54 protein-coding genes, 1 other RNA gene, 2 pseudogenes and 3 riboswitches (1 of these 60 running past the window's edge) are annotated in these 57,671 nt (G+C 37.0%); of the genes and pseudogenes, 47 read left to right on the plus strand and 10 right to left on the minus strand.

Annotation, left to right across the window (positions count from 1 at the left end):
* Positions 1-256: transposase (locus BMY57_RS06490; protein ID WP_177176343.1), on the minus strand; the 256-nt coding region annotated here is incomplete at its 3' end.
* A 124-nt stretch (positions 257-380) separates the two neighbouring features.
* Here BMY57_RS06490 and BMY57_RS06495 point away from each other — a divergent pair.
* From BMY57_RS06495 to rnr, 4 genes are all read left to right on the plus strand, one after another.
* Complete coding sequence (locus tag BMY57_RS06495) at positions 381-1,625, plus strand: dicarboxylate/amino acid:cation symporter (protein ID WP_091773221.1); 1,245 nt, start codon at positions 381-383, stop codon at positions 1,623-1,625.
* Positions 1,626-1,754: 129 nt separating this feature from the next.
* Complete coding sequence (secG, locus tag BMY57_RS06500) at positions 1,755-1,985, plus strand: preprotein translocase subunit SecG (protein ID WP_091773222.1); 231 nt, start codon at positions 1,755-1,757, stop codon at positions 1,983-1,985.
* Positions 1,986-2,165: 180 nt separating this feature from the next.
* Positions 2,166-2,912, plus strand: coding sequence for an alpha/beta hydrolase (locus BMY57_RS06505; protein ID WP_091773223.1), 747 nt, complete (start codon positions 2,166-2,168; stop codon positions 2,910-2,912).
* Positions 2,913-2,930: 18 nt separating this feature from the next.
* Positions 2,931-5,141, plus strand: a complete 2,211-nt coding sequence (gene rnr, locus BMY57_RS06510; protein ID WP_091773224.1) for a ribonuclease R — start codon at positions 2,931-2,933, stop codon at positions 5,139-5,141.
* A 50-nt stretch (positions 5,142-5,191) separates the two neighbouring features.
* Here the strand turns inward: rnr and BMY57_RS06515 are convergent, their stop codons facing one another.
* Positions 5,192-6,055, minus strand: a complete 864-nt coding sequence (locus BMY57_RS06515) for a GNAT family N-acetyltransferase (protein WP_091773225.1) — start codon at positions 6,053-6,055, stop codon at positions 5,192-5,194.
* A gap of 134 nt (positions 6,056-6,189) precedes the next feature.
* On the opposite strand from BMY57_RS06515, the gene smpB reads away from it, so the two are divergent.
* The 6 genes from smpB to BMY57_RS06545 all read left to right on the plus strand — a co-directional run bounded on the left by smpB (position 6,190) and on the right by BMY57_RS06545 (position 12,339).
* Positions 6,190-6,651 carry an SsrA-binding protein SmpB gene (smpB, locus tag BMY57_RS06520; RefSeq protein ID WP_091773226.1) on the plus strand — a complete coding sequence of 154 codons (462 nt, stop codon included), beginning with the start codon at positions 6,190-6,192 and terminating at the stop codon, positions 6,649-6,651.
* Between the two features lie 74 nt (positions 6,652-6,725).
* Positions 6,726-7,084, plus strand: a transfer-messenger RNA (tmRNA) gene (gene ssrA, locus BMY57_RS06525).
* Positions 7,085-7,390: 306 nt separating this feature from the next.
* Complete coding sequence (locus BMY57_RS06530) at positions 7,391-8,614, plus strand: zinc-dependent alcohol dehydrogenase (protein WP_091773227.1); 1,224 nt, start codon at positions 7,391-7,393, stop codon at positions 8,612-8,614.
* 19 nt (positions 8,615-8,633) lie between these two features.
* Positions 8,634-9,722 (plus strand): class II aldolase/adducin family protein, encoded by a 1,089-nt coding sequence (locus BMY57_RS06535; RefSeq protein WP_091773228.1) that lies wholly within the window; start codon positions 8,634-8,636, stop codon positions 9,720-9,722.
* A 119-nt stretch (positions 9,723-9,841) separates the two neighbouring features.
* Positions 9,842-11,413: an alkaline phosphatase family protein gene (locus BMY57_RS06540; protein ID WP_091773229.1), complete on the plus strand. Its 1,572-nt coding sequence runs from the start codon at positions 9,842-9,844 to the stop codon at positions 11,411-11,413.
* A gap of 8 nt (positions 11,414-11,421) precedes the next feature.
* Positions 11,422-12,339 (plus strand): CBASS cGAMP-activated phospholipase, encoded by a 918-nt coding sequence (locus tag BMY57_RS06545; protein ID WP_091773230.1) that lies wholly within the window; start codon positions 11,422-11,424, stop codon positions 12,337-12,339.
* 147 nt (positions 12,340-12,486) lie between these two features.
* Here the strand turns inward: BMY57_RS06545 and BMY57_RS06550 are convergent, their stop codons facing one another.
* A complete protein-coding gene (locus tag BMY57_RS06550; RefSeq protein ID WP_091773231.1) occupies positions 12,487-13,548 on the minus strand; it encodes a M42 family metallopeptidase in 1,062 nt (353 codons plus the stop codon).
* A gap of 160 nt (positions 13,549-13,708) precedes the next feature.
* Here BMY57_RS06550 and BMY57_RS06555 point away from each other — a divergent pair, with 160 nt between their 5' ends.
* The 6 genes from BMY57_RS06555 (at position 13,709) to BMY57_RS06580 (ending at position 19,147) form a co-directional block, all read left to right on the plus strand.
* The gene (locus tag BMY57_RS06555) at positions 13,709-14,899 is read left to right on the plus strand and encodes an MFS transporter (RefSeq protein WP_439895785.1); all 1,191 of its coding nucleotides are present in this window, start codon (positions 13,709-13,711) and stop codon (positions 14,897-14,899) included.
* A 118-nt stretch (positions 14,900-15,017) separates the two neighbouring features.
* A complete protein-coding gene (locus BMY57_RS06560; protein WP_091773233.1) occupies positions 15,018-15,101 on the plus strand; it encodes a YjcZ family sporulation protein in 84 nt (27 codons plus the stop codon).
* Positions 15,102-15,309: 208 nt separating this feature from the next.
* A complete protein-coding gene (locus BMY57_RS06565) occupies positions 15,310-15,399 on the plus strand; it encodes a YjcZ family sporulation protein (protein ID WP_091773234.1) in 90 nt (29 codons plus the stop codon).
* A 154-nt stretch (positions 15,400-15,553) separates the two neighbouring features.
* The gene (locus BMY57_RS06570) at positions 15,554-15,946 is read left to right on the plus strand and encodes a MerR family transcriptional regulator (RefSeq protein ID WP_423809591.1); all 393 of its coding nucleotides are present in this window, start codon (positions 15,554-15,556) and stop codon (positions 15,944-15,946) included.
* A complete protein-coding gene (locus tag BMY57_RS06575; protein ID WP_091773235.1) occupies positions 15,943-17,463 on the plus strand; it encodes a class I adenylate-forming enzyme family protein in 1,521 nt (506 codons plus the stop codon). The genes BMY57_RS06570 and BMY57_RS06575 overlap by 4 nt, the downstream gene beginning before the upstream one ends.
* Position 17,464: 1 nt before the next feature.
* Positions 17,465-19,147 (plus strand): acyl-CoA dehydrogenase family protein, encoded by a 1,683-nt coding sequence (locus tag BMY57_RS06580; protein WP_091773236.1) that lies wholly within the window; start codon positions 17,465-17,467, stop codon positions 19,145-19,147.
* A gap of 222 nt (positions 19,148-19,369) precedes the next feature.
* Here the strand turns inward: BMY57_RS06580 and BMY57_RS06585 are convergent, their stop codons facing one another.
* Positions 19,370-20,245: a DMT family transporter gene (locus BMY57_RS06585; protein WP_091773237.1), complete on the minus strand. Its 876-nt coding sequence runs from the start codon at positions 20,243-20,245 to the stop codon at positions 19,370-19,372.
* A gap of 119 nt (positions 20,246-20,364) precedes the next feature.
* On the opposite strand from BMY57_RS06585, the gene BMY57_RS06590 reads away from it, so the two are divergent.
* The gene (locus tag BMY57_RS06590; RefSeq protein WP_091773238.1) at positions 20,365-21,333 is read left to right on the plus strand and encodes a cation diffusion facilitator family transporter; all 969 of its coding nucleotides are present in this window, start codon (positions 20,365-20,367) and stop codon (positions 21,331-21,333) included.
* A gap of 12 nt (positions 21,334-21,345) precedes the next feature.
* Here BMY57_RS06590 and BMY57_RS06595 read toward each other — a convergent pair whose 3' ends face one another.
* Positions 21,346-22,551 (minus strand): MFS transporter, encoded by a 1,206-nt coding sequence (locus BMY57_RS06595; protein ID WP_091773239.1) that lies wholly within the window; start codon positions 22,549-22,551, stop codon positions 21,346-21,348.
* A 184-nt stretch (positions 22,552-22,735) separates the two neighbouring features.
* Between BMY57_RS06595 and BMY57_RS06600 the strand changes: the two are divergent.
* The 4 genes and pseudogenes from BMY57_RS06600 to ftsW all read left to right on the plus strand — a co-directional run.
* Positions 22,736-22,960 (plus strand): annotated as a pseudogene (locus BMY57_RS06600) (glutathione-dependent formaldehyde dehydrogenase); the annotation flags it as partial.
* 76 nt (positions 22,961-23,036) lie between these two features.
* Positions 23,037-23,576, plus strand: a pseudogene (locus BMY57_RS16560) (ATP-binding cassette domain-containing protein); the annotation flags it as partial.
* Between the two features lie 123 nt (positions 23,577-23,699).
* Complete coding sequence (locus BMY57_RS16565) at positions 23,700-24,647, plus strand: ABC-F family ATP-binding cassette domain-containing protein (RefSeq protein WP_439895788.1); 948 nt, start codon at positions 23,700-23,702, stop codon at positions 24,645-24,647.
* A gap of 134 nt (positions 24,648-24,781) precedes the next feature.
* Entirely contained in the window at positions 24,782-25,951 is a 1,170-nt protein-coding gene (gene ftsW / locus BMY57_RS06610) for a putative lipid II flippase FtsW (protein ID WP_091773241.1), read from the plus strand.
* A 491-nt stretch (positions 25,952-26,442) separates the two neighbouring features.
* On the opposite strand, the gene BMY57_RS06615 is transcribed toward ftsW, so the two are convergent.
* From BMY57_RS06615 to BMY57_RS06630, 4 genes are read right to left on the minus strand one after another with little or no spacing between them, the layout of a single operon-like run.
* A complete protein-coding gene (locus tag BMY57_RS06615) occupies positions 26,443-26,853 on the minus strand; it encodes a Fur family transcriptional regulator (RefSeq protein ID WP_091773242.1) in 411 nt (136 codons plus the stop codon).
* Positions 26,843-27,706 (minus strand): metal ABC transporter permease, encoded by an 864-nt coding sequence (locus BMY57_RS06620; protein WP_091773243.1) that lies wholly within the window; start codon positions 27,704-27,706, stop codon positions 26,843-26,845. The genes BMY57_RS06615 and BMY57_RS06620 overlap by 11 nt, the downstream gene beginning before the upstream one ends.
* A 15-nt stretch (positions 27,707-27,721) precedes the next feature.
* Positions 27,722-28,477, minus strand: coding sequence for a metal ABC transporter ATP-binding protein (locus BMY57_RS06625; RefSeq protein ID WP_091773244.1), 756 nt, complete (start codon positions 28,475-28,477; stop codon positions 27,722-27,724).
* Positions 28,478-28,489: 12 nt separating this feature from the next.
* Positions 28,490-29,539: a metal ABC transporter solute-binding protein, Zn/Mn family gene (locus BMY57_RS06630; RefSeq protein WP_175615632.1), complete on the minus strand. Its 1,050-nt coding sequence runs from the start codon at positions 29,537-29,539 to the stop codon at positions 28,490-28,492.
* 323 nt (positions 29,540-29,862) lie between these two features.
* Here BMY57_RS06630 and BMY57_RS06635 point away from each other — a divergent pair, with 323 nt between their 5' ends.
* The 8 genes from BMY57_RS06635 (at position 29,863) to BMY57_RS06670 (ending at position 38,225) form a co-directional block, all read left to right on the plus strand.
* Positions 29,863-30,780 (plus strand): proline dehydrogenase family protein, encoded by a 918-nt coding sequence (locus BMY57_RS06635; protein WP_091773293.1) that lies wholly within the window; start codon positions 29,863-29,865, stop codon positions 30,778-30,780.
* 133 nt (positions 30,781-30,913) lie between these two features.
* Positions 30,914-33,316 (plus strand): 3-hydroxyacyl-CoA dehydrogenase/enoyl-CoA hydratase family protein, encoded by a 2,403-nt coding sequence (locus BMY57_RS06640; RefSeq protein WP_091773246.1) that lies wholly within the window; start codon positions 30,914-30,916, stop codon positions 33,314-33,316.
* Positions 33,317-33,370: 54 nt separating this feature from the next.
* Positions 33,371-34,546 carry an acetyl-CoA C-acetyltransferase gene (locus BMY57_RS06645; RefSeq protein ID WP_091773247.1) on the plus strand — a complete coding sequence of 392 codons (1,176 nt, stop codon included), beginning with the start codon at positions 33,371-33,373 and terminating at the stop codon, positions 34,544-34,546.
* A gap of 21 nt (positions 34,547-34,567) precedes the next feature.
* The gene (locus BMY57_RS06650; protein WP_091773248.1) at positions 34,568-36,352 is read left to right on the plus strand and encodes an acyl-CoA dehydrogenase FadE; all 1,785 of its coding nucleotides are present in this window, start codon (positions 34,568-34,570) and stop codon (positions 36,350-36,352) included.
* A gap of 314 nt (positions 36,353-36,666) precedes the next feature.
* Positions 36,667-37,023 carry an arsenate reductase family protein gene (locus tag BMY57_RS06655; protein WP_091773249.1) on the plus strand — a complete coding sequence of 119 codons (357 nt, stop codon included), beginning with the start codon at positions 36,667-36,669 and terminating at the stop codon, positions 37,021-37,023.
* Between the two features lie 77 nt (positions 37,024-37,100).
* On the plus strand, positions 37,101-37,484 hold the full coding sequence (gene gcvH, locus BMY57_RS06660) for a glycine cleavage system protein GcvH (protein ID WP_091773250.1): 384 nt from the start codon (positions 37,101-37,103) through the stop codon (positions 37,482-37,484).
* A 67-nt stretch (positions 37,485-37,551) separates the two neighbouring features.
* Complete coding sequence (locus BMY57_RS06665) at positions 37,552-37,911, plus strand: toprim domain-containing protein (RefSeq protein ID WP_091773251.1); 360 nt, start codon at positions 37,552-37,554, stop codon at positions 37,909-37,911.
* 26 nt (positions 37,912-37,937) lie between these two features.
* Positions 37,938-38,225 (plus strand): thioredoxin family protein, encoded by a 288-nt coding sequence (locus tag BMY57_RS06670; RefSeq protein WP_256205265.1) that lies wholly within the window; start codon positions 37,938-37,940, stop codon positions 38,223-38,225.
* Here the strand turns inward: BMY57_RS06670 and BMY57_RS06675 are convergent, their stop codons facing one another.
* Positions 38,226-38,645, minus strand: coding sequence for a TlpA disulfide reductase family protein (locus tag BMY57_RS06675; protein WP_091773252.1), 420 nt, complete (start codon positions 38,643-38,645; stop codon positions 38,226-38,228).
* An 87-nt stretch (positions 38,646-38,732) separates the two neighbouring features.
* Positions 38,733-38,841: riboswitch (SAM riboswitch) on the plus strand.
* A gap of 88 nt (positions 38,842-38,929) precedes the next feature.
* Positions 38,930-39,036: riboswitch (SAM riboswitch) on the plus strand.
* 103 nt (positions 39,037-39,139) lie between these two features.
* On the opposite strand from BMY57_RS06675, the gene BMY57_RS06680 reads away from it, so the two are divergent.
* The 18 genes from BMY57_RS06680 to aceB form a co-directional block, all read left to right on the plus strand.
* On the plus strand, positions 39,140-40,168 hold the full coding sequence (locus tag BMY57_RS06680) for a methionine ABC transporter ATP-binding protein (protein ID WP_091773253.1): 1,029 nt from the start codon (positions 39,140-39,142) through the stop codon (positions 40,166-40,168).
* On the plus strand, positions 40,158-40,826 hold the full coding sequence (locus tag BMY57_RS06685; protein ID WP_091773254.1) for a methionine ABC transporter permease: 669 nt from the start codon (positions 40,158-40,160) through the stop codon (positions 40,824-40,826). The genes BMY57_RS06680 and BMY57_RS06685 overlap by 11 nt, the downstream gene beginning before the upstream one ends.
* A gap of 20 nt (positions 40,827-40,846) precedes the next feature.
* On the plus strand, positions 40,847-41,662 hold the full coding sequence (locus tag BMY57_RS06690) for a MetQ/NlpA family ABC transporter substrate-binding protein (protein WP_091773255.1): 816 nt from the start codon (positions 40,847-40,849) through the stop codon (positions 41,660-41,662).
* 242 nt (positions 41,663-41,904) lie between these two features.
* Positions 41,905-42,045 carry a YuzK family famiily protein gene (locus BMY57_RS16040; protein WP_177176344.1) on the plus strand — a complete coding sequence of 47 codons (141 nt, stop codon included), beginning with the start codon at positions 41,905-41,907 and terminating at the stop codon, positions 42,043-42,045.
* 235 nt (positions 42,046-42,280) lie between these two features.
* A complete protein-coding gene (sufC, locus tag BMY57_RS06695) occupies positions 42,281-43,066 on the plus strand; it encodes a Fe-S cluster assembly ATPase SufC (protein WP_091773256.1) in 786 nt (261 codons plus the stop codon).
* A gap of 20 nt (positions 43,067-43,086) precedes the next feature.
* Positions 43,087-44,394, plus strand: a complete 1,308-nt coding sequence (gene sufD / locus BMY57_RS06700) for a Fe-S cluster assembly protein SufD (RefSeq protein WP_091773257.1) — start codon at positions 43,087-43,089, stop codon at positions 44,392-44,394.
* Positions 44,394-45,614, plus strand: coding sequence for a cysteine desulfurase (locus BMY57_RS06705; protein ID WP_091773258.1), 1,221 nt, complete (start codon positions 44,394-44,396; stop codon positions 45,612-45,614). The genes sufD and BMY57_RS06705 overlap by 1 nt, the downstream gene beginning before the upstream one ends.
* Positions 45,604-46,053 carry a Fe-S cluster assembly sulfur transfer protein SufU gene (gene sufU / locus BMY57_RS06710; RefSeq protein WP_091773259.1) on the plus strand — a complete coding sequence of 150 codons (450 nt, stop codon included), beginning with the start codon at positions 45,604-45,606 and terminating at the stop codon, positions 46,051-46,053. Before BMY57_RS06705 ends, sufU begins: the two co-directional genes overlap by 11 nt.
* 37 nt (positions 46,054-46,090) lie before the next feature.
* Complete coding sequence (sufB, locus tag BMY57_RS06715) at positions 46,091-47,488, plus strand: Fe-S cluster assembly protein SufB (RefSeq protein WP_091773260.1); 1,398 nt, start codon at positions 46,091-46,093, stop codon at positions 47,486-47,488.
* Between the two features lie 328 nt (positions 47,489-47,816).
* Positions 47,817-48,638: a sulfite exporter TauE/SafE family protein gene (locus tag BMY57_RS06725; RefSeq protein ID WP_091773262.1), complete on the plus strand. Its 822-nt coding sequence runs from the start codon at positions 47,817-47,819 to the stop codon at positions 48,636-48,638.
* A gap of 25 nt (positions 48,639-48,663) precedes the next feature.
* Complete coding sequence (locus tag BMY57_RS06730; RefSeq protein WP_091773263.1) at positions 48,664-50,043, plus strand: bifunctional metallophosphatase/5'-nucleotidase; 1,380 nt, start codon at positions 48,664-48,666, stop codon at positions 50,041-50,043.
* A 65-nt stretch (positions 50,044-50,108) separates the two neighbouring features.
* Complete coding sequence (locus BMY57_RS06735; RefSeq protein ID WP_091773264.1) at positions 50,109-50,414, plus strand: YunC family protein; 306 nt, start codon at positions 50,109-50,111, stop codon at positions 50,412-50,414.
* Positions 50,415-50,478: 64 nt separating this feature from the next.
* On the plus strand, positions 50,479-51,576 hold the full coding sequence (locus BMY57_RS06740) for an HD-GYP domain-containing protein (RefSeq protein ID WP_091773265.1): 1,098 nt from the start codon (positions 50,479-50,481) through the stop codon (positions 51,574-51,576).
* 53 nt (positions 51,577-51,629) lie between these two features.
* Positions 51,630-52,445 (plus strand): sporulation protein YunB, encoded by an 816-nt coding sequence (gene yunB, locus BMY57_RS06745; protein ID WP_091773266.1) that lies wholly within the window; start codon positions 51,630-51,632, stop codon positions 52,443-52,445.
* Between the two features lie 57 nt (positions 52,446-52,502).
* A riboswitch (Lysine riboswitch) is annotated at positions 52,503-52,669 on the plus strand.
* Positions 52,670-52,768: 99 nt separating this feature from the next.
* A complete protein-coding gene (locus BMY57_RS06755; protein WP_091773268.1) occupies positions 52,769-54,355 on the plus strand; it encodes a Na+/H+ antiporter NhaC family protein in 1,587 nt (528 codons plus the stop codon).
* 223 nt (positions 54,356-54,578) lie between these two features.
* Entirely contained in the window at positions 54,579-56,135 is a 1,557-nt protein-coding gene (locus BMY57_RS06760; protein WP_091773269.1) for a sodium-dependent transporter, read from the plus strand.
* Positions 56,132-56,236, plus strand: coding sequence for a methionine/alanine import family NSS transporter small subunit (locus BMY57_RS06765; protein ID WP_091773270.1), 105 nt, complete (start codon positions 56,132-56,134; stop codon positions 56,234-56,236). Before BMY57_RS06760 ends, BMY57_RS06765 begins: the two co-directional genes overlap by 4 nt.
* A 487-nt stretch (positions 56,237-56,723) precedes the next feature.
* On the plus strand, positions 56,724-57,671 hold the 5' portion of the coding sequence (gene aceB / locus BMY57_RS06770) for a malate synthase A (protein WP_091773295.1). The gene runs 600 nt beyond the window's last position; 948 of the gene's 1,548 nt are visible here — the first part of the coding sequence; its start codon is at positions 56,724-56,726; its stop codon lies beyond the right edge, outside the window.

A 57,671-nucleotide genomic window follows, 5' to 3' on the forward strand; every position in this document is an offset into this window, starting at 1 on the left:
GCTGATAGGGTTGGAACACTTGTGTCTGAAATGCGTTTTCTCGATCTCGTGGCACCTGAAGGTCTTGGATGCGACCGTATTTCGTATCCAATTGACGACCGTAACTGCCGTTCTTATAGTTTTTTAGCTCAGGATTTTCTTCGAAAAATTGATTCATTTCTTCCTTCATAATTGTTTCTAGCTTCTCTTGGACGAAAGAGCGGACTAATTCGTCCAGTTGATTTTCGAGGTTGTTTTGTCCTATACTTGTAAACATGAGGTAGGGCATCTCCTTTCATGAGTTGATTTCGTTGTTTACTCTGAGGATACCCTGCCTCTTTTTTTGTCTTCAAGAGTTTTACACAAACTATTGTACGTCATCAAGGGAGGTATGAGAAAAGATGAAAAACTTAACAAAGTACATTATCTACTCATTAATACTCGGTCTAGTAGTCGGTTTAGGAATGAATATATTTGCTCCTGACCTATTTGGTCCAGTAGATAAGTATTTCTTTGCGCCATTAGGTGATATCTTCTTACGTCTTATTCAAATGATGGTGATCCCAATCGTCTTCATTTCAATTGTTCTTGGTACAGCTAATATTGGTGACCCTAAAAAGTTAGGACGTATTGGTGGAAAGACTATTCTATTTTTCTTACTCTCAACTGCGGTAGCGATTACAATCGCGATGGCGCTAGCATTTATCGTTCAACCAGGTGAACCTGGATTGTTAGATGAAGAAGCGGCAAACTTTGAAAGTTCTGAGGCTCCATCTGTGGTTGATACATTAGTGAACATTATACCAACTAACCCTATTGAAGCTATGCAAAGTGGGGAAATGCTTCAAATTATTTTCTTTGCCATTTTTATCGGTTTTGGTTTAGCTATGTTAACAAAGAAAACAGACCGCATTTATCGTTTATTTGAACAGGGTAACGAACTTGTTATGTACTTAATCATGATTGTGATGTACACAGCTCCATTCGGTGCGTTTGGTCTAATTGCATCAGCGGTTGGTGGAGCAGGGATAGGCGCTATTAAATCAATGGCAGCATATTTCTTCGTTGTCTTATTTGCCTTAATCCTTCATGCCATCATCACTTATGGTGCTGTCGTTAAGTTTGTTGCGAAAAAGAGCCCTTGGTGGTTCTTTAAAAACTTTGCACCAGCTATGAGTGTTGCGTTTGGTACAGCAAGTAGTGGTGCAACATTACCGGTCAGTATGAAAACGGCTCAAGAACGACTAGGTGTTCGTAAATCTGTGAGTAGTTTCGTTCAACCTTTAGGTGCTACCATTAACATGGATGGTACGGCTATTATGCAAGGTGTTGCGACCGTTTTCATTGCGCAAGTCTATGCTGTAGACTTAAGCTTTACACAACTTATGACAGCCCTTCTTATTGCGATTCTTGCATCGATTGGTACGGCCGGGGTACCTGGTGTTGGATTAATTATGTTAGCTATGGTATTAGATCAAGTTGGATTACCAGTTGAAGCAATTGGTTTAATTCTAGGTGTTGACCGATTACTAGATATGACTCGTACAGCAGTTAACATTACGGGTGATGCTACTTGTGCATTATTTGTATCTGAAACAGAAAAAGATATAGAAAAGAATAAACCATCGATTAGTGATGAAGCATAACAAAAGTCGCCTTTGGGCGGCTTTTGTTTTTAAATAAGTCATTAACAATAAAATCAACTTGCGAAATAACTCATAATTGTGCTACATTTATATTATGGAATTGTCCGTATGAACTAGGAGGTCAATAGAATGTATACATTTTTAGTCACCCTATTATTTATCGCTACTGTTGGACTTATTGTTGTCGTATTATTACAGTCAGGTAAAAGTGCTGGTTTATCTGGTGCTATTTCTGGCGGTGCTGAGCAATTATTTGGTAAACAAAAAGCTCGTGGAATCGATGGTGTCTTACATCGATTAACGATTATTTTTGGTGTAGCATTTATGATCATTACGTTTTTATTAGGTTATATTGTTTAATAAATTCATGGGCCTGAAAACAGTAAGTATAAACTTACTGTTTTTTTATCTTACATAAATATATTTTTTCATATATGGCTCGCCATGTGGCGGGTCTTCTTTGTGAAAAAATTTTCAATCGCGATGATTAGTCGTATGTTAATTAGGGAAACTAATATATAGAAACGGAAGGGGATTCATATGCAAATCAAACAACCAGAACCATTTACATTTGAAGCAGGAAATCGAGCAGTTTTATTATTACATGGATTCACTGGACATTCGGCAGATGTGAGAATGTTAGGGCGATTTTTAGAGAAAAAAGGTTATACGACACATGCTCCGATTTATAAAGGACATGGAGCACCTCCTGAAGAGTTAGTCCAGTCTACTGCAAAAGATTGGTGGCAAGATGCTCTAGGTGGTTACGAACATCTTAAAAATTTAGGCTATGATGAAATTGCTGTAGCAGGTCTTTCATTAGGCGGAGTGATGGCATTACGTCTCGCTTATAACAAGCCTGTCAAAGCTGTTATTCCTATTTGTTCACCCGTTTTCTTCGATAATGTTGAAGAATTGACGCAAGGTTTTCGTCAATTTGCGAAAGAATATAAGCAGTTACAGCAAAAAGATGATGATGAAATCCAAAAAGAAATTGATGAACTCATTGAGAATTCAGATGAAACATTTCAGTCACTAAGCAAGCTCATTCAAGAAGTTCATGATGAAGTCGATACCATCTATGCTCCGACATACGTCCTTCAAGCTGAAGAAGATGAAATGATTAACAAAGATAGTGCTCAATATATTTATGATAATGTGGAATCCGATGTTAAAGAAATTAAGTGGTATGAAGGGGCACCGCACGTCATTACATTAAGTGATTATAAGGAACAAGTTCATGAAGATGTGTATCAATTTTTAGAAAAAATAGATTGGTCCGAATAATAGAAATGAGGTGACGATATGGAAAAACTAAAGCAACGACTTAAAAATTTCTTTGAAGAAGAAGCCACTCGACCGATGAGTGTGACCGATTTACAAGAAGAGCTAGAGCTTCATTCAAGTGATGAATTACAAATTTTAATGAAGAATTTAAATGAACTTGAAAATGAAGGCGAGCTTGTACGAAACCGTAAAAATCGTTATGGTTTACCTGAAAAGATGAACCTTATAAGAGGGCGTATTCAAATGCACTCTAAGGGATTCGCTTTTTTAATTCCTGAGGATGAAGATCAGTCTGATATTTATATTCACCAATCAGATTTAATGACTGCGATGAACGGGGATACAGTATTAGTTCGGGTTGAAACACCGTCTGAAACGGGTAACCGTCCAGAAGGTATTGTCGTGCGTATCGTTGAACGAAATAATGCGCCAATTGTTGGAACTTATCAAGATAATGGACGCTTCGGATTTGTGATTGCTGATGACAAACGAATTCCGAATGATATTTTTATTCGTGAAGGAAATTCTGGTGGAGCCGTGGATGGGCATAAGGTTATTGTCAAAATTACTGAATACCCTGAAGGGCGTAAAAGTGCTGAAGGGGAAATTATAAATATTTTAGGACACAAGAATGATCCTGGGATTGAGATCTTATCCATCATTCATAAACATGGAATTAAAGCCGAGTTTGATGAAGAAACATTGAAACATGCGAATGAAGTACCTGATGAAATTTCAGAAAGTGAGATTGGTAATCGCAAAGATTTACGTAACGAACAAATTGTAACGATTGATGGTGCAGATGCGAAGGACCTGGATGATGCTGTACGCGTTCAAAAATTAGATAACGGAAATTATTTGTTAGGAGTTTATATTGCGGATGTTTCTTATTACGTTAAAGAAGGCTCTCCAATTGATAAAGAAGCATTTGAACGTAGTACAAGTACTTATTTAACTGACCGCGTGGTACCGATGATTCCACATCGTTTATCCAATGGGATTTGTTCTTTAAACCCTCAAGTAGATCGTCTCACGTTAGGATGTGAGATGGAAATCGATTCAAGTGGTGACATTGTGAGCCATGAAATCTTTCAAGCCGTTATTAATACGACAGAACGCATGACTTATGTAGATGTGAATGCTATCTTAGACGGTGATGAGGAGCTTAACCAACGTTATGAGCCACTTGTTCCGATGTTTAAAGATATGCACGAGCTTGCTCATATTTTAAGGAGAAAGCGTATGGCTCGTGGTGCCATTGACTTTGATTTCAAAGAAGCTCAAGTATTAGTCGATGATCAGGGCAATCCAACCGATGTTGTATTACGAGAACGAGGTGAAGCAGAACGTATCATTGAAGATTTCATGTTAGCGGCTAACGAGACCGTTGCTGAACACTTCCACTGGATGGATGTTCCGTTCATACATCGTATTCACGAAGATCCAGATCCAGGTAAATTACAAACGTTCTTTGAATTTATTGCGAATCTTGGTTATACGATAAAAGGTTCGGTTGATACAATTCATCCTAAAGCTTTACAAGGACTTTTAGAAGAAATTAGAGGAAGTAAAGAGGACTTAATTGTATCGAAGCTTATGCTGAGATCGATGCAAAAAGCACGATACGCACCAGAAAGTGTCGGGCACTTTGGATTAGCGACGAAGTTTTACACACATTTTACGTCACCAATCCGACGTTATCCAGATCTCATTGTTCACCGATTAATTAGAACTTATATAATTGAAGGCGATATAGGGATTGATACACAAGATGATTGGAAAAATAAACTTCCAGATATCGCGCGCCATACTTCTGAGATGGAGAGACGTTCGATTGATGCTGAACGCGAGACAGATGACTTCAAGAAAACTCAGTTTATGAGTCATAAAATCGGTGAAGAGTTCGATGGAATTATTAGCTCCATTACTAACTTTGGCATGTTTGTGGAACTGCCGAATACCATAGAAGGTCTAGTTCACGTCAGTTATTTAACCGATGATTATTACCACTTTGATGATAAACACCATGTCATGATTGGTGAGAGAACCGGAAATATTTTTAGAATTGGTGATGAAGTCAGAGTGCGAGTCGTCGATACCAATATTGAAGAACGCGTAATTGACTTTGAAATCGTTGGTATGGAACAAAAGAAGAAGAAAAAAGACGACGATGAAAAAGTGATAAAAGCGAAGAAGTTGAACAAAAAGCCGCGTAAAAATAAGAAATAATTAAAACGCCACAGTTAGAAGCTGTGGCGTTTTAAATGAACGTTCGGTTCTTAGATCCACTCTCCGTGTAAAACCCATGGATCTTGAATTTCAAATGCTTCATCATTCGTATCTTTTCTTGAAGCATCAGTTAAATCTGTCCGAATCATGGTGTCTTCACCGTATTGTTGCTGGAATAACTTATGTGTCTCAAAAATGGTTTCCCACAAACCAGGTTGCTTGAATAAGTCATCCCATAAATAAACAACATGCGCATAATCATATTTTTTCTGATCATGGTAAATGATTAATACTCTGTCTCCAATTGGATTCTTGAAGAAGTACCAATCTTTAATTTCATCATCCTTAAAAAGCTTAGGTGAAGCAGGGAATGGATAATAAGCTTGATAAGGAAAAATAATATCAGGTTTATTTTCGATGGTTGAAATCCATTCGCGCTTTTCTTCAAGTGATGTGATTGGAGTCCAAATCGGACCCTTTGCATATGATAATGATTCAGGTTTAACTAAAGTCGAGGCGTGAAATGTTTTTATTTGGGGAAGCTCACATTTTTCCAAAACTCTAAGTGCTGAATAATTGTGCAATTGAGTATTAGCACCAATCCATTTGATCTCTGGTAACTTCTTAAGCTGGCTCACAACATATTGCATGATTTGAGTGGCATACCCTTTACCTGTATAACGGAGATCACTTCTTAAGCGCCCAAGCATAGCATATTCATCAGCAAATATAGTATAACCAGCAATCGATACTAATTGTCCATCAACAAATAAACCGAATACTTTATGTTCATCATTCGTCGTCAAGCGGTCAAAGATTCGTATAATATAATCATCTTCAATACCCGTATGCATTTGTTTATACGTATCTAAATCATCTAATGTCAAAGCCCTAATTTGTATGGTGTCAATCATGGCGTTTCCCCCTAATAAATCTTATCTAATTACTAATATTGCCATATTGAATTCGTTATTGTCTATTAAAATGTTTAGTTTGAAACATGTGCTGTTTTTGATAAAATAACGTTATGCAGTGAGGAGGAAGAGAAATGGCTAAAAAAGACCCAAATGCCATTGCGACAAACCGAAAAGCTAGTCATGATTACTTTATAGAAGAAACCTATGAAGCGGGTATGGTATTAAAAGGAACTGAAATTAAGTCCATTCGTGCTGGACGCGTTAACTTAAAAGATGCCTTCGCAAGGATTTCAAATGGAGAAGCCTATGTTCATAACTTGCATATTTCACCATACGAACAAGGTAACCAATTTAACCATGAACCGACTCGTGCGAGAAAACTGTTACTTCATAAAAAAGAAATTAATAAGCTAATTGGCCAGACGCAGCAAAAAGGTTATTCATTAGTTCCTTTAAAAATTTATATTAAAAATGGCGTTGCTAAACTTCTAATCGGTTTAGGTAAAGGTAAAAAGAAATATGATAAACGTGAAGACTTGAAACAAAAAGCGATGAAACGCGACGTTGAACGTGCTTTAAAGGATAACTACTAAGCAAGTTTTTCCATTTTCAATTGTAAATGTGCGTGTTATAATATTGAATACAAATGGATATTGATTGTTTATTCGGGGACGTTACGGATTCGACAGGGATAGGTCGAGCTTAAGTAGCGAGCCGAGGCGACGACTCGTAAAACGTCATCAGTTAATAATAACTGGCAAACAAAACGATTTCGCTGTAGCTGCGTAAGCAGATTCTACAGGATCCTTCCTGCCATCGCCCGTGTGGCAGATTGAAGGGTCTCAAACTAAGCGGGCTACGCTAGAATTCGCCGTCTGAGGATTCTAGAAGAGACTAATCAGACTAGCCACTCGGAAGCCTGTCGGTAGGCTGAAGAGTTGGCGAATGATAATATACCGACTACGCTCGTAGAAGCTTAAGTGATGATATCCTTGGACGTGGGTTCGACTCCCACCGTCTCCATATTTGTTTGATTAATAGCGTCAAATCAACCTTTTGATATAATGGATAAAATTAATAAGTAAATTCATATATTTTCGCTAGTTAGAAGTCGTCTTCGAAATAGAAGACGACTTCTTTTTTGGTTGAAGGTTATAAATGATTATACACTCACCAGTTTATGTTCTTCTACAGTTTTCCTTTTCTTTTTATTCACCCTCAACTTTCAACGAGTTAGCCTATATGAAAACTTTCTATTTCCATGGGTTTCTCTTGTAATGCCCCTCTATTAAGATGATTCAATTTAGTTTTGTAGACGAAAGGACGATTAGGTTGAAAGCGATTCAATTTGATTATAGGCTACCACGCTATGTAATGACTAAAATTGCAGGGAAAATTAGTCCATCGCATTACTGGAATTCAAAGATTTCCTGTATAAGGTTAGAGGAACGAGCCGATTTAAATTTACCCAATGAACATTGGGTAAAGGTAAAAGTTAAATATGGTGGTATATGCGGAAGTGACCTTAACCTAATCTTCCTAAACGATAGTCCAGCTACGTCTCCTTTTGCTTCATTTCCTTTCACGATCGGACATGAAATTGTAGGAGAAATTGCCGAAGTAGGCTCTAAAGCGAATCAGTTCAATACAGGAGAACGGGTGGTGGTTGATCCCATCCTATCTTGTGAACCGAGAGGGTTTTTAGAACCTTGTTCTGAATGTCAAAAGGGTAACTTTAGCTTGTGCTTACATAAAACGGAGGGGGATTTATCCCCAGGATTGTTAACCGGTACTTGCCGAGATACAGGTGGAGGCTGGAGTTCTTATATCGTAGCCCATAAAAGTCAAATATTTAAGTTACCCCCTGAAGTGGATGATTTAAATGGTGTCATGGTGGAGCCATTTAGTTGTGCATTACATAGTGTTTTACAGAACCCTCCAAAAGATGGTGACACAGTTCTTGTGATTGGTGGAGGGGTTATTGGGTTATGTGTGATAGCTGCCATTCGAGCCCTCGATATTAAATGTAAAATTGTATCTTTAACGAAACACAATATTCAAGCTGAATTCGCTACGCGTTATGGAGCAGATGAAGTGGTCTTCTTAGGGGATCAAGATTATACCTCAACATTGGCAGACACACTTGGAGGAAAAGTATTAAAACCAATATTTGGCCCTAAAACTATATTGGGTGGGGCTGATATAGTATTTGAATGTGTTGGAAAAAAACAAAGTATTAATGATGGTCTACGTTTTACAAAAAATGGTGGGAAAGTAGTTCTGTTAGGGTTGGCAGGAATAATGGATGGAATAGATTGGACAACCATTTGGCTTAATGAATTAGATATTACAGGCAGCTTTGCTTATAGTACGGAAGATTATCAAGGAAAGAGAGTTAGAACATTTGATATTGCGATTGAATTAATGCGTCTTGGAAAAGTAGATCTATCTTCACTGGTGACGCATCAATTTACGCTTGAACAATATAAAAACGCTTTATCTACAGCCTCAAGGAAAGGAACAAAGTCAGCCATTAAAGTAGTGTTTGAACCTTAAATAAGAAGGAGGGATTAACATGCACTCATTTACTGTAGCCGGTCATCAAGAAACCTCATTTCTAACGTGGTTTATGAATAATATTAGAGAAAAATTCACAGAAAAAGGTTATCGCTATCTACAGGAACCAGAGGACAATATAAGAATTGTATTTAACCTTTTAGACCGACAGAAGCCACGTCCATTTAGAAGAAAAGCTCAAGCCACCTTTGTGGTATCGATTATAGAGGAGCACGAAAAACCTGAAGACATATTCAAGGCGGCTTATCCTTACTTGATTCGGTCTTTAGCTAACCATTTGATTTATGTATTACATCATGATGATCATGTAGAATTTTATTTTATTACGCCTGAACAAGGATTCTATAAAATAAGATATGATGGTGATGATGAGTCATTTTTCCAGAAAGTATTTGAACGGTTAGAACCAGTTGCTTCATCAGAGTTAGTTATAAATAATGAATTTTACGATGATCTTGATCAAAGTTTATGGAACGGAAATATTCATACGGAAAAGATCTATCATTCAGGTAGGAAACTTAATGAAATGAACTTACTGCCGGCACCGTTTCCATTAGAAGAATATTTAACGCCTCGTGATATGAGACAGTTGAAAAGATTGTATGGAATCGGAGGATTAAGTTACGGTAATTTAAGTAGTCGGGATGATAATGAAAGTCATTTTTGGATGAGTGCTAGTGGTGTGGACAAAGGAAATATGAGAAATGTAGGACAAGATATTTTATATATAACGGGTTTTAACCGTGATAAAAATGCTATGGAAATTAGAGTTCCCCCTGAAATCACGCCTAAAAGGGCTTCTGTTGATGCCATTGAGCATTGGATGATTTATAAGGAGTATCCAGATGTTGGTGCGATTGTTCATATTCATGCTTGGATGGACGGTGTTCAGGCCACGGAAATCAATTATCCTTGCGGAACCATCCAATTAGCTAAAGCTGTAGCGGATTTAGTTCGAAGTTCTGAAGATCCGTCTAGGGCGGTGATCGGATTGAAGAATCACGGTTTAACCATTACAGGTCGTGATTTAGATGATATTTTTGAAAGAATCGATGGAAAAGTCGTTAACCAAGTACCAATGACTTAATAGCTTAACACGCGTTTACTTATAGTAGACGCGTGTTTTTTGATGCCGTATAAATCACCATTAACTTGGAAAAATATTAGATACCTTATTGTTGTTTGAACAAAGGAGCGACATTAATTTTGCTAAAATTAATCATATATGTGTTGATTATTTTATTAATCTTATTTTTATTTTACATATATATATTTCAACCGCTTAGTAAAACAAATCAATTAAATCAACCTGCCAATATACCATCATCTAAGCCTGTTGTGATGATTATTGTTGACTCTTTAATGGATGAGCCGTTACAAAAATCGATTAAGGATGGGAAAACGCCAGCACTGAAGTTCCTAATAGACCATGGCAAGTATTATCCTGATATGATCAGCAGTTATCCGACTATGTCCGTATCAATAGAAGGTTCTTTATTAACGGGAACATACCCAGATGAGCATCGAGTACCTGCATTAGTTTGGTACGATGAAAATAAGAAGCAGTTTATAAGTTACGGTAGTGCCCGAAAGGAAATTATGAAGCTAGGGATAAAAGAGGTTCTAAGGAACAGTGTTTTTAAATTAAATCAAGAACACTTAAGTAATCAAGTCAAAACGTTGCATGAAGAAGTAGAACAATCTGCGTCGATCAATGCCCTTATATATCGTGGTAATAACACTAAGCCATTACAAGTCCCAAGATTATTTAATATGATGAATTATATGGATCGAAATGCGTCTGTAAAAGCTCCCGATTACTTTTCATTTGGCTTATTGTCCACTATAGATCCACGAAATAACTACACTTATTTATGGCAATCTTTTGGATTAAACGATAAATTCGCTGCGAAAGAATTAAAATATTTAATTAATCAAGACCGAGTACCATCCTTTAGTCTAGTCTTTTTTCCAGAAAACGATAAGGCAGTTCACAAAATGGGCACTAGTGATAAAAAGGGAATCGAAAAAGCGGATCAACAACTGCAAGAAATTTTTAATACTTATCCTACTTGGGAAGATGCGTTGAGAGATATCGTGTGGGTTGTAATGGGAGATAGTGGTCAAACGGATGTTATAAATGATGAAAGTCAGGCTTTAATTGACCTAAGAGAATTGTTATCAGATTACCAAATCCATCAAATTAGTAAACCGATTCAAGTTAAAGATGAAATTGTTTTAGGTTTAAATGAAAGAATGTCTTTTGTATATCTGTTAGATGAGGAAATAACGTTTGAAGAAGTGGCTTCTAAACTGAATCATGATGAACGTATCGGATTTACCGCATGGAAAGATGGGGAGTGGGTCCATGTTTTGTCTGGAGATGGTGAAGGTCAGCTGACATTCAAACCCGATGGAGAATATAAGGATTCATACAATCAAACTTGGACGTTAGAAGGAAACCCGAATGTTCTAGATCTATCCATTAATGAAAAGAACGAAATTTCTTACGATCGTTACCCTGATGGACTGGCTCGATTATATAGTTCACTTCATTCCCATTCGGGTAAATATCTTATAGTCGACGCCAAGCCTGGATACGAATTTGTTGGAGAGGGTTCACCGACTCATGTTGGGGGAGCAAGTCATGGCTCTCTTCATAAACAGGACGCTTATTTTCCACTTATTGTGACTGGAACGGACTTAGAACCAAAACATAAGAGAATCATCGACTTGAAAGAGTGGATTATGCAAATAATTGAAAAGAATAATGAATAGGTGACTATATGAAAATTTTATGTATGGATGGTGGCGGTATTAGGGGTGTTTATGCCATTGCTATTTTGCAAGCAATAGAAGAGGAATACGGTACCCCGATAGGTGAGCATTTTGATTTAATTGCTGGTTCAAGTACAGGTGCCATCATTGCAACCTCTATTGCATTGAATAAAAAAATGAGCGAGGTTATGAATCATTATAAGAAGTATGGGAAAAAGATTTTTAAACGTCAAGCAAAGATTGGGTTTTTTAAAAGTGTATACAGTGATCGGTATTTAAGATATTTTTTTCAAAAATCTTTTGGTGATTATACTCTTGAGGATATCCAAAAACCGCTTCTGATTCCTGCGGTAGACGCGACCCACGGTAAACCCTATATTTTTCGTTCAAATTATGGTCACTCCAACCATGATGACCTATCTATTAAATTATGGGATGCTGTTCTTTCTTCTTGTTCAGCACCCATCTATTTTCCGCCGAACAATATCAATAATCAATACCTATCCATTGACGGTGGTTTATGGGCCAATAACCCTTCATTAGTATGTATGACAGAGGCAATAAACTATTTTAATACTTCCATTAGTGAAATAGAAATATTGTCGTTGGGGACAGGATTACAAAAAATTAATTTCAACATAGATCAAGAAGGTTGGGGGGTACAAAAATGGCTTCCATTAAATTTTACATCGTTAAAAGTAACACCAAAGCTATTAGACCTAGCCCTTCACCTTTCCTCAGAATCTACAACTTATCATTGTAAATTACTTCTTAAGAAAAATTATTTAAGATTAAACAAGGAACTAGGAGAAGAAGTACCATTTGATGATATCAGCTATATTGATAAGCTAAACGATTTGGGAATAGAAACCTATAACGAACAAACAGAGAAAATTAAGATGTTTTTGGGAGGGGGAACTCCGTAGAAATTTTATTTCTAGACGCCTTTTATGACTCATTTATTGAAAGGTTTTGAGCCGTTTTGAATGGTTATTTAAGCTATGATGAACCCCCGTTTATGGGGTTTTATTGACAATAGGCAAAGCACTAAATAGGTACTTTGCCTATTAACATTATTTCAAATTAAATTTATAGTCTTTTGATGTTTTCATCTTTTTCACAAACTCTGTTAGAAGTTCCTTGGTCGCATCCAAATCGTTCAAATCAATTAATTCGATAGAGGAGTGGGCGTTTCTAGAAGGAATGGACAGCACTCCAGTAGGGACTCCTTGTTGAGCTAAACTTAATTCACCCGCGTCAGTCCCTATTCCAGGGAAAATTTCTAACTGATAGTTAATATTTTGTTGCTCCGCAATGTCTACTAAATGATTTTTGACTTTTTTATTAGCGATTAAGCTAAAGTCTAACACTTTAATTCCGGTACCTGCTCCAAGTGCGAGCGTTTGATCCATCATTTCTTCGGTTGTATCACTCACAGCAGTTGTATCCAGCGCAATCGCAACATCAGCGTTGTGTTGGTGACTCGCCACTCGTGCCCCTCTTAGACCGACTTCCTCTTGTACTGAAAAAACTCCTACGATTTCTCCACAAAAGTTGCTCGAATCTAGTTCTTCTAATGTTTGAATTAAAACGGCACAGCCCGCACGGTCATCAAAAGCTTTCCCTGCTATACGATGTTCTGTCAATTGATCGATATAAGGTTGCCAAGTAATCGAATCGCCAACTTTTATACCCATAGAATCAATCTCTTTTTTAGATGTAGCTCCAACATCAATATATAGCTGTTGATGTTTTCTTACTTTTTGAGGGTCATCAAACTTTTTCATATGTGCTGAAATCGTACCAATAACTCCTGATTGAAATCCTTTAGACGTTTTAATTTGTACTCGTTGGGACAATAAAATTCGATCGTCATGACCACCCAGTTTTTCAAAGCGTAAGAGACCATTTTCTTCAATCTTTTTAACGATAAAACCTACTTCATCCATATGAGCAGCGACAACGATTTTAGGACCTGGTTGACGTCCTTTTTTACTTACAATGAGGTTACCAACTCCATCAACTTCAATCGAATCAACAGTCCCCTTTAATCTATTAGCTATGTACTTTCCGACATCTTCTTCAAATCCACAAGGTCCATGAATGTGGGTGAGTTCTTCTAATATTTTCTTCATTGTGATTCTCCTTTTTGATTGTTTTAAAAATTACTATAACAGATTTATATAAAACTAGTTACTAACTTGCATAGAAATTCCAGTAATTCATTAAATATTCAAATAATTGACTATATTGACTATAATCGTAAGTTAAACTGAGAATAAGTAGGTGATGAGCTTGTTTTCATGGAAGAATTCAATTCTATTAATATTAGGTATTGGTGTATCTCATTTAGGTAATTGGATATACTTAGTCGCTATTAATTTGTACATATTAAATTTAACAGGTTCTGCAGCAGCAGTTGCAGGTCTGTTTATCATTAGGCCAATAGCAACGATTTTAACTAACACTTGGGCTGGGAGTGTCATTGATCGTGTAAATAAAAAGAGGATGTTGGTCACCGTAGATTTAGTTAGAGGCGCCATTGTGTTTGTGATTCCATTTATAGAAAGCTTATGGGGAATCTATGGACTTATTTTTATGATTAATTTAATTGGATCATTTTTTGGTCCGACATCTCAGGTTTATATCACTCAACTAGTTCCTGTAGAAAAACGTCAACGCTTTAATTCTTTAATGAGCACCATGAGTTCTGGAGCCTTTTTAGTAGGGCCTGCGTTATCTGGAGTATTAATTATGTACTTTGGAACCGATGTGAGTATCTTTGTGAATGCAGTTACGTTTTTGGTTTGTGGAGGCATCATTGCGCTTCTTCCTAATATTAATGGTGCATTAATAAACTCGAAGGTAAAAGGAATACAAGCTTGGTTCAATGACTGGAAAGTGGTCGCTTCATTTTTCAAAAGAGCCTCTTACTTTGTGTTTGTTTATATACTGTTTCAGACCGCAATGCTCATTGGATTTGCTTTGGATTCCCAAGAAGTGACTTATATTAAACAATATCTTGGTTTATCTGATGAATATTATGGTTTGCTAATGAGCATCACGGGGGCTGGTTCGATTGCTGGTGCTTTAATTGCGGCTCTTATAGCCAGTAAAGTTCCTCTTCGGTTTTACATAGGTGGAGGAGTTTTATTATCTTCTTTAGGATATGTCTTATTTTATTCTTCATTTAATTTTATCTCGGCCTTAATAGCTTTTATTATTCTGGGTTTCTTTATGGCTTTTGCGAATGCCGGGTACGCCACATTTTTTCAAAACCATGTACCGACGAATATTATGGGACGTATCGGAAGTGTTGCTAATATTATTCAATCTATTATTCAAATCATGTTCACTTTGATCTTAGGCTTTTTTGCAGAAATCCTCACTCTTCAATTAGTCACATTAATAGGCTCTTTAATAGGTTTAATTATTAGTTTTCTATTACTCATCTATTTAATAAAAAAGGCTGATGCTACTAGGTGAGTCACTATTTACAGGGCATTATATGATATCAGTCTATACCATTTTGATACAAATAACATAGAAGTAACTAGAAAGAGAAATTATATTCTCTTATAAAGGATGAAAGGGGGCTAGAGTCATGGGATACAACTACGGTGAAAAATTTGCGTTAATCGTTGTACTATTCATTTTGTTAATTATTGTTGGTGCTGCTTGGTACTAAGGTAACAAACAAACAGATTTATTGGCCCAATTTATCATTCATGAACAGTATAATGATGGAGCTTTCTAGACTAACTATTATGAAGCCTTACCGTAGAATGGTAAGGCTATTTGATAAGGAAAAGTCATTGAAATTGTGCATTAGCCTTATCAATGTGTTGCACAAAACATATATTGATAATGAACATGTGTAAAAGGAGGAAATGTTTATGTCAGGAGGACACGGTTACGGCGGTGGCTTCGCGCTAGTTGTCGTATTATTTATCTTATTAATTATTGTTGGTGCTGCTTGGTACTAAGATGAAGAAGAAAAGGCTGCGAATTTTCGCAGCCTTTTATACATAAAGAAAAAAGACAAGCCTAAAAAAATGATTTTGTATATTGAAGTTTACGTTAACGTAAATGTTAAACTTAGTTTAAAGAATTTTTTGACAAATAGGAAGGAGGTCATTGGTGAACAACTTTTATAGCATTTCCGACATGGCGGATATGTTCAATGTCTCCACAAGAACGATTAGATATTATGAGGAAATTGGTTTGTTAAAACCTGAACGAAATCAAAATGGATACAGAATATATGGCAAGAAAGAAAAGATTCAACTTCAACTCATATTCAGGGGCAAGAAATACGGATTTTCGCTTGATGAGATTAAAGACATGATATTACTGTTCGATGAAGATCCGACAGGTCGCGAACAATTGAAGAAAACGATTGAGTATGGAGAGAGGAAAGTCCAAGAGGTGACACAAAGTATTGAAGAACTTATGTCGTTAAAGAATGAAATGGAAAAGTTTCTAGGTGAATTTAAAAAAATGTTAGCAGATTTGGAGGAAAATAAGGTATGAATATTTCAAAATTATTATCTTATCAATCAAGAAAGTTCCCGAATCAAGAGGCTATTTTGACACCTACTGAACGCATTACATATCAAAAATGGGAAGAAGACGTGAATATTCTAGCTAAAAATTTACAAGCACTAGGGTTCGAAGCTGGAGATAAGTTCATCATTCACATGCCGAATACAAAAGAGTTTTTATATTTATATATGGCCGTCATTCGGTTAAAAGGGATCGTGATTCCAATCAATGCTAAATTAACGACGAATGAAATGGAATACATCATTAATCATAGCGATGCTAAATTTTTTGGGACGCATGAATTATTATTTGATCAATCGGGTCCAATTGAAGACATCCGTCACTTAACTTGCATTAAAACGGGTGAATCCGTTGGGAAATGGATCGCTTTTGACGAATTATTACAAGGTGAACCTACTGTCATAGAAAATGATTCTACAGAAGATGAAGAGGTGTCAATTCTATATACATCAGGTACGACAGGAAATCCAAAAGGTGTCTTATTTACACATCGAAATATTTTAACCGTTGCGACGATGATTTGTATAGAAATGGACGTTAAACAGGATAGTCGAATTCTTCATATGATGCCGTTAAGTCATTCAGCACCACTGCATTTATTTATGGCTGCTGGATTATATGTTGGAGCGACACATGTCTTGGCTCCTACGTTTACACCAGATTTATTGTTGAAGACTGTGGAAAAAGAGCGTATTACACATTTCTTTGGAGCGCCAGTCGCTTATTTATTAACCGCTAAACAACCTGATATAAATGAATGCGATCTTTCTTCTGTGAAATATTGGATCTATGGTGGCGCACCATTAGGTCAACAAGAAGTCGAATTTGTTAAAAGACGATTCTCGACCGAGTCATTAGTATGTGTGTATGGACTCACAGAAGCTGGACCTAATGGCACACTATTACTTCCTGAAGATCACGAGTATAAATCAGGTAGTATAGGAAAACGTGCAGCTCTTCATTGTGAAATTCGCTTAGTTAATGAAGAAGGGCAAGATGTAGGGATTAATGAACCAGGGGAGATTATTTTACGTGGTGAAGGAACCATGAAAGGGTATTATAAGGACCCTAAAAAAACGAATGAATCCATAAAAGATGGATGGTTATACACAGGTGATATCGCAACGCGTGATGAAGAGGGGTTTTTCTGGGTTATTGATCGGAAGAAAGACATCATTATATCGGGTGGCGTTAATATTTATCCAAGTGAAGTCGAAAATGTGTTAATGACTCACCCACAGGTTGAGGATGTTGCGGTTGTAGGAGTTCCTCATTCAGAGTGGGGTGAGACAGCTAAAGCTTATGTTGTTCTTCACGAGAAGATTGATTCACTAGAAACAGAGTTTAGGCAGTTCCTTGAAAATCAAATTGCTTCATATAAAATTCCTTATTTATATGAAGAATTGGAAGCGTTACCAAGAAATGCGACCGGTAAACTTTTGAAAAATCAATTAAGAGAGCTCCATCAAGAAAGGACTGTATAAAATGGTTGAGAGAAATTTTTATACGGAAGATATTGTTTTACAACGAATCCTTAAAAAGCATTTGGGTCATGAGTTTTTTGATTATGCGGAAGAACGTTTGACAGAGTTTGGTGAGCGAGTAGCTGGTATCATCGATGACCGTGCCAAACATACCGATCGGGAAGGGCAGCCTAAATTAATTAAGTACGACAAAATGGGCGACGATGTTTCAAAAGTTTGGGTAAATGAAGGGTATATGCAAACGGTTAAGGAAACTTATAACACTGGTATTGTCGCTTATCCGCACAAAGAAATCCCTGAGCTTGGTCAGGTAGGAAATTACTTGTATTCTTACGCGCAAGGCTATTTATTATCTCAATCTGAACCTGGGTTTTACTGTCCAGTAACGTTAACGATGGCAACAGCCTATTTAATCGATCACTATGCGGATGGAGAATTACGGGATCAATTTTTACCACATGTGATTTCAACAGGAGAGGTTGAACTTTATGAAGGGGCGACCTTTTTAACCGAACGCCAAGGAGGATCAGATGTCGGAGCTAATGTTGTTGAAGCCGTAAATGAGGGCGACAGTTACCGCTTATACGGTGAGAAGTACTTTGCGAGTAATGCTGGTATGTGTGGTGTTGCCATGGTGTTGGCTCGTATGGAAGGTGCTCCGTCCGGAACAAAAGGGTTGAGCTTATTTTTAGTGCCGTGGGAGGAAAATCGCGCGAATCAACAACTGAGTATTAGACGACTAAAGGACAAATTGGGCGTGCGAGCCGTTCCTTCTGCGGAAGTTGAGTTTCAAGGGGCCAAAGCCTATTTAGTTGGGGACCCTAAGCAAGGTTTTAAATACATGATGGAGGCGTTGAATCTTTCTAGAGTCTGTAATGCTGTCGCGTCTATCGGAATAATGCGTCGTGCTTATGTAGAGGCACGTGACTATGCCTTTAACCGTGAAGCATTTGGCAATAAACTGAATCATTATCCGATGGTTAAAGATACTTTAGTGAATATGCTTGCCAAGCTTGAAGTCGAGACGTATGCCACATTTGATGTCGTCAACTTGTTTGATCAGGTTATGAATAAAGATGCGAATGTAACAGAAGAGGAACAAGCATTATTACGTCTATATATAGCTATTATGAAAAAAGAAACAGCTGAGCAAGCGATTCATTATTCGCATGAAGCGATTGAAATGCATGGTGGAAATGGCTTTATTGAGGACTTTGTAACTCCGCGACTGCTTAGAGATGCTCAAGTGTTAACGGTCTGGGAAGGGACAGCCAATATTTTAGGCCTTGAAGTGTTAAGGTTGTTAGAGAAATATCAAATACATGAATTATTTTTACAAGATCTTGAAGCACGTTTGCGTCACGTAACGCCTAAGGCTCAGAAGTTGACGGACCCAATTAAAGAAAAAATGGAACGCCTTAAAGAAACGCTTGTTAAGCTTTCTCAAGCACCCGATGACGTTAAGCTGATGTATCCTAAAAAACTTGCGAAGGATATGAGTGATCTTTTTGAAGGAGTTGTGGCCTTAGAACAGATCGAAGAAGGCCTTACTTTTGAAAGAGACTTTGCAGTGGCAGAAGTATTTATTCATCAGACGTTTAGATCAAGCAAGTATAATCAAGAGCCGTTAGCTTTAAAATATTATGATTTAATCGTGAACCAACATCACCCTGTGTCGATCTAAGACACAGGGTTTTATTTGATTTGGCGAAAGAGGAGGCTTTTTTAGCGAAACCTTTTAACGAACTGGCGAAACCATTTTCAAGTTTAGCGAAAAAAAGAAGTCAATTGGCGAGAGTTAGTAAAGATTTAGCGAAACTTCATTCAAAATTGGCGAAATGACCTTGGGAAAAAGACCCCACAGGCCGCGTATCCTATCCGTAAAAATGCCCTAATTAATCCTTTTTCATTCGGACACCTTTTTATTATATTGACCCGTGATATAAATTCCGATAAATATGAACAACATACCTATAATGAGGTTTGTGGTAATGGGTTCGCTCAATATCAAGTAGCTGGCCACAATGGCTGTTATCGGAATAATATATGCAACTGTTGCGGCGAACTCTGGGGTTCCGTTAATAATCATGTAATAAAGCAATACATGCGCCAGCCCAGAGCCAATTGTTCCTAAACCTAAAATAATAATTCCTGTATGGAAATCAATCATAGCGACATTTGGTAAATCATTCATAATTAATCCAATCAGTAAACCAACTAGTGAGGCAACAAATAAGGAAATCGTAATGGTCACAATTAAGTCTTCATGTTGAAGGTTTTTCTTCAAATATTGAGATCCAAAACCATAAAAAATAGTGGCTAATACCATCGTTCCAATTCCGATAAAATCATGTCCGAACAGTTGGTGGATTTGAAATTCAGTTAATACAACAATTCCAAAAAAGCCTATAAGAATTCCAAACCATTGTCTTCTCAATAATCTTTTCTTAAAAAATAAATATCCAATTAAGGCTGTAAATAAAGGGGTTAAGGCGTTAATGACAGAGGTCGTATTACTGTTGATGACAGTTTCGCTCCATGCAAGTAAGCCCCAAGGTATTCCTGCATTTAGAACACCTAAAATAACGAGGTGCTTGTAAGGAATCGGAGAGATTCTTTTACGGATTTTGATGAGGAAGATAGGTAGTAAAAAGAAGGATCCAAGAAAACATCTTAAAAATACCATCCCCCAGACTCCTGTCTCATCGACTGTCATTTTTATAAAAATAAATGTTAATCCCCATATGATGCTTAAGCTAAGTAAGGCTAAGTATATTCTCATTTTATTCACCTATATTTAATATATTGTGGCCTTTTAGAAGGGTGCTTGCCTAGTTAAGTATCAAAAGTTTTTTATTGTAAAAAATAATATAAGATATTTTAAAGAGAAGAGGTTAAAGCATGTGGGAACTTCTTAAGAAAGGGAACAAATCATCAGGAATTTCTGCTTTAGGTAATGTAGGAATAGCAATTGTGAAATGGATCGCTGCCGTTATTAGTGGGAGTGGTTCCATGTTAGCCACTGCCATTCACTCGACAGCAGATGCATTGAACCAAGGGATGGTTTATTTCGGCAGCGCCTTAGCTGAAAAAGAACCTACTAAACGTTTTCCAACAGGGTTTAACCGTGTAGTGAATTTATTCGTTTTATTAGCTGTTATTATTATTTCAATTATGGCTTATGAGACGATTCACACGGGGTGGGAAATCATTAAACATCCTCAAGAGGCTAAAAACTTTTGGCTGAACGTTATTATTTTGGTGATTTCGATTACTGTGGATGGGTATGTATTGATTAAAGTGATGAAGGAAATTGTCGAGGGATCTGATGATGACACATCAGAACAAGGATTCATAAAAACAGTCCTCCAAAATGTGAAGTATTCAGCACCTCCTACAAGGCTGGTTTTCTATGAAGATATAGTCGCAACATTAGGTGCTTTTGTGGCTCTTGTTGCCGTTGTCATTGCACACTATACTGGGAATTTTATTGTGGATGGGATAGGGACGATCTTGATTGGAGTACTCCTAATCGGTATAGCAATAAAAATTGGTTATGAAAATACGATTGGTTTAGTTGGCGTGTCAGCACCTAAAAAGGTTAAAGACCGGGTAGCAAAAATCATTTTAGATCATTCTAAAGTAGTTGATATTCATAAGTTACGTGTATTACAAGAAGGAAGGCAATATCATGTGGAAGGTTATATTGAATTAGAAAAAGGGATGTCGTTAGCTGATGCTGATGATATCAAATTTGAAGTAGTCGATTTATTATTAGAGGATAAGGATATTGATGATGCTACAATCGGCGTCATAGAATCCGATGATCAACAAAGCTATAAATTAAATGAAGAAAATGAGGGCGAATAACCCTCATTTTCTTTACGTTGTTTTATTTGGCTTAATGAATGTAAAGATACAAATTAAAATTCCAAACCCTAATATTCCTGCCATAATAGAGGTGACCTGCAGCCCGTTCTGCATAAAAATAGATATTAGAGGTGGACCTGCTGCAACTCCAATAAATCTGGCTGAACTGTAAATCGATGTAATCGTCCCACGTTCTCCTTTTTCAATGTTCTCCGTAATCATCGCATCTAATGTTGGCAATAATGCTCCAATTGCTAGACCAATCACACTTGATATTAGTAATAATATTCGTACATTCTGTTCAAAAAATCCTACAAATGGAACTAATAATCCCATGATGATTAATCCTACAATTAAAATCATGCGCATGACATTTAGGTCGTCTTTAATTTGTTTTCCAGTAATCAGTGAGGCAATACATAAGACGAGTAATGGAATTGCTAGGATAATCCCTTTTTTCACTCCATCAATGCCATGTTGCTTTTCTAAGATATCAGATAGGTAAAATAAAATCGCAAATAAAATGAGCATGGTATAAATTCCGATTCCAAATACAACATAAAGCCAATTACCTTCTCGTCGAAAGGTTTCTTTTGTGTTCTGTAAAAAGGTTTTAAAAGAATCTTTTGGTTCGTTGTCCTTTGGAACTTTAATAAAAAAGAATACAAAGATGAGTGACACGAAGCTGAATACAGATATAGCAAAGAATGGAATATGCCATACAATCGCTGCTAGAGCTGCTCCAACGATTGGGCTGAGAACTTTACCAAAAGTATTGGAAGTTTCGATAATTCCAAGACATGAACTCGCTTGCTCATCGTCGTCTTTATAAAGATCCCCGACTAAAGGCAAAACAATAGGTGCCGCACCTGCTGCACCAAACCCTTGTAAGACCCTTCCAATTAGAATCCAAATGAATGGGCTACTCACCATGATCGAAGCTAATCCAGCTACTAGACCGCCGATTAAGGTTAAGAGAAGACTAGGTATGATGACTTTTTTTCTGCCATAGCGGTCAGATAAGTAACCAGCTATTGGAATTAATAAAATAGCAGCAATCGAGTAGACCGTAATGATTAAACTCGATTGAAAGGAATTGATATTCAATTGTTGCTCAAATATCGGTAAAACAGGAATGAGCATCGAATTCCCTAATGTCATGACTAAAGGAATCGATGCCATTGAAATAATACACCACACACTAATTTGTTTATTCATGATGTTTTTCCCTCATTAGTTTACATTTACTACTTAATTTACTCATTTCAAGATTTTATATAAAAGGTATAAATAGGAATTTTAAAGACGAATAGGGTGAGTGTTCAATATGAAAACTAAAAGAAAAAATGGAGTGAAAGATTGTGAAAGCTGTAATTTATCGAATGCCATATAAAGTTGGTGTAACCGAATTCCTTTAGGAGCATTTTTCACTCGGAATGTCACACTTAAAATGGGTCAGGCACCCGTCATCCCCATCATGCCCAAATTATATGACATGATTATAGATGAAAAAATTGATCCAACAGAAATCATTACCCATAAGATCCCGTTAGAAGAAGCGGCACATGGATACCATATATTTAACGGGCATGAAGACAATTGTATCAAAGTTGTATTAAAGCCTTAGCTTAAATTCGTCAAACCCTCCACATAGATGCTATAATGGTAAAGGTTAACTTTATTTGTGTGGAGGACTTTTAATTATGTTACAAGCAACGAATGTTAGTTTGCGGTTTCCGAGTCGCAAGCTATTTGAAAATGTTTCAATAAAATTTACGAACGGAAACTGTTACGGATTAATCGGTGCCAATGGTGCTGGGAAATCAACATTTCTAAAAATATTATCCGGCGAAATTGAACCTCAGGAAGGTCATGTATCAGTCGGTAAAGACGAACGAATTGCTGTGTTAAAACAGGATCACTATGCTTACGAGGATGAAAAAGTATTAGATGTGGTCATTATGGGCCATACCCGTTTACATGAAATCATTCAGGAAAAAGATGCGATTTATGCTAAAGGTGATTTTACTGAAGAAGATGGTATGCGTGCTGCAGAATTAGAAGGTGAATTCGCAGAGTTAAACGGTTGGGAAGCAGAAGGAGACGCCGCAACTTTATTGCGCGGTTTAGGTGTTGGAGACGAGCTTCATGATAAACAGATGTCCGAGCTATCGGAAGCGGAGCGAGTTAAAGTACTACTTTCTCAAGCACTATTTGGTAATCCGGATATTTTACTTCTTGATGAGCCGACAAACGGTTTAGACATTCAAGCTATTCGTTGGTTAGAGGAATTTTTAATTAACTTTGAGAACACTGTTATTGTTGTATCCCACGACCGTAATTTCTTAAACAACGTCTGTACTCATATTGCTGATTTAGACTTTGAGAAAATAACATTATATGTCGGAAACTATGATTTCTGGTATGAATCAAGTCAATTAGCATTAAAAATGCAACAAGAACAAAACAAGAAAAAAGAAGAGAAGATTAATGAATTAAAAGAGTTTATCGCTCGATTCAGTGCTAATGCGTCTAAATCTCGCCAGGCAACTTCTCGTAAAAAGTTATTAGATAAAATTGAACTTGATGATATTAAACCTTCTTCAAGGAAATATCCATATATTGCGTTCACGCCAGAGCGTGAAATCGGAAATGATTTATTAGAAGTTAAAAATATCAGCAAGACGATAGACGGCAAGAAGGTATTGAATAACGTATCATTCAGGCTTGAAAAAGATGATAAAGTCGCTTTATTAGGTGATGATCTTGCGATAACAACGTTAATGAAGATACTGATGGGTGAAATGGATCCAGATGAAGGAAGTTATAAGTGGGGAGTCACCACGTCACAATCTTATTTCCCTAAGGACAATTCGGAGTTCTTTGAGAATTCGGATCTAAATCTGATTAACTGGTTACGCCAATATGCACCTGAAGACGAGACAGAAACGTTTATCCGTGGCTTCTTAGGTCGTATGTTATTCTCTGGTGATGATGTATTTAAAAAAGCAAGCGTTCTTTCTGGTGGAGAAAAAGTTCGTTGTATGCTCTCACGTATGATGTTAAGTAATGCTAACGTACTTCTATTGGATGATCCAACGAACCACCTAGACTTAGAGTCGATTCAATCGTTAAACAATGGTTTGATTAAGTTCAAGGGTTCGGTCATCTTTAGTTCTCACGACCACCAGTTTATTCAAACTATTGCTAATCGAATTATAGAGATTCAAGATGAAGGCATCATTGATAAGTCCATGACTTATGAAGAGTATTTAGATGATGTTAAAAAGATTAACACACAACCAACGATTTAAACGTTTGGATATAGCTGCTCAGAGAACAACTGAGCGGCTTTTTTATATCAACTCTATTAAATTTATAAGGAGCAAAAAATCCTATTCTGTTTGTCTAGTTTTTCAGTTATGATATAGATAGGATGGTGTTAGGATTGAAAAAACATTTAAGAAATTTAGATTATCCATTATTAGTGATTATATTAATATTATCTTTGTTTGGGTTAGTCATGGTTTATAGTGCTAGTTTTGTAGAAGCAGGATTAGACCCAGGGATTAATGATTCGGGTTATTATTTTCGCCGACAAAGAATGTGGCTCATATTAGGGCTGATGATATTTTTTGTTGCGAGTATGTTTTCTTATCGTTCCTTGCGAAAACTGACTCAGCCATTTTTCTTTATTACCGTTTTAATGTTGATTTTAGTATTAGTCGGTTTTGGTGTCAGTGTAAACGGAGCAACACGTTGGTTAGATTTTAAAATCTTTTTATTCCAACCTTCTGAAATGGCTAAAATTACAATGGTTCTTTATTTCGCTCATATACTGACGAGTAAACAAGATCGGTTGGATAATTTTTCCCAAGGAATCTTACCACCCATTATGTTGTTAATGTTCGTCTTCGGTTTAATCGTCTTACAACCCGACTTAGGGACGGCCACATCAATTCTGATTGCTTGTGGTATCATCTTACTTTTTTCTGGGGCTCGGTTTCGTCATTTATTTGCTTTAGGAGCTTCAGGTATAGCGTTAGTGGTTGGGCTGATTTTTATCGCAGGTTACAGACGTGATCGTTTAACGTCATTCCTTAACCCATTTGAAGATCCGTCAGGTGAGGGGTATCAGCTCATCCAATCATTAATTGCGATTGCTTCTGGAAAACTCAATGGAGTTGGACTAGCTAATGGTGTCCAGAAAGCTGGATACTTGCCAGAGGCCCATACCGATTTTATCTTATCGATTATTGCGGAGGAACTTGGTTTATTCGGTGTCTTGTTTGTCATTGTTACGTTTATGGCGTTTATGTATAAAGGGGTTCTCATTGCGAAAAGAGCACCCGATCATTTTGGTCGTCTATTAGCGTTAGGAATAACATTTCAGGTGATCAGTCAGGCTATTATTAATATTGGCGCCGTTTCTGGAAGCATGCCAATTACAGGTATTACACTTCCGTTAATCAGTTATGGTGGTTCATCCATGTTAATAACGTTTGCAACATTGGGAGTATTAATGAATATTGCCATAAAAGGGAATATGAAGCGAGGATATGAGACAGAAGAAGAGGAAGAGACAAAAGATTTTCAGCCAATACGTTCAGTGAAGTAGTGAAGCTATAAATCCTTATTCATAAAGATACCCTAGGTAGTGAAAAGTCCTACCTGGGGGTTCTCTGATCTGCACTTGAGTCGCTGTACGGTATTTGGGACGCGCTTTTTGATATCCATAATTATTTCTAGCATTAGCTTATAAAAACGAGGCTGAGACAAAAATAATGATTAAATAAAAGAAGGCGAACTTTAGACTGTATTAAATATCCAAAGTTCGCCTTCTTTATGGTAGCTACGTCAAAATGCTTCGCTTTCCGCAGGCACGGCTTCAACTTCCCGAAACTCACTTCCGCTCGAAGACTTAAGGATGTTCGGCTAATGACGCAACATCCTGTTGCAACGCCGAACTGACCCACATCCTGTGGCCCCTCAGCTCGTGCTGTTCTGCGACGATCTGGACGACCTGGAGTCTCGCATTTTGACTACGCTAACTCCATTTTCGTTCGGATTTTATTGACCTATTTATCTTTTGTCCTAGCCTCGTTATTTTTAATTACAATTCGGACAAAGTCCATAAATTTCAAATTTATGATTTTCAATTAAATAACCATTAAAATCTATATTTAACAGATTCATAGGGCAAGATTTAATGGCTTTTGTTTTACCACAAGATTTACAAATAAAATGATGGTGGTGTTCCTCATGCCCACACGCAAGACGAAAATGCTTTTCACCGTCTAGTTCTGTAGACTCTAATATATTAAGTTCACTAAAAAGGTGTAAATTACGGTAAATCGTATCATAACTAATGCCTTCATACTTTTTACTCAAAAAGCTCAACAAATCACTAGCAGTACGATAACCATCTTCTTTATTAAAGAAGCTCAGAATATCTTCACGCTTCTCCGTATATTTATAACCTTCATCTTTCAAAATTGTTAGAGCTTGATTAAGCTGCATACCCATCATCCTTTTTAAGAGATCTGACCGCCTTTAACTTATTAAATAAGAGTGTTAATCCTAGTAATAAGGCTGATGTGATCACAATCGTACCACCTGGCGGAATCTCAAAATAATAACCTGTAATTAATCCTACTATAACAGCTATCTCTCCATAAATAATACTATAAAAAATAGTTTGTTTAAAGCTTTTTGCTATTCTCATACCTGTTGCGACCGGTAACGTCATCAGTGCAGATACTAGTAATACACCAACAATTCGAATCGATGCTGAAATAACTAAAGCTGTCATTAAAATAAAAACAAAATTAAGTGTTTTGGATTTTACACCAGATACAATCGCAAATTCAGAATCAAAAGATAAGGCAAATAAATCCTTATAACACACAAAGATAAAAATAATGACCAACAAGGAAATGAAGATAATTAAACGAAGGTCACTGCTACTAATTGCCGCAATTGACCCAAATAAATACGTGTAAATATCGGTATTAATTCCATCTGCTAATGCGATGAATACAATACTTAAACCGACACCTACTGACAGAATAATCGGAATCGCGATTTCTTGAAAGGCTTTATAGACATCACGTAAATTTTCAATAATTAAAGCACCAATAATTGAAAACAAAATTCCAGTGTGAAAAGGAGCGAACATGAGCAGTGTATATTTCTTTTGCATAAACAGACCAAATGCTAGTCCTGCTAATGTCACGTGGGATAGCCCGTCTGCAATCATGGACTGTCGTCTTACAACAATAAACGCTCCTAATAAAGGGGCAATTAGACCAACGAGCAGACCTGTATAAAATGTGTTTCTGAGTAGTTCATATTGAAAAAATGCATCTAACATATTGTTCGCCCCTTTCTAGTGATTGTGTGTAATCGTATTAATCTGATGTCCGTATAAAATAGAACGTTGTTCATCAGTCAAGCTTTCAAATTCATTAGGATTTCCATGATAATGGATTGAACGATTCAAGCATAATAAATCTGTAACATAAGTGGTAATAGCCCCAATGTCATGAGAGACAAGGACAAGTGTGATTCCAAGCTCTTGATTTAATTTGGATAGTAAATCATAAAATTGTTCCACGTTTTGGGAGTCGACACCCACAGTCGGCTCATCTAATATGAGAAGCTTTGGATTATTGGCAATCGCACGAGCGATAAATACACGTTGTTGTTGACCACCAGATAAATCTCCGATATTACGATTGATATACTCTTCCATATTAACTTTTTGAAGGGCACTCTTAACTAATCCCTGATCCTTTTTTTGATCGGGTAGGAAGCGCCTCTGGTTATGAATGACTCCCATTGATACAACCTCTTTAACTGTCGCTGGAAAACCGCGACTAAATGAGTTTGCTTTCTGAGAGACATAACTGATTCGCCCTTTGTTTTTAAACTTCTGGATTGGTTGCCCAAATGCTGTAATGTTTCCGCGTTGAAGTTTTTCAATTCCTAACATCAATTTAATTAATGTCGTTTTTCCAGAACCGTTGGGACCGACGAGGCCCACAAATGCCCCTTCTTCAATATTGAAGTTGATATTTTCTAAAACCGTTTGCTGATCATAACGGTGGTATACATTTTGAACGGTTACGATTGGGTCTGACATATCAATCACCCTTTAATGATTAATTTCATTTAGTACATTAAGATTATCGATCATAATATCGTAGTAATCTTTTTCTTCATTTATTTCTTCTTCCGTACGAGTTGATAGGTTGCTTAAGTGATACTTTTCCAATCCTAGTTCATCTGCAATAGTTTGTGCTAACCGATCGTCAGAGCTCGTTTCTAGTATAATGTGTTCGATGTGTAATTCCTCAATTTGATCAAATAATAGTTGTAATTCTCTTTGAGATGGTTCCTGAGCTGATGAGATTCCTCTAATGGAAAATTGTTTAACAGGATAACGTTGTTCAATATAAGAAAATGATTTATGAGTCACTAAAATACTGACTTCTTCATCAAAGCTTTCTTGATATTGTTCATCTAACTCTTCCATTTTGCTTTTAAAAGTTTCAAAGTTTTGTTTGAATGTTTCTTCTTCTTCTGGATACATTGAAACTAATTTATCAAGGACGATTTCCCCTGCATCAACCATGCGGAGTGGATCTAGCCAGAAGTGGGGATCAACATCGTGATTATGACTGTGATGTCCCTCGCTTTCATCATGGGCATGTTCTTCATTGTGATTGTGCTCTGCATCATCATGTTCATGCTCATGATCGTGATGTTCTTCACTTTCATCATTATGCTCTTCATTGTCTTCTGAATTTATTTCTATTGCCTCACCTTGATGAAAGTCTTCAAATAATGGTTCATGTTCGGCTAGTTTTAAAAGCTCAACATTTTCTTTTTGGACCGTATCTGCCATTGCTTCTGAGAAGCTCTCCATACTTTCACCAATGAAGAAAAATCCATCAGATGATGATAATTCAATCATCGTTTTAGTAGATGGCTCGTATGAATGAGCATCGGCGCCAGAAGGAACAATCGTTTCAACATCGACATAATCTCCAGCAATTTCAGTGACCAAATATTCAATGGGATAGATTGACGTAGCAATACTGCGTTCTGAGTCATTTTGAGTGTCCTCGTTTGAATTTGTATTACAGGCCGTCATTAATATTGATAATGTAAATAATACGCTAATCATTTTTAATAATTTCATAGGTTTATCCTCCGAGAATCTTTCATTCTTTATTATAACCTTATACATTTTATCGTAATGATTACGATTTGTAAATAAGAATGTTTACGATTTAAAGGGGATTTTTATAAAGAGGGTTTTATATGTGAGGTTTTGACGGTAAAGAGAGATTCCGTAGAAAAGAGTAAATCGTACCTTGAAATAGGTCACTAAATTATTATGAAACTTTGAAACTTTATAGACAAGGATTTTTTCTATTATTATAGTTATCTTTTTTGTCGAAAAAATGGTAAAATAGAAACCGGTTTCACTTATATAGATGCAAAATGGGGGGATACATCATGATAGAGAAATTAATGCGTAAATTTTTCTTATTCCTATCTAATAATAAGTTTTTCACGAAGTTAGCCAAAAAATATGGGTTTAAAATGTTTGCTTCGCGTTTTGTTGCAGGTGAAACGATTGATGAGGCAGCAGAGGCTATTCGTGAGCTAAATCAAAAAGGAATGACCGTTACATTAGACCATTTAGGTGAGTTTGTGAACGATGAACAAGAGGCTCGTGATCGCACTGAGGAATGTGTTCGTGCTATTGAAGTTATTGCGGAGAAAAAGCTAGACTCGCAACTATCATTAAAAATGACGTCTATGGGGCTAGATATCTCTCGAGAACTTGTTATGGAAAATATGCATAAAATATTAGAAGCAGGGGAAAAGCATGGTGTTTTCGTAACGATTGACATGGAAGACTACGAGCGTTGTCAGATGACACTTGATATATTTGAAGAATTAAAACAAAAATATGATGGTTTAGGTACCGTGTTACAAGCTTATCTATATAGAACGGTAGAGGATTTAGAAAAGCTAGATCAATATAATCCTAATCTACGTTTAGTTAAAGGTGCTTATAAAGAGTCACCCCAAGTGGCTTATCCTGATAAAAAAGACGTGGATGAGAACTTCAAGAAGATTATTAAAATACATTTACTAAATGGTAATTATACAGCAGTGGCAACACACGATGATGCGATGATTGATTATACAAAAGAATTAGTGAAAGAACACGGAATTTCAAATGATCAATTTGAGTTTCAAATGTTATATGGAATTAGACAAGAATTACAAGAAAAACTAGTTCAAGAAGGATATACGATGAGAGTATACGTTCCTTACGGTAATGACTGGTTTGGCTATAACATGAGACGTTTAGCAGAACGTCCAGCGAATGTGGCTTTCGTTTTAAAAGGAATTTTCAAAAAATAAAGATAAAGTGTTTGCGAAATATCAGAAAATATTTTATAGTTAAATTAGATAATTAATTGGATAGTTTAACCTATCCAATATTTTTTACGATAAAAATGAATGAGTATTCATTCAAGAATAGGGGGAACATTTCATGAACCGGAAAATCAAGCGCGCAGCAGTATTAGGATCTGGTGTAATGGGATCTGGTATTGCGGCTCACTTGGCCAACATAGGGATCCCGACACTCATGTTGGACATTGTACCTCGTGAACTAACGGAAGCAGAAGAGAAGAAAGGTTTAACATTAGATGACGCTGTCGTTCGCAATCGAATTGCAGCCAGCAATAAGGAGAAACTCAAGAAACAAAAACCTTCTCCAATTTCGAGTCAAAAAAGTTTAGAGTTAATTGAAGTTGGTAACTTTGAAGACCACATGGAACAGTTAAAAGATGTTGACTGGATTATTGAAGTGGTTGTTGAGAATTTAGATATTAAGAAGAAAGTATATGAACAAGTAGAATCGCATCGTAAAGAAGGAACGATTGTTTCATCTAATACATCAGGTATTTCGATTAACGCAATGGCAGAAGGGCGTTCAGAGGATTTCAAAAAGCATTTCTTAGGAACACACTTCTTTAATCCACCACGTTACTTAAAACTATTAGAAGTGATTCCTAATCAAGATACGGACCCTGAAGTATTAGAATTTATGAAGACATTTGGAGAAGACGTATTAGGTAAAGGCGTCGTTGAAGCCAAGGATACACCAAACTTCATAGCGAATCGCATAGGGACATATGGTTTATTAGTAACCGTAAAAGAAATGTTAAATGGCGGTTATACAATCGGGGAAGTTGATTCGGTAACAGGTCCTATGATTGGACGTCCGAAAAGCGCCACTTTCCGTACATTAGATGTCGTCGGTTTGGATACTTTTATTCATGTGGCGAAAAATGTCTATGACAATGTTGAGGGAGAAGAGAAAGAAGCGTTTGTAGTACCAGAATTTATGAGACAGATGAATGAAAAAGGCTGGTTAGGAGCCAAGTCTGGTCAAGGCTTTTTCTTAAAGAAAAAAGGTAAAGATGGAAGTCAGATTTTAGAATTAAACCCTGAAACATTAGAGTATGAAGAACGTAAGAAGTTAAAAACTCAAGCAACCGAAATGGCCAAACAAGAAAAAGGTCCAAAGCGCAAGGTACGCGCGATTGTTAATGCGAATGGTGATCGTGCTGGAGAACTTGTCTGGAACATTTCAAAACCAACATTAATTTATTCAGCACAGCTTGTTGGTGAAATTGCTGATGATATTAACGCGATTGACGAAGCGATGAAATGGGGCTTCGGATGGGAACTTGGTCCTTTTGAAATGTGGGATGCCATCGGTGTTAAACAATCAGTAGAGCGCATGAAAGAAGAGGGTGCTAGCGTTCCTAATTGGATTACAGAGATGCTTGAAGAAGGCTATGAAACATTCTATAAAACTGAAAATGGTAAAGTTTATTTCTATCACAACGGTGAGTATGTAGAGAAAACTTTCAACCCTAAAGAAATTAACTTAAAACTCCATAAAGAAGCAAATGGGGTTATTAAGAAAAACGCTGGTGCTAGTTTAATAGATTTAGGAGACGATGTAGCTTTACTTGAATTCCATTCACAAAGTAACGCTATTGGCTTAGATACCATTCAAATGATTAATCAGGCATTAGAGGAAGTTAACAAGAATTACAAAGGTCTTGTTATTGGAAACCAAGGTAAGAACTTCTGTGTTGGTGCGAACCTTGGCATGATGTTAATGGAAGCACAAGATTATAACTTTATGGAATTAGAACTAGTTGTAAAACAATTCCAACAAGCGATGATGAATATTAAGTACAACGAAAAGCCTGTTGTATCGGCACCTTTTGGTATGACTCTTGGCGGTGGAACAGAGGTATGTTTACCAGCTCATAGTGTTCAGGCTTCGCATGAAACTTATATGGGACTCGTTGAAGTTGGCGTTGGCCTCATCCCAGGAGGTGGCGGTAACAAAGAATACTATATTAAGCAGTTAAGCGGCCTCCCTGAAGGTGTTGATTTGGATTTACAAAAAATCACCAACGATGTTTTTGAAAAAATTGCGATGGCAAAAGTTTCAACATCGGCAGCGGAAGCATTTGAAAACGGTTTATTAGACGATAGAACAGATCACATTAGTGTTAATGGAGATCATTTAATCCATGATGCGAAGCAAAAGGTGATCAGTCTATCAGATGCTGGATTTAAACCATTAAAACGTCAAAAAGTTCCTGTCGTAGGAGAAACAGGCTTCGCGACGATGTTACTTGGTGCTAAAGGTCTAGCTAACAGTGGATATGCGTCTGAACATGATCTAAAGATTGCTGAAAAACTTGCATTCGTATTAGCAGGAGGCCGTCTGAAATATGGCACGTTAGTTGATGAAGATTACTTACTAGATTTAGAGCGTGAAGCATTCTTAAGTTTAATTGGTGAACCTAAAACACAACAACGGATGCAACACATGCTATTAAAAGGAAAACCACTTCGTAACTAATAGATTTTTGTTCGCATGAAGAGTGAAGACTCTAATAGAAGAGGGGGAACAATTGTGAGAGAAGCAGTTATAGTCGCAGGTGCTAGAACACCTGTTGGAAAAGCTAAAAAAGGAACACTTGCTAATTCTCGACCAGACGACTTAGCGGCCCTAACCGTTAAGGAGACTTTAAAACGAGCTAATAACTACGATGGTCCAATAGATGATGTCATTATCGGATGTGCCATGCCTGAAGCTGAGCAAGGTATGAATATGGCCCGTAACATCGCAGGATTAGCAGGCTTACCTAACGACGTACCTGGAATCACGATTAACCGTTATTGTTCATCAGGATTACAGAGTATTGCTTATGCTGCAGAACGTATTATGGTAGGTGGAAGTGAAGCGATTATTGCTGGGGGAGCAGAATCCATGAGTCTAATTCCAATGGGAGGCCATGTGATTAGACCAAACTTAGAATTAGTACAAAATGCTCCAGGTTATTATATGTCCATGGGGCATACGGCAGAAGAAGTCGCTCAACGTTTTGGTGTTTCTCGTGAAGATCAAGATGAATTTGCAGTCCGAAGCCATGAGCGTGCAGCTAAAGCTCTAGCTGAAGGTAAATTCGATGATGAAATTGTGCCAGTTGAAGTGACCAATCGTGAGTTAGGTCCAGACAATAAAGTGAAGGAAACGACGGTGACACTTGACCGTGATGAAGGGGTTCGTGCTGGAACAACAAAAGAAGTGTTAGCTAAGTTAAAACCTGCCTTTAATGTTAAGGGTAGTGTAACAGCTGGTAACTCATCACAAATGAGTGATGGTGCCGCTTCTGTTTTAGTGATGGATCGTGAGAAGGCGGAAAAAGAAGGGTTATCACCGATATTAAAGTTCCGTTCATTCACGGTGGCTGGTGTCGAACCTGAAATCATGGGAGTTGGACCAGTTAAAGCGATTCCTAAAGCTGTTGAGCAAGCAGGTTTAACATTGGACGATATTGGATTATTTGAATTAAATGAAGCTTTTGCATCTCAATCATTACAAGTCATCCGTGAACTTGGTTTAAATGAAGAGATTGTAAACGTGAATGGCGGTGCGATTGCGTTAGGCCATCCATTAGGTTGTACAGGAACCAAATTGACGATTTCACTCATGAACGAGATGAAACGTCGTGATGTGAAATATGGTGTTGTAACGATGTGTATTGGCGGCGGAATGGGCGCTGCTGGAGTATTTGAGTTACTTTAATATCCAAAGGGGGATTTTAAAATGAGTGAAACAACTGAAAAAGTATTTAAAGGTGGCGGCTTTTTAATCGAAGATGTTAAAGCAGAAGATATTTTAACACCTGAAGATTTTACTGAAGAGCATAAAATGATCGCCAAGACAACTGAGGAATTTGTTAAAAACGAAGTATGGCCAGTGATCGACAATTTAGAGAATCATGAGTTTGATAAGTCAGTTGAACTATTAAAGAAAGCTGGTGAACTTGGGCTTTTAGGAGCAGATGTACCTGAAGAGTATGGCGGTTTAGAGCTTGATAAAATTACGTCATCACTTATTACGGAGAAGATGTCGCTTGCAGGTGGTTTTTCGATTACTCATGGTGCACACGTAGGTATTGGATCATTACCGATTGTGTTCTTCGGTAATGAAGAGCAAAAGCAAAAATATTTACCTGCATTAGCAACTGGTGAGAAATTGGCGGCTTATGCATTAACGGAGCCTGGTTCTGGTTCAGACGCATTAGGTGCAAAAACAACGGCTAAATTAAATGAAGCGGGCACTCACTATGTTTTAAATGGTGAGAAGCAGTGGATCACTAACTCAGCATTTGCGGATGTTTTCGTAGTCTATGCGAAAATCGATGGAGAAAAATTTACAGCCTTTATTGTGGAGCGTGACTTCCCTGGTGTTTCAACTGGTGCAGAAGAGAAGAAAATGGGGATTAAATCATCTTCTACTCGTACTTTAATTTTAGAAGATGCTGAAGTGCCGGTTGAGAATGTTTTAGGTGAAATTGGCCGTGGACACGTGATTGCGTTTAACATCTTAAACGTCGGCCGTTATAAATTAGCAATTGGTGGCGTTGGTGGTGCTAAACACGCGATCGAAGTGGCCACTAAATATGCGAATGAACGTAAACAGTTCAATACACCAATTTCTAAGTTCCGTCTCATTCAAGAAAAACTAGCTAGTGTAGCAGCGAACACTTACGCTAATGAAAGTGCCGTTTATCGCACAGTTGGTTTATTTGAACAGCGCCTAGGTGGTTTAACAAAAGAGCAGTTAAATGAAGGTAATGAAGTAGCGAAAAGTATCGCTGAATATGCGATTGAGTGTTCCATGAATAAATACATGGCAACGGAATTATTAGACTTTGCAGTTGATGAAGCGGTACAAATTCACGGTGGTTATGGATTTATGCAGGAATACGAAGTTGAGCGTATGTACCGTGACTCTCGTATCAACCGTATTTTTGAAGGTACAAACGAAATTAACCGTATGCTAGTACCTGGAACGTTCATGAAGAAAGCATTAAAAGGTGAGCTTCCATTACTTCAAAAAGCCCAAGGCCTACAAGAAGAGCTTATGACGATGATGCCTGAGCCAGTTGGGGATGAACCACTTGAACAAGAGTTTTACCTACTTAAGAACGCTAAGAAAATTGGCTTACTTGTTGCAGGAGTTGCGGCTCAAAAGTACGGTGAAAAACTAGAAAAAGAACAAGAATTATTAGTAAACATTGCGGACATTGCTGCTGAAGTTTACAACATGGAATCAGCTATTTTACGTACACAAAAGTCACTTGATCAAGACGGAGTTGAGAAGAGCCAGCAAAAGCTGAACTTAACTCAAGTGTACGTACAAGAAGCATTCAACCGCATTGAAGCACACGCAAAAGAAACCCTCATTGCTAGTGATGAAGGTGATAGCCTACGAATGATGCTAGGAGCGTTACGCAAACTAACTCGTCACGATCCGATAAACGTGATTGAGAAGAAACGTGATATTGCAGCTGCGATTATCGAAGCTGAAAAATATGTCGTTTAATTGTTGAGCTAACCAGCCGTGGAGAATTCCCCATGGCTGGTTTTTTATGTTTACGAGAGGAACATGTCGATAGAACTTTCGAACATGTCCATGGAAATCGAAAACATGACGATAGAACTTTCGAACATGCCCATAGAAATCGAAAACATGTCGATTGATTATTAATGATTCTCTAAAGAAAGAGATACACTCATAGAAACTGAATAAACACCCCTATAGAACCCAAATAAACCCCATAGAATTAGGTTAACAACTTGCTTATTAATCCTCATTCAATTCTTTTTATGTTATGATACATCCAAGGAGGTGCTCTTATGAGTTTAACAGTCTATCAATACCCTAAATGTGGGACTTGTCGTAAAGCATTAAAATGGTTAGATGAAAACGGCGTAGAGTATGAGGCGATACATATTGTGGACAACCCTCCGTCTCAATCTGAGCTAAAATCATTTATTGAAAAAAGTGATCTACCTGCGAAAAAGTTTTTCAACACATCAGGTAAAAAATATCGGGAACTTGGGTTGAAAGACAAACTGAAGGATTTATCAGAAGATGAAATGACAGAACTATTGGCATCTGATGGGATGTTAATAAAACGTCCAATCGTAACAGACGGTCAAAAGGTGACGGTTGGGTTTAAAGAAGAAACTTTTGAAGAAAATTGGAAATAACTTTAATGAGAATGTGTTAAAAGTAGTTCATTTATTGTATGATTAATTTGAGAATTCGAATTTGGAGGGTCAGAGACATGAGCTTACCGAAAGACTATCGTTATTCTAAAGAACACGAATGGGTAAAAGTTGAAGGAGACAAAGTTAGAATTGGAATTACAGAATTCGCACAAGACGAACTAGGAGACATCGTTTTTGTTGAACTTCCTGAAGTTGGAGACGAACTAGAACTAGATGAACCGTTCGGTAGCGTTGAATCTGTAAAAACAGTTTCAGAGCTTTACGCTCCAGTGTCTGGTAAAATTGTTGAAATTAACGAAGAGCTAGAAGATAGCCCTGAGCTAGTAAATGAATCTCCATTTGAGAAAGCTTGGATGGTTGTAGTTGAGCCAAGCGATACGTCTCAAATTGAAGATTTAATGAGTGCAGACGAGTATCAAGAAATGACAGATTCAGAGTAATGTGAAGAAAAAGCTGATCCTCGGGGTCGGCTTTTCTTATATATAAAAAATTATAGATGGTGATGACATGGATGAAACGTCAAGAGTGTTAATTGTAGAAGGGAAGCAGGATCGTAAAAAAATCCAAAAGATTTTAGACGATGAAGATGTTTTTATTTTATGTACATTTGGAACGTTAGGCATTGATGCTTTAGAACACTTAGTCGATGATTACCATTTATTCGACCGTGATGTATATATTTTTACAGATACAGATGAACCAGGTGAAAAGCTTAGGAAAATGTTGAATCGTGAGCTTTCACACGCGAGGAACATCTATATTGATAAAAAATATCGTGAAGTTGAAGATACGCCAGAACCTGTGTTAGCATCCATTTTGCAAGCAGCTAATATGAAAGTAAAAGTTGAATACTTGAAAGGATTTTAATTGTGATCGAAATTAATCAAGAACAAGTGCATTTTTTGACTCAAAAAAAGGACTATCACATCGTGTTTGTGAATAGTCCTTTTTGTGGGACGTGTAAGGTGGCACGTCGAATGTTGGAATACATCGAGGGCACTTTAGAAAGAGAAACCTTCTATGAACTTAATGCAACATTAGCGCCTGACTGGGTTCAAAAACAAGAGGTGACGAGTGTGCCTTGTTTAATGGTGTTTAAAAAAGGACAACTCGTTGACCGCTTGTACACGTTTCACTCCGTCCCTTATTTATTAAAAGAATTGGGCCCTTATTTAATCTAGTTATAAAACACCGCTAAGCGTATGGATGACTTCTACAAAGTCTGATTTGTCACCGAAGCGACCGATGATTTCTCCTTCACGATTAATCACAATCGTCATAGGAACGCCTGTACATTCATACAAATCATAAACCTCACGACCATGATCTTTTAAAACCGGTTGAGTTAAAAATTGATCTTGGTATTTTAAAGCTTCTTCCTCTCCATGTTCACGGTCGGTGACGTTGATCGTGAGCATTTCTAAATCATCATTTCGCGAGGTTTTATAAAATTGTTCCTTCTTTGGTAAGTCTCTCGCACAATCTGGGCACCATGACACCCAAAATGTTAAGACCACTACTTTTTCACCTAACACATCTTCTAAGCGGAATGTTTCGTCTTGTTGATCTAAATAAGGAAGTTCAAATAATGGTGCTTTCATAGTTGGATCATCCTCTTATAAAATTTTTATTGACTTGATCACATTACCATGCTAACATAAAAATCAGCCAAAATAACATAACTTGATTTCTTATCCAGAGAGGTGGAGGGAACTGGCCCTATGAAACCCAGCAACCATCGGGATTGTCCTGACAGGTGCTAATTCCAGCAATGATTTATTCATTGCAAGATAAGAAAAGTGACGATGTTTTTCGACTCTTTTCTTGCGCTTGCAGGAAAAGAGTTTTTTAATGAATGATAGAAAAATGATAAATACAAATAATACTCTTATCGAGAGTGGTGGAGGGATTGGCCCTATGAAGCCCGGCAACCATCAGGGGAACCTGACAGGTGCTAAATCCAACAAAGCTTTGGGCTTTGAGAGATGAGAGAACGGATGAATACCTTTCTGTTCTCTTATGAGCGGAAAGGTATTTTTATTAGATAAAATATTAATGTTTAAAAGGGATAAAATTTTGTAGAGGAGTTTCAAGCATGATTACAATCAAAGGATTGTCCAAGATATTTAAAACAAATCAACAAGAAGTCAAAGCTGTTGATGATGTATCCATAAACATAGAGAAAGGCGAAATCTTTGGCGTCATTGGATATAGCGGCGCAGGGAAAAGTACGTTTATCCGCTTAATAAATCGTCTTGAGGAACCTTCAAGCGGTGATGTAGTGATCAATGATACGAACATTACCAGTTTATCAGTAGGGAAATTAAGAAAAGAACGCCAAAAGATCGGGATGATTTTCCAACATTTTAACCTATTATGGTCAAGAACCGTATTTGAAAACATCGCATTCCCACTTGAGATTGCTGGAATACCAAAAGCAGAACGCAGAACTAAAGTGCTTGAATTAATTGAGCTCGTGGGGCTGAAGGGAAGAGAGAATTCTTATCCATCCCAATTAAGTGGTGGACAGAAACAACGTGTTGGGATTGCACGTTCGCTTGCAAATGATCCAGATGTTCTGCTTTGTGACGAAGCGACATCGGCATTAGATCCTGAAACAACAGATGATATTCTCGATTTACTGGTATCCATCAACAAGAAGTTAAATTTAACGATTATAATGATTACACATGAGATGCATGTGATTCAAAAAATATGCCATCGCGTAGCCGTAATGGACCAAGGAAGAGTCGTTGAACAAGGAGACGTGCTAAGTGTCTTTGTCAAACCGCAATCAAAAACAGCTAAACGTTTCGTCCAACAATTGAGTCCATTAGAGCATCAGCAAGATGAGTTAAAACGATTTATTACGAATGATCCAAATCGTGAAGTGGTTAAACTTCATTTTATCGGCAATGATGCTAAACGAGCATTAATTTCAGATGTATTAAGAAAATTTGATATTGAGATTAATATTTTACAAGGGTCTATTTCACCGACTCAAGAAGGTGCTTACGGCACACTTTATGTGGAGTTAAGTGGTAATAAGGCATTGATCACCGAAACGATTGACTATATTCAGTCATCAGGTGTGGAAGTAGAGGTGATTGAAAATGTTAACTAACTGGTTTGAAAATGTGAATATGGAAGAGATGTGGATTGCCACATATGAAACGCTTTATATGACAGTGATATCTGTTATAGGGACATTGGTTCTTGGAATCATCCTAGGACTTTTATTATTTCTAACTGAAAGAGGAAACCTATGGCAGAACCACTTTTTAAATATGGTAACGGCATCAGCAGTTAATGTCTTTCGAGCTATTCCATTTATTATATTAATTTTATTGTTATTCCCGTTTACTGATTTTCTAATGGGAACGATTCGAGGCCCTAAAGCAGCTTTACCTGCTCTAATCATTGGAGCTGCTCCATTCTACGCAAGATTAGTTGAAATCGCCTTTAAGGAAGTGGATAAAGGAGTTATTGAAGCAGCCAAATCTATGGGGGCTAAAACTCATACGATTATATTTAAAGTCTTATTACCTGAATCGATGCCTGCCTTAATTTCAGGTATTACCGTAACAGCTATTGCTTTAATTAGTTACACAGCCATGGCTGGAGTTATTGGAGCTGGTGGTCTAGGTGATTTAGCTTATATGAAAGGGTTCCAACGACGAGACTTTGATGTTGTATTCGCTTGTACGATCTTTATAGTGATTATTGTTTTCATCTTCCAATTTATTGGAGATACCTTATCAAGAAAATTAGATAAAAGATAATGCTGAAGGGAGAAGTTTAAATGAAAAAATTATGTTTAGTAGCATTCATTAGTTTATTAGGATTCGTATTAGTCGCTTGTGGTCAATCATCAGGTGGTTCTTCAGATGAAATTGTAGTAGGTGCAACGAGTGTTCCACACGCAGAGGTATTAGAAGAAGCAAAACCATTGCTTGAAGAAGAAGGAATTAACCTAGAAATCGAAACGTATCAAGATTACGTATTGCCGAACGAAGACTTAGATAACGGCACATTAGATGCAAACTATTTCCAACACATTCCTTACTTAGAAGACCAAATTGATGAGTTTGGATATGATTTTGTTAACCTAGGTGGAATCCATATTGAGCCGATGGGAATTTATTCTCAAAATGTATCGAGTATCGATGAAATTGAAGAAGGTACAGAGGTTCTTCTAAGCCGTTCAGTTGCGGATCACGGACGTGTATTAGCGCTTTTACAAGAACATGATCTTATTACGATTAAAGATGGTGTTGATCCAGTTACAGCAACTTTAGATGATATTGAAGAAAATCCACTAAACTTAAAATTTGATGCAAGTATTGAAGCTGGACTTTTACCAGAATTTTATGAGCGCGAAGAAGATGCATTAGTTGCGATTAATACGAACTATGCTATTGAAGCAGATCTTGTACCAGCAGATGATGCAATCATTTTAGAAGGTTCTGAATCACCGTACGTGAATGTTATCGCAGCACGTAGTGAAGATGAGGACAATGAAAAACTTCAGACCTTAGTAGAAGTCCTACATTCTGAAGAAATTCAGGCATTCATTGAAGAAAATTATGAAGGTGCGGTCGTTCCTGTAAGTGAGTAAATAACATTTTTTCGACTATTTCAAAAAAAATTATAGGATTTACTTCAAAAAATAAAGGGTAAGGATATGAGTAAGGTTCAACCACTCATATCCTTTTTTATGGTTATTATTAAGGATATTTGGAGTTTTAGCATAAAAAGAGTCCATGGTAATATAATAATTGTAATTCAAGAAAGGATGATTTAGATATTTTAAACGAAAATGAAATCGACCTGACGTACACAAGTGAAATGGAAAAAGCCATGCACCAATCACGTGGTGTTGGTTACACAGAGTATAGTCAGAATCTTGAGAAACGCATTAAAGTTGAAAAAGAGCGTGAAAGAGAGTATAAAGAGAGCCGACGAGTGGTAGCTGAAGTCGATCGTCAAGTACATCGTTAGTTGATATAAAAATCCATTACCTTTTGAAGGGTAATGGATTTTTTCTATATATGATGTAGTATATGGTTTTTCGTTTAAATCTGACAAATTTTCTTATATAATGGTATAGGTGTTAACCTTATGGTTATTCTTATGGTTATATAAGTTGAATATAGATTGTAAATGTTTTAAAATTATAATGAGAATAAATTGAGAATGACCATCAATTTAATCATAGAAAAATGGAGGTATTCAAATGGCAGGATCAACTTTAGAAATTAAAGATCTTCATGTCGAAATTGAAGGACAAGAAATCTTAAAGGGAGTTAACTTAACCATCAAAGGTGGAGAGTTCCACGCGGTAATGGGACCTAACGGAACTGGTAAATCTACATTAGCTAGTGCAATTATGGGTCACCCTAAATACGAAATCACTAAAGGTACCGTATTACTTGATGGTGAAGATGTATTAGAAATGGAAGTTGACGAACGTGCTCAAGCAGGTTTATTCCTTGCTATGCAGTACCCAAGCGAAATTAGCGGGGTCACAAACTCTGACTTTTTACGTTCATCTATTAACGCTCGCCGTGAAGAAGGCGATGAAATTCCATTAATGCAGTTCATTAAAGAAATGGACAGTACAATGGATTACTTAGAAATTGACAAAAACATGGCACAACGTTACTTAAACGAAGGGTTCTCTGGCGGTGAGAAAAAACGTAATGAAATCCTTCAATTAATGATGTTAAAACCAGCGATCGCAATTTTAGACGAGATTGACTCTGGTCTAGACATTGATGCATTAAAAGTTGTATCTAAAGGTATTAACAAAATGCGTAATGATGAATTCGGATGCTTAATCATTACTCACTATCAACGTCTACTTGACTATATTACTCCAGATAAAGTACACGTTATGATGCAAGGACGCGTTGTAAAATCTGGTGGTCCTGAACTAGCACAACGTCTAGAAGCTGAAGGTTATGACTGGATTAAAGAAGAGCTAGGGATTGAAGACGAAACTGTTGGTCAAAACGCGTAACTTGGATAGGAGGTAAAAGAATGAAAGTGGATACACAGCTACCTTATGATAAAGAGTATATAACGCAGTATTCCGAGCGTCGAAATGAACCACAATGGTTCCGCGACACTCGATTAAAAGCAGCAGACTTAGCAGATGAATTACCAATGCCAAAGTTAGAAAAAACACGTATTCGTAACTGGAATTTCACTAACTTCAAACATGAAGTTTCAGGTGCTCAAATTGAAAAATACGAAGAGTTACCAGAGAAAGTTCGCGTGTTACTTGGTGAAAAATCTGCAAACGATAATCTAATCATTGTTCGTAATAATGATGTAGCCTATGCATCATTATCAAAAGAATTAGAAGAGCAAGGTGTGATCTTCAAAGACATTTTCACAGCAATGAGTGAAAATGAAGATCTTGTTAAGAAATATTTCATGCAAGAAGGCGTTTCTGTTGATGAAAACAAATTAACAGCACGTCATGCTGCATTATTAAATAGTGGTGTCTTCTTATACGTACCTAAAAACGTAAAAGTTGAAAAACCAATCCAAGTTGTTTTCTGGCAAGAAGACCCTGAAGCAGCGTTATTCAACCACGTGCTACTAGTAGCCGATCAACTAAGTGAAGTAACTTATGTTGAAAACTACGTATCTCAAAACGAAAATGAAGAATCTGTTGCTAACATCGTGAGTGAAGTTTTTGCACTAGACGGTGCAAAAGTTTCTTACGGTGCAGTTGATAACTTTGAAAAAGGGACAACAACTTATGTGAACCGACGTGGTACGGTTGGCCGTGATGCGACATTAGAATGGGCTTTAGGGCAGATGAATGACGGAAATACTATTTCTGAAAACATCACCAACCTAATGGGTGAAAACAGCCTATGTCACGCAAAAGCAGTATCAGTAGGTCGTGGCGATCAAAAACAAGACTTCACAGCTAAAATTGTACACTTTGGTAAAGAATCAGAAGGTTACATCCTACAGCATGGAGTTATGAAGGATAATGCCGCATCAATCTTTAACGGAGTAGGTAAGATTGAACACGGGGCATCTAAATCTAACGCTGAGCAAGAGTCCCGCGTTCTCATGTTAAGCCAAGGCTCTCGTGGTGATGCGAACCCAATCCTACTTATCGATGAAGATGATGTAACAGCGGGGCACGCAGCATCTGTAGGTCGTGTAGATCCGGTTCAATTGTATTATTTAATGAGCCGTGGTATTTCTAAACAAGAAGCTGAGCGTTTAGTGATTCATGGTTTCCTAAGCCCAGTTGTTAAAGAAATTCCTATTGAAACGGTTCAAAACCAGCTACGTGAGGTTATTGAAGGGAAAGTTTATTAATGTTAAATGAAACGGTTCGCAAACAGTTCCCGATATTGGATCAGGAAGTAAACGAACATTCATTAGTATATTTAGATAGTGCAGCAACATCACAAAAGCCACAATCAGTGATTGACGCATTGAATGAATATTATCAGCGTTATAATTCAAATGTTCACCGTGGTGTTCATACCCTTGGAACGAGGGCAACAGAAGGGTATGAGGGTGCACGTGAAAAAGTTAAGTCATTCATTAACGCAAACAGTATAAAAGAAGTTATTTTCATGCGTGGAACCACGACCGCTATTAATACGGTTGCTCATAGCTACGGAAGAGAAAAACTTTCTGAAGGCGATGAAATTGTTTTAACTAAAATGGAGCACCATAGTAATATAATACCTTGGCAACAAGTTGCAAAAGTGACTGGTGCAACGCTGAAGTATTTACCACTTCAAGAGGATGGAACGATATCATTAGATGATGTTCGTGAATTGGTAACATCTAAGACAAAAATTGTGGCGATGGGTCATGTATCTAATGTTTTAGGTACCATTAATCCGATTAAAGAAGTGGCAAAGATTGCGCACGAAAACGGAGCTGTGATCGTCGTAGATGGTGCTCAAAGTGTTCCACATATGAGCGTTGATGTCCAAGAATTAGATGTTGATTTTTATGCATTTTCAGCTCATAAAATGTGCGGCCCGACTGGTATTGGCGTTTTATATGGTAAGCAACACCTACTTGAAAACATGGAGCCAGTTGAATTCGGAGGTGAAATGATTGATTTCGTTAACCTTTATGATTCAACTTGGAAAGAGCTTCCTTGGAAGTTTGAAGGTGGTACACCAATTATTGCCGGTGCAATTGGTTTAGGGGCTGCCATTGACTTTTTAAATGATGTTGGTATGGAAGCTATTGAAGAGCATGAGCAAGAACTAGCGAATTATGCGCTAGAACAAATGGAACAAATTGATGGCATCACAATCTTTGGTCCAAGAGAACGAGCTGGCTTAGTGACGTTTAATCTTAATGACGTTCATCCACACGATACAGCAACAGCGCTTGATTCATTAGGTATTGCGGTTCGTGCCGGCCATCACTGTGCACAACCACTCATGAAAGAATTACAAGTCACTGCAACTGCAAGAGCTAGCTTTTATCTGTATAATAGTAAGAAAGACGTGGATCAACTAGTAGAAGGATTACGCAAAACAAAGGAGTATTTCGGTGATGTCTTTTAATAACTTAGATACACTTTACAGACAGGTGATTATGGATCACTATAAGAATCCTCGAAATCGCGGAAAGCTTGAAGGTGACCATATCACAGTTGAATTGAATAACCCAACTTGCGGAGATCGAATTGATTTACAGTTAAAGATCAATGACGGTGTCGTAGAGGATGCAAAATTTGAAGGTGAAGGTTGTTCAATCTCATTGTCATCGGCTTCAATGATGACTCAAGTTATTATTGGAAAGAAAGTAGAGGATGCTCTAAAAATTTCTCAAATGTTTTCCGATATGATGCTCGGTGAAGAAGTTGATACAAATGACTATAATTTAGAGGAATTAGGAGATATTCAAGCCTTACAAGGCGTTTCTAAATTCCCTGCTAGAATAAAATGTGCAACATTAGCTTGGAAAGCGATGGAACAAGGTGTTGAAAAGGATAACGAATAGAGGTTAGACACCTAATTATTTAAAGGAGGGGTATTACATGGCTAAAAAGGCACCAGAAGTAGGCGATTATAAGTATGGTTTCCATGACCGTGACGTGTCTGTTTTCCGTACAGAGCGTGGTTTAACGGAAAAGGTTGTTCGTGAAATTTCAGCACGAAAAGATGAACCTGAATGGATGTTAGAGTACCGCTTAAAAGCTTTAGAGCAATTCTACAGCAAGCCAATGCCACAATGGGGCGGTGACTTAAACGAGTTAGATTTTGATGAAATTACGTACTATGTAAAACCATCTGAACGTACTCAACGTTCTTGGGATGAGGTACCAGATGAGATTAAACAAACATTTGACCGTTTAGGTATTCCAGAAGCTGAACAAAAATATCTTGCAGGTGTTTCAGCACAATATGAATCAGAAGTTGTTTATCACAACATGGAAAAAGAGTTAGAAGATATGGGTGTTGTATTCAAAGATACAGATACGGCACTTAAAGAAAACGAAGATCTGTTTAAAGAATACTTCGGTAAACTAATTCCTGCTTCTGATAACAAGTTCGCAGCACTTAACACAGCAGTATGGTCTGGTGGTTCATTCATCTACGTACCGAAGAACACTAAAGTGGAAACTCCACTTCAAGCGTACTTCCGTATTAACTCTGAAAACATGGGTCAGTTCGAGCGTACGTTAATTATTGTAGATGAAGGTTCATCAGTACACTATGTAGAAGGTTGTACGGCACCCGTTTACTCAACTAACTCACTACACAGTGCGGTTGTTGAAATCTTTGTTAAGAAAGATGCTTACTGCCGTTATACGACGATCCAGAACTGGGCTAACAACGTATATAACCTAGTTACGAAGCGTGCGTCGGCTGATGCAAACGCAACGATGGAATGGGTTGACGGTAACTTAGGTTCTAAGCTTACAATGAAATATCCAGCAGTACTTCTAAAAGGGGAAGGCGCTCGCGGTATGACATTATCAATCGCGTTAGCTGGTAAAGGTCAGCACCAAGATGCAGGTGCAAAAATGCACCACTTAGCTCCAAATACGTCATCTACCATCGTTTCAAAATCCATCTCTAAACAAGGTGGTAAAGTAACGTACCGTGGAATCGTACACTTTGGTAAAAATGCTGACGGGGCACGTTCTAACATTGAATGTGACACATTAATCATGGATAACGAATCAACTTCAGATACGATTCCTTACAACGAAGTGTTAAATGAGAACATCTCGTTAGAGCACGAAGCTAAGGTTTCTAAAGTATCAGAAGAACAATTATTCTATCTCATGAGCCGCGGTATTTCTGAAGAAGAAGCAACAGAAATGATCGTCATGGGCTTTATCGAGCCATTCACAAAAGAACTTCCAATGGAATATGCGGTTGAAATGAACCGTCTAATCAAGTTCGAAATGGAAGGCTCTATTGGTTAATATGATTAAAAGTATCACAGGGATTCCCTGTGATACTTTTTTGCTTTATAAAGGGGATTTTGCAAATAAAGTAAGTCAATTCGCAAATAAACTAAAAGAACTTCCAAATATAATGAGAAAACTCGCAATTAGAATGAAGACTTTTGCAAATAAAACGATGATAGACGCAAATAGAGGGGGATACTTGCAAATTAAATTAAAAAGGAACAATTAATTATTAGAAAATTTGAAAGTATATCATGATTACTGTAAATAAATTGTTTGCTACTTTATAATAGAAAATTATGCTATTGTATAAATAGAGAAAAATTCAATAAGAGGGATCCATATGTTACTAATCGTCATGATAATCATAGGTTTAGCAAGTGCTTTTGTAGGAAGTTTAGTTGGTTTAGGTGGAGGATTAATTTTTGTTCCATCACTTTTATTTTTATCCAAATTCTCGGATGCATTCAGCTGGGTTACACCACAAAACGTTGTGGCGATGTCATTATTGATCATGATTTTTACGGGGGTGTCATCAACTCTTACATATATTAAAGGTAAACGGGTAGATGTATATAGTGGACTCATATTTTTAATTGGAAGTATTCCAGGAGCATTAGTTGGTGTCTGGTTAAACGGTTATGTAGCTATAGATGCGTTCGAACTTTATTTTGGAATTTTAATGTTAATATTGGCAAGCTTATTTTTTGTGAAAGATTATTTACTCCAATATGCTAAAAACCGAAATGTTCAAGATAAAAAACTGTACATCCACCGTGAATTTGATCTATCGGGAGAAACAGTTCAATATTCCTATTCTATTATTTTTGGTGTTATCATTTCATTTTTTGTTGGATTGATTTCAGGACTATTTGGTATTGGTGGCGGTTCTTTAATGGTGACCGCTATGATCTTATTCTTTAGTTTTCCTGCGCATATAGCAGCACCGACATCTATGTTTATGATTTTTATTTCAAGTATTGTCTCATCTAGTGCTCATGTCATGGCAGGGAATGTTATATGGGAATATGCATTATTAGCTGTTCCAGGCGCATGGTTTGGGGGAGTATTAGGTGCTAAAGTGAACCAAAAATTAAACAGTCGTGTGCTAGAATGGATATTACGTCTACTAATGATTATAATTGGAATACGGTTGATTTTGTAATCGCCAACGATGAAGGAGATGGAGTATGAAGGAAACGCTACATTTTTATTTCACTAGCGATTTACATAGTCATTTTGAAAATTGGCCAAAAATCATGCATGACATAAAAGAAAAAACATATAAACACCAACTTGACGAAGAGTTCTATATGCTTTTGGATAATGGAGATCATATGGATCGCTCTCATCCAATTTCTGAAGCTTCTTTAGGGAAAGATAATATTGAACTGTTAAACCACTCTAACTTCGAAGTAGCCACATTAGGTAACAATGAAGGAATTACCTTACCATCTGAACAATTATTTCATTTGTATGATGATGCTGAGTTTGATGTGGTGTGTGCTAACATTAAGCCTATAAAGGGGCCATCTCCGAAGTGGTTAAAACCTTATCAAGTTTATGAGACACCATCAGGGATTAACATTGGTGTCATCGGATTAACAGCACCTTTCCAAGCTTTTTATGAAAAGTTAGGTTGGAAAACTTTATCACCTCTTGAGACTTTAGAACAATGGTTGCCTGAAATAAAAGCACAAACGGACGTCATGATCGTATTATCTCATTTAGGTATTAATTCCGATGAAACAATGGCGGAAAGATATGATATAGACCTTATTATGGGTGGCCACACCCATCATTTATTAAATCAAGGTCAAGAAAAGAACGGGACCTTAATAACAGCTGTTGGGAAGCATGGATATTATTATGGTGATGTTTCGCTAACATTTGATCATAACCAGCGCAAGGTCGTTCAAAAAGAAGGTTATGCGATTCCTATAGAAAATGAAGCAGAAGATCAGAAATCTAAAATTTTGCTAGAACAATTAAATGAAAAAGCAGAAGATCAACTCAGTCGAACTGTCGCACATTTAAAACAACCTTACCCCATCAACTGGTTAAATGAAACGCCTTTAATGAATGCTTTCGTCAATACATTAAGACATTGGACTAAGTCTGACTGTGCTATGTTAAATTCAGGTGTTTTATTAACAGGATTTGAGAAAGGCCCAGTGACAAGACGTGATGTCCATCAAAGTTGCCCTCATCCGATGAACCCGTGTGTGATGGTTTTAACGGGTCGTGAACTTATTGAAACCGTGCGAATGATTGAACAAGAACGGTTTATTCATTTTGAGTTAAAAGGGCTAGGGTTTAGAGGTAAGAAAATTGGAAAAATGGTCTATTCAAATCTCACAATAGACTATCATGATGAAACGAATTACGTAGAGACGGTTTTTGTAAATGGAGAAAAGGTGGACCCACACACCACATATACCGTTGCTACAGCCGATACCTTCTCATTTCCTTGGTTAGTACCTCCTATTTCATCGGTAAAAGAAAAACATTATTTCCTCCCTGAGTTTTTACGTGACGTATTAGAGGAGTGTCTATCTACCTTAAATTAAAAAAGGTATGACAGGCACTTCTTATTTTTTGCCTTCATACGGTATATGAGAAGGAGGCTGAGAAAATGGTACATGTAGAACCAATATGGATTGAGGATGTTCCATTTACATTTGTTCATGTTGAATTACCCAAAACAGATTTATTAGTGGTGTCTAATGACATTGGCTACATTATGTGTGGCGCTTTAGATGTAGATTTATTAAATGAAAAGCTATCAGATCGAAAAATTGTTGCAGGTAGAGCAGTTGGTGTCCGATCATTAGATGAATTATTGTATGCCCCATTACAAAAAGTGACCAATTATTCGAAAGAAAAATACGGTTGGGAAGAAGGCATGATTGGAAAGCAAGCACTTCTACGCTTGAGGTAAACATTGAAAAATTTGACGTAAAAGCTTATGATAGTAAAAAAGTGGTTCAACTAAGGGGAAAATTATGAAAGCCGTAACAATGAATGCACTTAGACCTGGAGATCAACTTGCGAATCCAATTATTGATGCTTATGGTCGTGTATTACTACAAAAAGATGTTATTTTCACCGAAAAATTAATCAAAAGACTTAAGGATTTTGATTTTCGATATGTTTATATAGAAGATTCGTTATCCGAGGATATTGCACCACAGAACATTATTAATGAGCGTCTTCGAGTGGAAGCTATTTCAAAAATTCGACAGACGTTTAAAGTTTTTGATGAGTATGATCATCAAAAGCATAAGCAATATATGTTAGAGCGCTCAATGAATGAGGTCCAAAGTACGGTTAACGAAATCATTGATGTGGTTAAAAGCCATGATGAGATTTTATCCATCATGTCAGATATTTTCATGTTTGACGATTACTTATACAATCACTCTGTTAATGTGACTGTTTACACCCTTGTATTAGCACGTGAACTCCATTTTTCCGATAGACAAATTGAGGAAATTGGGATAGGGGCTATGCTCCATGATATCGGTAAGATGAAAGTACCGAAAACAATCATTGATAAACCAGGCAAATTAACAGATATGGAATTTGAAGTGGTTAAAGAGCACACAACTTACGGATATGACATTTTAAAGCAGTTTAAAAATATACCACAGTCAGTGGCGTATTGTGCGTATCAACACCATGAACGATTGGATGGCAGTGGATATCCATTAGGTCTTAAAGAACCGAATATCCATGAATATGCCAAAATCATGGCCGTATCAGACGTGTTTGATGCGGTCACCTCCAATCGTGTCTATCGAAATGCTTTCTTACCACACGAAGGATTAGAGATTCTTTACTCGGGTAGTGATACTCAGTATTCTCCAAAATATATTAATCTTTTTAGGCGACATATTTCCATATATCCGAATGGGTCTTACGTCGCTTTAAGCGATGGACGAAAAGGAATCATTGTTAGGCAAACTAAAGTTCCTGATAGACCAGTGATTCGAATTTTAGAGGAACAAGATCATGAAATTCATGCAAGTCAAGTCTATGATCTGGACTTAACGAAACATTTGTCACTTGTGATAACAGATTGTAATACAACCCCGTCCTAATGTGTACATAACCAATCCCCCTCGAACATAAAATGTCTCGAGGGGGTTTTCTAATGCGCGTTACTCACCGACCTAAACCTTTCAAGAAAAGAAAGCCAAAAACTTTCGGTCAGATTATCATATATACTTTTATAAGTTTTATCGTATCCCTAGTTTTATCCATATATATTATTAATCGTGGAATTGAACCAACATTGATTCATATTGCAGAAACATTAACAGGTCAATATGCACGTGAAGCGATCAATGAAGCCGTCAGTAAACGTATTGTACGTGATTTAGATATTGATGATTTGATTCAAGTTGAAACAAATGAAGACGGTAATATCGTTTCGATGGGGTGGAACTCTGTAGTCGTAAACACAGTTCTTCGTAATGCGACGTTCCGTGTTCAAAACTATTTAAAACGATTGGAACGAGGAGAACGTCCTATTGGTGATTCATTAGATTTTGATATTGATGAAGATCAAATTATAGAGTCAGATGAAACTGTTGAAAATGAAGCGTTAGTTGAAATTCCTATTGGTCAAGCTACTGGTAATGCATTACTAGCTAATCTGGGTCCCCGTGTTCCAGTACATTTTAGTGTGATTGGGGAAGTTCAGCCAGATTTTATTACAGATGTTAAGGAATATGGCATTAATAATGCGATGATTAATATTGAAATTGAGGTAAAAGTTAATGTGCAAATCGTTATCCCGTTTTCTACTAAAACCACAGAAGTTGTAGCACGAATCCCTGTCGATACACGAGTCATTCAAGGATTAGTACCAGATTTCTATAGTAGTGGTAATAATAATCCACCAAGCATTTCCATTCCTTTTAGTGAATATCAACAACAAGAACAACAAAGAGGTTTACAAGAATAATCATTCTGTGCTATATTAACAAAGTGAAAATTAAACAACTAGATAAACCTTATCCATCGATGAGGTAGAGGCGCAACTAACATGAGTAATGTGCATGAGGATGACAACTATGACTGTACATGAAAGGGTTATTTGCCGAAGCACTTAGTTTCTGTCAGGAATCAAGTGTTGGTGTATATCTGAATAAGGTATATACTCTCGCAAAGCGGGGAGCTACTGATCGAGAAATAACCAGTCTGTGTAAAGTAATGGTAGATTTCTCTATCATTACTTTTTTTATTTGGAATAAACTTTATTAAACTAGTCAATTAGGAGGAATGAAAATGGATTTTGTCGGTACGGCTTATTCATTAATTCCACCTCTCGTGATGATTATTCTTGTTCTTCTGACGAGGAAAGTTCTATTATCACTTGGGGCTGGAATTGTTGTTGGAGCTTTAATGATTGAAAGTTTCAATCTGAAAGCTACCATTATCACTATTTGGGCATCATTTAGAGATTTATTTTATGCCGGGGGTATGAACTTATCCTTTAGTGAATTTTCAATCGGAGAATGGGATGTTTGGAGTATTCAGTTAGTTCTGTTCCTACTCTTATTAGGTATTTTAATCGCTTTCTTAACAGCAACAGGTGGTGCAAGAGCATTTGGAAACTGGGCCATTCAAAAAATTAAAACAAGAGAAGGCTCACAATACACAGCTGGTTTACTAGGTCTCGGAATTTTTATAGATGATTATTTTAACAGTCTTACAATTGGACAGGTTTCTCGCCCTATTACGGACCGCCAAAAAGTATCTAGAGCAAAGTTAGCTTACTTAATTGATTCAACTTCTGCTCCTGTAACAGTCTTATCACCTATATCTAGTTGGGGTGCTTATATTATAGGAACCATTGGGGGAATCTTAGCAACACAAGAATTAACAGATTTCACTGCTTTTAATGTGTTTGTTGGTACGGTTCCACTTAATTTCTACGCTATTGCAGCTATTATTCTTGTCTTTTTAGTTATTAAAATGAAATTAGATTTCGGTCTGATGAGAGAACATGAGGTAAGAGCACAAAAATCTGGAGAATTAATCGATCCACTACGTTCAGATGTACCAGGTGACTTACAAGATGATGTTCAAGAAAGTGAATATGGCAAGATTTATCATTTAGTGGTACCCATCTTAGTATTAATTATGGTAACCGTTGGATTTATGATTTCTACTGGTATTCAAGCTACAGAAGGTGCGGTAACTGTTGTTTCAATCTTTGCCAACACCGATGTAAACTTTTCACTCGTAGCAGGTGGTTTATCTTCAGTAATTGTGGCATTATTATTTTTCCTAATTCAGCCAGGCGAAAAGTCAAATATCTTTAGAGTCATTTGGGAAGGTATTAAAGCTATGTTACCAGCCATTTATATACTTGTACTCGCTTGGATGATTGTCGGTATTATCGATGGCATGGGAACTGGAGAATTTTTATCAGAAGTGGTTGTAAATGCTAACTTCAATATTGCGTTCCTACCATTGATTATTTTCCTTGTATCAGGAGGAATGGCTTTTGCTACTGGTACATCATGGGGAACATTCGGTATTATGTTAGGAATTGCTGGTGAGATTGCAGCTAATACAGATCCTGATTATCTAGTAGCGTCATTAGCTGCTGTACTAGCTGGTTCAGTATTTGGTGATCACTGTTCTCCAATCTCAGATACGTCTGTTCTTTCATCAACAGGTGCTGGATCGAACCATATTGACCACGTTTTAACGCAGATACCATACGCGTTATTAGCAGCTTTAGCATCTGTCTTCGGTTATCTAATGTTTGCCTTTACTCAATCTATGATTTTAGGCTTATTAGTAACAGTCGGTACTTTAGTCTTAATGGCTTATGGAATTTATAAAAAGGTCATTAATAGTTAACCTTAGAAAAATAGCGTCAAAGAAGGAATTAATTCTTTGACGCTATTTTTTATTTGATTATGCTTATTGAAATTTCAGAAAAAAACTTTGACAGTCTATAGGCCATTCGTTACAATACTTTATATACAGTTGTGGTCTTAATTATCAGAAAATATATAAAATTCATTAAAGTTAAGACCAGGGCATAAACTATTAGAAATAGAAATTGAGAGGAGAGTAAAAAATGGAAAATCGTGCTCAATGGGGGACGAGACTGGGGTTTATCCTAGCAGCTGTTGGTTCGGCGATTGGGCTAGGTAATATCTGGCGATTCCCAGCAACAGCTTATGAAAGTGGTGGGGGTGCATTCTTCATTCCATACCTCATCGCGCTATTAACGGCTGGTATTCCACTATTAATTTTGGAATTTTCATTAGGTCATAAATATCGTGGATCAGCTCCGTTAACATTTTCACGTTTAAGCAAGAAAACAGAGTGGCTCGGTTGGTGGGCCGTATTTGTATCATTCGTTATATCAACTTATTATGCAGCTATTATCGCTTGGGCGATTATGTATTCTTATTTTGCATTTGGTCAAAAGTGGGGGGCAGACACAGAGACGTTTCTATACGATTTCTTAGGTATTACAGCCGAAGGAGTTGAACCAGGAAAAGCAGGTGTATTTGTGCCCGAAGTGTTAATCCCACTATTAATTGTATGGGCAGTTGTTTTATTCGTATTATTTAAAGGTGTACGTAAAGGAATTGAAGTTGCAAACCGTATTTTCATTCCTGCCTTAGTCGTTATTTTCTTAATTATTGTCTTACGTGCGGTTACGTTAGAAGGAGCTGCAGAAGGACTAACTGCGTTCTTTAGCCCTGATTTTTCTAAAATTGCTGATCCTTCTGTATGGGTAGCAGCATACGGACAAATCTTCTTTAGTTTATCCATCGCTTTTGCGATTATGATTACTTATTCTAGCTATTTGGATAAAAAGTCAGACATTACTGGTAACGCCTTTATCGTAGGGTTTGGTAACTCAAGCTTTGAACTATTAGCGGGTATTGGTGTATTCGCAGCGTTAGGTTACTTAGCTGGACAGTTAGGTGAACCAGTTCAAGAAGTTGTAGCTGGTGGGGTTGGATTAGCATTTGTAATCTTCCCGTTAATCATTAATGAGTTCCCTGGTATGAATGGGTTATTTGGGTTCTTATTCTTCGCCTCACTAGTTTTAGCAGGTATGTCATCACTTATTTCAATCGTAGAGACATACGTCGCAGGTTTCTCTGAGAAGTTTAATATATCAAGAAGTAAAGCAGTACTATTTGGTGGAGGTTTAGCAACGCTTGTATCGTTACTGTTTGCGACACAAGGTGGTCTATTCTTCCTAGATGCAGCAGATTACTTTATTAACCAGTTCGGTGTTGCATTTATCGGTTTAGTCGAAGTAGTAGTTGTCGTATGGTTCTTACGCAAGCTTGGCGATTTACAAGATCACGCAAACAGTGTATCTTCAATCAAGCTTGGTGGCTGGTGGAAAGCCTCTCTAGGTGTCATTACGCCAATCGTCCTTGGTTACATGATGTTTGGTTTATTCAAATTAAATCTACTTAGAGAACACACTGGTGAAGGAAATGAAACTGGTAACTACGAAGGCTATTCTGATGCATTCATTCTCTATGGCGGTTGGGCCGTTGCAGCAGCAGCCTTAATTTTAGGTTTACTATTAACGCTGAAAAAGTGGAATCCAGAGCTTTTAGGTCAAGCTTCTGATTCGTCAAAGGAGGATAAAGCTGTATGACATTAGATGCGATTGTCGTTATGATTATCGGAATGGTCATTATTTGGGGAGGATTAGCAGCAAGTATTTATACAGCTGTTAAACGCTCAAAAGAAAATTAATGATGAATCAAAGTGAGCAGATATTATCTGCTCACTTTTTTTATGGAACCAAAGCTGTAATTGTCTAGTAAATAAACCATTTTTCAGAAAAAATTTAGAATTTGTCTACTAAAAATTTTGATTTGTCTAGTAAATTGAATATTTGACTAACATTTGCACAGAAAACTTATGAAATGTCTAGTTAAGAATAAATTTTTTGAAAAATTTAAATTTAACGGTTGCATTTTTTGGGAAAAAGACATAAACTGTTTTATAACAGAATTAAAATGATTAAATTGTTTTGCAACAGAAGGAGGTATATGATGAAACACATTTGCCAAGAGTGTGGGAAACCAGTTGAAGAAAGAGTTGCACTTTTAGAATGTGAACATTGTCTTTCCAAAAAGGAGGACTAATTTTTTTGCAACAGTTGTTATATAACAAAATATATAATGATTTGTGTAGTATAACAGATGGGGGTAATAGTTTGATTGAAAATGTGAAACGTATGGAGGTCAAAAAACAAATTCCACGACATGGGGAGGTATTAACAGAAGGGGCACTAGATTTTTTGTATGAATTACATGAAAAGTTTAATACAAGACGTCAACAATTAATTCAAGAACGAGATGTACAAACAAAAAAATTGCAAGAAGGAGAACAACTCAACTTCTTAGGTGAAACCGAACATATTCGATCGAGTGATTGGACGGTTTCACCTTTGCCAGAGGACTTATTGGACCGACGTGTAGAAATTACAGGACCCGTCGATCGGAAAATGATAATTAACGCACTTAATTCTGGTGCTCAAACGTTCATGGCAGATTTTGAAGATGCCTCATCACCGACCTGGGAAAACATGGTGAATGGACAAATTAATTTAATGGATGCGATTAGACGAAATATTGATTTTCAAGCAGAAAATGGTAAAACGTATGAGTTAAATGATGAAACAGCCGTTCTTATTATAAGACCAAGGGGGTGGCACTTAGATGAATATCATTTGTTAGTTGATGATGAACCTATGTCCGCCAGTTTAGTAGATTTTGGGCTCTATTTCTACCATAACACGAAAGAACTGATCCATCGGGGGACTGGACCTTACTTTTACTTGCCAAAACTTGAAAACCATTTAGAAGCGAGATTATGGAATGATGTTTTTGTTTTTGCCCAAGATTATCTCGGCATTCCACAAGGTACCATTAAGGCTACTGTGCTGATTGAGACCATTACTGCAGCATTTGAAATGGATGAAATTTTATATGAATTACGCGAACACTCTGCAGGTTTAAATTGTGGCCGTTGGGATTATATTTTTAGCTTTATTAAAAAATTTCACCATGATTCCCATTACCTTTTGCCTGATCGAGCAACGGTAACGATGGAAACCCCATTTATGAGAGCGTATTCGTTACTAGCTATACAAACCTGTCACAAACGAAATGCACCCGCTATT

This window comes from Piscibacillus halophilus, assembly GCF_900110685.1.
GTDB classification, from domain to species: domain Bacteria; phylum Bacillota; class Bacilli; order Bacillales; family Alkalibacillaceae; genus Piscibacillus; species Piscibacillus halophilus.

Excerpts from the sequence above, each read along its gene's own strand:
- BMY57_RS06495 (WP_091773221.1), top strand. The coding sequence starts at position 381 with ATGAAAAACTTAACAAAGTACATTATCTACTCATTAATACTCGGTCTA.
- secG (WP_091773222.1), top strand. The coding sequence starts at position 1,755 with ATGTATACATTTTTAGTCACCCTATTATTTATCGCTACTGTTGGACTT.
- BMY57_RS06505 (WP_091773223.1), top strand. The coding sequence starts at position 2,166 with ATGCAAATCAAACAACCAGAACCATTTACATTTGAAGCAGGAAATCGA.
- rnr (WP_091773224.1), top strand. The coding sequence starts at position 2,931 with ATGGAAAAACTAAAGCAACGACTTAAAAATTTCTTTGAAGAAGAAGCC.
- BMY57_RS06515 (WP_091773225.1), bottom strand. The coding sequence starts at position 6,055 with ATGATTGACACCATACAAATTAGGGCTTTGACATTAGATGATTTAGAT.
- smpB (WP_091773226.1), top strand. The coding sequence starts at position 6,190 with ATGGCTAAAAAAGACCCAAATGCCATTGCGACAAACCGAAAAGCTAGT.
- BMY57_RS06535 (WP_091773228.1), top strand. The coding sequence starts at position 8,634 with ATGCACTCATTTACTGTAGCCGGTCATCAAGAAACCTCATTTCTAACG.
- BMY57_RS06545 (WP_091773230.1), top strand. The coding sequence starts at position 11,422 with ATGAAAATTTTATGTATGGATGGTGGCGGTATTAGGGGTGTTTATGCC.
- BMY57_RS06550 (WP_091773231.1), bottom strand. The coding sequence starts at position 13,548 with ATGAAGAAAATATTAGAAGAACTCACCCACATTCATGGACCTTGTGGA.
- BMY57_RS06560 (WP_091773233.1), top strand. The coding sequence starts at position 15,018 with ATGGGATACAACTACGGTGAAAAATTTGCGTTAATCGTTGTACTATTC.
- BMY57_RS06565 (WP_091773234.1), top strand. The coding sequence starts at position 15,310 with ATGTCAGGAGGACACGGTTACGGCGGTGGCTTCGCGCTAGTTGTCGTA.
- BMY57_RS06575 (WP_091773235.1), top strand. The coding sequence starts at position 15,943 with ATGAATATTTCAAAATTATTATCTTATCAATCAAGAAAGTTCCCGAAT.
- BMY57_RS06580 (WP_091773236.1), top strand. The coding sequence starts at position 17,465 with ATGGTTGAGAGAAATTTTTATACGGAAGATATTGTTTTACAACGAATC.
- BMY57_RS06585 (WP_091773237.1), bottom strand. The coding sequence starts at position 20,245 with ATGAGAATATACTTAGCCTTACTTAGCTTAAGCATCATATGGGGATTA.
- BMY57_RS06590 (WP_091773238.1), top strand. The coding sequence starts at position 20,365 with ATGTGGGAACTTCTTAAGAAAGGGAACAAATCATCAGGAATTTCTGCT.
- BMY57_RS06595 (WP_091773239.1), bottom strand. The coding sequence starts at position 22,551 with ATGAATAAACAAATTAGTGTGTGGTGTATTATTTCAATGGCATCGATT.
- BMY57_RS06615 (WP_091773242.1), bottom strand. The coding sequence starts at position 26,853 with ATGCAGCTTAATCAAGCTCTAACAATTTTGAAAGATGAAGGTTATAAA.
- BMY57_RS06620 (WP_091773243.1), bottom strand. The coding sequence starts at position 27,706 with ATGTTAGATGCATTTTTTCAATATGAACTACTCAGAAACACATTTTAT.
- BMY57_RS06625 (WP_091773244.1), bottom strand. The coding sequence starts at position 28,477 with ATGTCAGACCCAATCGTAACCGTTCAAAATGTATACCACCGTTATGAT.
- BMY57_RS06630 (WP_175615632.1), bottom strand. The coding sequence starts at position 29,539 with ATGAAATTATTAAAAATGATTAGCGTATTATTTACATTATCAATATTA.
- BMY57_RS06640 (WP_091773246.1), top strand. The coding sequence starts at position 30,914 with ATGAACCGGAAAATCAAGCGCGCAGCAGTATTAGGATCTGGTGTAATG.
- BMY57_RS06650 (WP_091773248.1), top strand. The coding sequence starts at position 34,568 with ATGAGTGAAACAACTGAAAAAGTATTTAAAGGTGGCGGCTTTTTAATC.
- BMY57_RS06655 (WP_091773249.1), top strand. The coding sequence starts at position 36,667 with ATGAGTTTAACAGTCTATCAATACCCTAAATGTGGGACTTGTCGTAAA.
- gcvH (WP_091773250.1), top strand. The coding sequence starts at position 37,101 with ATGAGCTTACCGAAAGACTATCGTTATTCTAAAGAACACGAATGGGTA.
- BMY57_RS06665 (WP_091773251.1), top strand. The coding sequence starts at position 37,552 with ATGGATGAAACGTCAAGAGTGTTAATTGTAGAAGGGAAGCAGGATCGT.
- BMY57_RS06675 (WP_091773252.1), bottom strand. The coding sequence starts at position 38,645 with ATGAAAGCACCATTATTTGAACTTCCTTATTTAGATCAACAAGACGAA.
- BMY57_RS06680 (WP_091773253.1), top strand. The coding sequence starts at position 39,140 with ATGATTACAATCAAAGGATTGTCCAAGATATTTAAAACAAATCAACAA.
- BMY57_RS06685 (WP_091773254.1), top strand. The coding sequence starts at position 40,158 with ATGTTAACTAACTGGTTTGAAAATGTGAATATGGAAGAGATGTGGATT.
- BMY57_RS06690 (WP_091773255.1), top strand. The coding sequence starts at position 40,847 with ATGAAAAAATTATGTTTAGTAGCATTCATTAGTTTATTAGGATTCGTA.
- BMY57_RS16040 (WP_177176344.1), top strand. The coding sequence starts at position 41,905 with ATGCACCAATCACGTGGTGTTGGTTACACAGAGTATAGTCAGAATCTT.
- sufC (WP_091773256.1), top strand. The coding sequence starts at position 42,281 with ATGGCAGGATCAACTTTAGAAATTAAAGATCTTCATGTCGAAATTGAA.
- sufD (WP_091773257.1), top strand. The coding sequence starts at position 43,087 with ATGAAAGTGGATACACAGCTACCTTATGATAAAGAGTATATAACGCAG.
- BMY57_RS06705 (WP_091773258.1), top strand. The coding sequence starts at position 44,394 with ATGTTAAATGAAACGGTTCGCAAACAGTTCCCGATATTGGATCAGGAA.
- sufU (WP_091773259.1), top strand. The coding sequence starts at position 45,604 with ATGTCTTTTAATAACTTAGATACACTTTACAGACAGGTGATTATGGAT.
- sufB (WP_091773260.1), top strand. The coding sequence starts at position 46,091 with ATGGCTAAAAAGGCACCAGAAGTAGGCGATTATAAGTATGGTTTCCAT.
- BMY57_RS06725 (WP_091773262.1), top strand. The coding sequence starts at position 47,817 with ATGTTACTAATCGTCATGATAATCATAGGTTTAGCAAGTGCTTTTGTA.
- BMY57_RS06730 (WP_091773263.1), top strand. The coding sequence starts at position 48,664 with ATGAAGGAAACGCTACATTTTTATTTCACTAGCGATTTACATAGTCAT.
- BMY57_RS06735 (WP_091773264.1), top strand. The coding sequence starts at position 50,109 with ATGGTACATGTAGAACCAATATGGATTGAGGATGTTCCATTTACATTT.
- BMY57_RS06740 (WP_091773265.1), top strand. The coding sequence starts at position 50,479 with ATGAAAGCCGTAACAATGAATGCACTTAGACCTGGAGATCAACTTGCG.
- yunB (WP_091773266.1), top strand. The coding sequence starts at position 51,630 with ATGCGCGTTACTCACCGACCTAAACCTTTCAAGAAAAGAAAGCCAAAA.
- BMY57_RS06755 (WP_091773268.1), top strand. The coding sequence starts at position 52,769 with ATGGATTTTGTCGGTACGGCTTATTCATTAATTCCACCTCTCGTGATG.
- BMY57_RS06760 (WP_091773269.1), top strand. The coding sequence starts at position 54,579 with ATGGAAAATCGTGCTCAATGGGGGACGAGACTGGGGTTTATCCTAGCA.
- BMY57_RS06765 (WP_091773270.1), top strand. The coding sequence starts at position 56,132 with ATGACATTAGATGCGATTGTCGTTATGATTATCGGAATGGTCATTATT.